The organism is Flagellimonas crocea (genome assembly GCF_033441595.1).
In the GTDB taxonomy this organism is placed as follows: domain Bacteria; phylum Bacteroidota; class Bacteroidia; order Flavobacteriales; family Flavobacteriaceae; genus Flagellimonas; species Flagellimonas crocea.
Map to the genome: position 1 here is coordinate 1,071,781 of NZ_JAUZVX010000001.1, position 57,671 is coordinate 1,129,451.

The window sequence follows — 57,671 nt, forward strand, 5'->3', positions numbered from 1 at the left end:
CGACCAATGATCCCAGGCCATTTTTAAATTTCGTATTGGAAACCGTCTTGTAGGATTCCAGGATGGCGATGTTGTCCTCTTCGATACGTACCCACTCCTTAAGTTCGTACAATGGAAAATAAGCTGCTGAAACCTCGTAATAAAGTTTGTTCCTTGCATCCAAAAAAGACTGGTACTTGGCCTCTGCCATAAGTGCAGCGGCATCACCTTGGGCCTTTAAGGTTCCAAACCAAGGAAACATCTGGGTCAGTGAAAACCTTGCCTTTTGGGGCCCTACCCGGGTTTCGACCGGGGAGATGAAGTACCCAAAGGACAGGTTTGGATCTGGTAAAGCCTTTACCTGCGGTACCTTTTGTAACGCCGCCTCAAAATCTTTGTACTGTGAAAGAAGCCCCGGGTTGTTCCCAGCAGCAATCTCAAAGTAGTCTTCCAAGGTCTGGCCATTGGATAGGATACTTGTCAAGATAAATATAATGGTCACTACCTTTTTCATTTTACTGTATTTTTTTCAATGCTTTGTTGCGATTTTTAATGACTGTTTCCCTCCAATAGGCTTGGAGTACCGGGACCACGAACATGGTCATGATCTGTATGGTCATTCCCCCAAAAGTCGGGATGGCCATGGGAATCATAATGTCGGCCCCTTTTCCGGTCGAGGTGAGTATTGGTAAAAGGGCGATAATGGCCACCGCTGCCGTCATCATGGCGGGACGCACCCTTTTTTTCCCGGCCTCCAAAACTGCCGCTCTCACATCCGGTACGGTTTGAGGGTTCTTTTCCTCGAAAACCTGGTGGATGTACGTACCCATGATGACACCATCATCGGTGGCAATACCGAAAAGCGCGATAAATCCTACCCAAACCGCAACGCTTAAGTTGATCGTGTGCATTTGGAACAGATCGCGCATGTTGACCCCTGCAATGGCAAAATTCATGAACCAATCCTGACCATAGAGCCAGAGCATTATGAAACCTCCCGCAAAAGCAACAAAAACTCCGGAAAAATGGATGGAGGATGCGATGACCGTCTTGAACTGAAAAAACAGGAGCAAGAAAATCACGATCAAACTGATCGGTATGACAATGGACAGTCTTTTCACTGCCCTGATTTGGTTTTCATAACTCCCTGAAAACTTATAGCTTATTCCTGCGGGGACCGTTAATTCCCCTGCATCGATTTTTTTCTGGATGGCTTCTTGGGCATCGTTCACCACATCGACTTCCGCAAAACCGTCCCGTTTATCAAAAAGCACATAGCCCACCAAAAAGGTGTTTTCGCTCTTGATGGCCTGAGGCCCGCGGACATATTCAAAATCCACCACTTGGGATAAGGGAATTTGCGCCCCTACCGGTGTGGGAATCAAAATTTTCTTCAACGATTCCGGGTCGTCCCTCAATTCCCTCGGGTAGCGCACCCGCACGGGAAAACGTTCCCTACCCTCAACGGTGGAGGTGATTTTCATCCCACCGATCGCTGTTTCGATGCTTTGCTGCACATCTTCAATGTTCAAACCATATCGGGATATCCCGTCCCTGTTGATATTGAGGTGCAAATAAGGTTTGCCGACTATTCTATCGGCGAATGCGGCTTCTGCCTTGACTGAGGGCACTTCCTTCAAGATACCTTCCAATTGCATCCCAAAATCCTCGATGGTCTTCAGATCGGGTCCAAAAACCTTGATCCCCATGGGAGCGCGCATTCCGGTCTGCAGCATCACCAACCGGGTTTCAATGGGCTGTAATTTGGGAGCAGAGGTTATGCCCGGGATTTTGGTGACCTTTACGATCTCATCCCAGATATCGTTGGGGGATTTGATATGGGGCCTCCAGTTTCGGAAAAACTCACCGTCCTCATCCACGATCAGGTCCTTCTCGGCAATCCCTCGCTGCAAGGCCTCCTCATTGGTCAAAGTGTCTTTATGCTGGGTAATGAACCTATCTTTTCGATCTACTTTATAACGGACCCTATGTCCGTCTTCATTCACAATGAATTCAGGTTTATAGTTGATGATGTTCTCATACATGGAAATGGGTGCAGGGTCCAGTGCGGATTCAACGCGACCGAGTTTACCGACAACCAAGTCCACTTCGGGTATGCTTCCCAAGAGCATATCCAACTGTCCAACCACCCTTTTGTTGTATTCCACCCCTGAATGCGGCATGGATGTCGGCATCAACAGGAACGAACCTTCATTGAGTGATGGCATGAACTCGGATCCTATTCCCGGGAATCTCTTGGAAGCTGCCTGCCATCCCGAGGTCTGTCTGACACTTTTCCAACCTACCGATTCAAAGCCTTTGGCCACGATTCCAAAGGTGCTATCGAACCCCAGCCAAACCAATACCCCAAAAAACAGGGTCACGAATGGGATGAGCATGAACTTTCCCTTGTTTTCCAGACACCACTTTAGGACCGGTGTATAGAAATGTACGATTCCCATCAAAGCGGCCAGGATAATGCCCACTAGAAACAACACAAAAAAGTAGTTGACCACAATACCGTTTTGGGGTCCCAAGGGCATCCATTCCTCGGTCAAGAAGAACGAGGCGATAAAAACGGTCAATCCCAAATTGATATAGTTGGGAAACGATTTATAGTGCTCCGGCCATTTGGGTTCCATCAAATTGTTCAACCCAATGAGTGAAATGACCAATGGCAACCACATCTGGGCATAAAATGCAAAAATAAGCCCGGTGGATATCAATAGAATGGACCAAAACCGTCGCACCCGTTTCTTGTCATAATCCACCCCCATTACAAAATGGGCCAATGCCGGAAGCACAACGATTCCCAGCACAAAGGCGCTCAACAGGGCAAAGGTCTTGGTAAAGGCCAAGGGCCTAAATAGCTTCCCTTCTGCCGATTGCATGGCAAAGACAGGCACAAAGCTCACGACGGTGGTCGCCAATGCGGTCGTAATTGCCGAGGCCACTTCCACGGTGGCCTTATATATTACCTGAATGAGTTCCTTGCCCTTGGCACCATGGTTCTCGGGCATTTCCAAATGACGGATAATGTTCTCGACGAACACGATCCCCACGTCCACCATCACCCCTATGGCAATGGCTATCCCGGAAAGGGCCACCACATTGGCATCTACCCCGGCATATTGCATGACAATAAAGGTCATTAGGACCCCGACAGGCAATAGACTGGATATGATCACAGAGGCCCTCAGGTTGAGGACAAGTACCAGTACAACGATGATGCTGATCAGTATTTCGTGGGACAGGGCATTTTCCAAAGTACCTATGGTCTCGTGGATGAGCTGTGTCCGGTCATAAAACGGGACCACGGTCAATTGGCTTTCCACACCATTGGCCAATGTCTTTTTGGGCAAACCGGGTGCGATTTCCTTGATCTTGTCCTTCACATTATTGATGACCGCCAAAGGATTGGAACCATAACGGGCGACCACGACGCCACCTACCACTTCGGCGCCCCCTTTATCGAGCACGCCCCTTCGTGTGGCCGGTCCCAAGCTGACCACCCCAATATCCTTGACCCGAACCGGGACATTGTCAAAGACGGCAACCACGGCCTTTTCTATGTCTTCCGTATTTTTGACATATCCCAAGCCCCTGACCAAATATTCTGCTTGATTGACTTCAATGGTCTTGGCGCCCACATCCCTGTTCGACTTCCGTACGGCCTCCATGACCTTGTATAAAGGAATATTATAGGCTTTCAGGGCATCTGGATTTACATCCACTTGATATTCTTGGACGAAACCACCGATCGAAGCCACTTCGGACACCCCGTCCACGGCATTCAACCCGTATTTCACATAAAAATCCTGGGCAGTCCGTATTTCGTGCAGATCCCATCCTCCTGTAGGGTTCCCATCCTTGTCCCTTCCTTCCAGGGTATACCAATATACCTGTCCCAATGCCGTGGCGTCAGGACCCAAAGTCGGGGTTACCCCATCGGGCAACAGCCCTGCGGGAAGTGAATTCAATTTTTCAAGGATCCGGGAGCGCGACCAATAAAATTCCACATCATCATTAAAAATGATATAGATACTGGAAAATCCAAAGATGGATGAACTACGGATCGTTTTCACCCCTGGAATTCCAAGTAAATAGGTCGTCATTGGATAAGAAATCTGATCCTCGATATCTTGTGGCGATCGCCCGGGCCATTGCGTGAAAACAATTTGCTGGTTTTCCCCAATATCGGGAATGGCATCCACGGGCACCGGGTCTTTTGGGAGAAAGCCCGTATTCCAATTGAAGGGGGAAGTGACAATCCCCCAGGTAACCAACGTTATTAAAACGAGAACGGTCACCAGTTTGTTCTCTAAAAAGTATTTTATGATTTTATTGAGCATATCATGAGTTTATTGTGTTGGAAATAGTGAAAATGTTCCAAAGGCAATAAATACCTAGGGCCATGCCAAAAACCATAGCACGGCCAAACGTCATCGATATGCTCTTAAATAAGGAAAGTTTGATCAAGAATCTGAATATCCTTGACCAAAAGGGGCGGAGGGTAATGTACGACAGAAACTATATTTTCCTGTAATCCCTCAAAAAGATTGATGTAACTGTACGTGAAGGCAACCAGGAACTGATGCTCCCCAACACTTAAATTTTCAACGGAAAGCAATAGATCCCCATTTCCTTGTACGGAAAGCGTTTCGTCATCGCAACACTGTTTTTTCTGCAGCTTGTGCTGGTGTGAATCCGATGGCTGCTGCATATCCATTCCACAGGATTCCGCTTTACCGAAGAAGGAAAAATCAACAAGATCTTCCCCACAATAGTGTTGTGCCACCGCAAAGGAAAAGGTGGATGCCAGCACGTTGAGTGCCATAAAACAAGATAATATTTTGAACCAAAATATTCTCATAAGCGGTTACAAAACTACAAAAATTTTAACAACCTCATTAAATTTAACACAATTTATACAAGGATTCCGCATAAAGCCCCTGCTTTTCAAAGTACCGACCATGGCACCCCATACTTTTGACCATCAATCATTTATACGACCATCGTATCTGGTCCGGGACGGTATAAAGCACATCGTGGTTCGAAGGCCCTCCTTACTGGCAACGGATGGAACCCTGACCAATAGCATTGTATTTTCAACCCGATTAAAGGTGGAACCCTTGTCTTCAATCGAACCATAACAGACCTTAAAGTTCCTCGATACCGAATCCGATCGTTGGACAGCTGACGGTCATTCCTTTCCCCACATATTGTATACCAGTATAGTATTGTGATCCTTGTGGTGGCCCAATGCCAGTACTTTTGGTAAACCTGATATTTGTCATGTTTTTTCCGAATCCCATACCTTACATTTGGAACCAAATCCTGCTGAAATCACACACAAACAGTAATCATATGGATAACTGCATAATTGATTACAGTTTGATTTTTAGCGAGTTAAACAAAATTTAGTAACTTTAGGAAGTGAAGCAAACCACATCGAAAATATTGTCCCTGTTTCTGGCCTGTTCTGTATTGATCAGTACCACTTCCTTTGCATCGAATGCCCATTTTTGCTGTAACAAGTTGGTCAGTTTTTCTGTGACCGGCAAAGCAAAACCCTGCGACCAAAAGCTTCAAAATCCCAAAAACACCTCAAGGAAGTGCTCTTTGGAACAAAAGGATTGCTGCAGCACCGATACCTATGCCAATATTGGCAAGGATGACCTGATGCTGGATTCCTTTGACCTTGATTTCGGCACACTTGTATTTCTAAATGCCTTTATTTTTTACCATATCGATCGTTTCGAAGGGCTACAGGAAAACATAATCCCTTTTAAAGACTACGATCCCCCGTGGATCGAACAGGATCTCCTTGTCCTTCATGAAACTTTCCTAATTTGATTTTTACACTGGCGGAACGTCAATGCAATCGTTCGCTCTTCACATTGGTCATGGCCACTAAATGACCTTTTTTGTCGTGTGCTATCTCCACGACGGCATATCCTGATCGATTCTCCTATCGGGTTTTGACCCGATATTATTTACGCTTAACAATAACTCAGACACCATGGATTCCAAAAAGGAATACTGGATAAAGCATATGGTCTGTAGGCGATGCCTCAAGGTCATAAGACAAGAATTGCATGACCTGGGCATTGAGGTTCTATCCCTTGAACTGGGGAAACTTACGGTAAATGCCCCGGAAATAGGGATTGCCGAAGTTGACCAAAAAGTCGTGGACGTCCTACATTCCAATGGCTTTGAAATAGCCAAAAGCGAAGAGGAAATGATCGTTGAGAAAATCAAGATAGGCTTGATTTCCTTAGTGACCAACGTCCCGATTAACCACAAAGGGAACACCTCGGACTACCTTGTCGATTTATTGCATCGCGATTACAAAGTACTGAGCAAGGTTTTTTCCAGAAATGAAAACATCACGATCGAAAAGTACTTTATCAAGCTCAAGATCGAAAAGGTAAAGGAGCTTATCCAACTGGGACAATATTCATTTTCCGATATCGCCTATATGCTCGATTACAGCAGCGTCAACCATTTGTCCGCACAGTTCAAGGAAATTATGGGGATGAGCATGACGGATTACAAAAACGGACAAATGTGGCAAAGGGATTTTCTTGACGAAATAATATAAAAATCCAGGAATATTATGAAGATGGCCTGTCAGGTCAAACAGTAGTTTTAACGCAACAACCTAACAAATAATAAAATGAAACTTACACAAAAAAAATCAATACCCATAATGCTAACGTTCCTAATGACCCTTTTGGCCCTACAGGCGACCAGAGCACAGACCCAATGGGAAGCCCCGGCCAGTGCGGACAATTTGAACAATCCCTTAAAAAAATGATGGGCACCATGATGAAGGGACAAGGCATGCAAATGATGATGGGCGACAGCACCATAATGAACCAAATGATGGGCAACAGACAAATGATGCATTCCATGATGAACGGAATGATAAAGGATGGCGAGATGATGGGCGAAATGATGCAAATGATGCAAGACAAAGGGATGATGAGCAATGATTGTATGGAGTCGTGCATGAATATGATGAAGGAAAAGGGAATGGATATGGAAGGAATGGGAATGATGGATGATGGTACAATGAAATCAAAAGGAGATGACCATTCTGAGCACCATTAACACATAATAGGTAACGAAAAAATAAAAATCATGAAAGGACATTGGATTTGGATGGTCATCGGTTGTGGTCTCCCGCTATTGTTGATTTTTTTTGCGCCTGCATTTGGCATTACAGGGTACAATGGGCTTTTTTCCTTTATCATCGTGATGTTTTTGATACACCTTTTCATACCTCACGGTGGTCACGGGCATGGTGATCATGGAAAATCTGATAACAGTAAATACCATGATCATGACAAAGAGCAAGATTCCACTGAGACCCAAGAAGATCACCGGGGGCATCGGCACCATTAAAATATACTTTCGAAATGAAGTACAGATATCAAATTAACGGAATAAGCTGCGGTGGCTGTATCACAAGAATCAAGAAGACCTTGGAAGAACATCCTGAAGTAGAGCAAGTAGAAGTTTTTTTACAGCCTATGGGCGCAACCATTGTAACAATGAACAAGAAGCTTACGGTAGAAGAACTGCAAGGGCAACTCAACAAACTTGAGGGCTATACCATAGCAGAGATTAGTTAAAATCATAAAAACCTTCAAATTAAAAATATGTTTTACAAAGATGGATTTTTTTGGGGCATGCACCTGATCTGGTGGGCCATTTGGATTGTGGCATTGGGCTGGATTTTCTTTGCCCCAACCAGTTCCTCCTATGAAGAGATTGAGGGAGATGACCCACTAATGTTGCTCAAAATCCGCTTCGCGAAGGGCGAGATTTCCAAAGAAGAATACGAGCAATCTAAGAAACTTTTACAATCGGACAAATAGTCCGAAAACAAGTAATGTATAACCTTTAAAACTAAAACTATGCATTTTTTCGACGGACATTGGGGCGGCATGCACGTCATCTGGTGGGTCATATGGTTGATCCTCTTGATATGGATATTCTTGGTGCCATATGACATCCCTTACAGAAAATCAAAGAAGGAAGACCCACTTTCAGTTCTAAAAAAGCGCTTCGCCAATGGCGAAATCTCTAAGGAGGAATATGAAGAATCAAAAAAGATCTTGAAATCAAATTAAGGAATGTAGGGCAAATATTAATTACTAAAAAAAGTCAAAATGAAGATAAAAGTTTATAAGACAGGCATAATGGCATTGGCTACTTTACTCATTTCGGCCTGCTCACAAAAACAAGGTAGTTCTGTAAAGGATATGCTCGAGGACCACTCTCAGCAAGAAGAGGTATTGTCCGCACTTGTCGAAAATCACGATCTGGGCAAAAAATACATTGCCAACATGATGGATAACGACCATGCCATGGGAATGATGGTGGACGAACTCGTAAAAGCAGCAGCAAAGGATACCATACTAGCGAACAAATTGAGCGATATGATTACTAGATATCCTGACCTTATGCTACTGACCACCCACCATTTTATGCCGGTCATTGCTTCGGACAGCCTTTTGACCGATTCTTTTTGTGATCACACGTTAGAACACGAGGATCTCGCCAAGGCCATGCACAATAAAATGGAATACAAAAAGAGCCTTGAGCGCAACCATTGACTCCAACTTTGGTTTTTGCACATGAACAAACTCATAAATGAATAATAACAACAATAAACATTAAAACAAGAATCATGAATCGTATCAATGTAAAAAAATTCGGTTTTGCCATGGGGCTGACCGCTGCAATCCTCTACGCCGGCTGCATGATTGTTTTGGCGACAGCAGGACAAGAAGGAAGCATAACCTTTTTCAACAGCCTGCTGCACGGCTTGGACACTACCAGTATAATACGGGTAGACGTGCCAATTTGGGAGGCACTTATTGGCATTGTCCAGACATTTATCATTGCTTGGCTCACAGGTGCCCTGATTGCAGCATTTTACAACACACAGATTAAGAGTAGATAATCTGAACAAAAGATCGGAGAGACTTTTTAGGAACCGGTGTCGCATCGACCACAGGCAATTTGTTGGCGGAAAGTGCCAAAGAACTGAGCAATTGACAATAGAATCCCGGAATTGAACCTAGAGTACAACCATATAAAGTAGAATAAGTGAATAGTACTGCAAGAAATATCAAAACAATTTTCACCCAAACGGCAATATGGGGGGGCATTTTCTATTTCCTTGTCCATCCTTTTACCATGGTGCTCTATTGGTTTGAATTTAGCAATACACCATTTTCATTTTCCCTGTTTTGGGACGTCTTAAAGTCGCAGTTTTTAGAATCTTTCACTTTTGATATGAGAGGGATGAGCGTCTCGCTTACAATCCTTGGCATTTTCCTAGGGATAGTTTCCGGTCTATTTTTCATAACCCTCAGGCGAAAGAACAAGCTTATAGGCACACAACAGCAGTTGTTACTGCGTGATTTAGAAGAATTGATAGAGGCGGGTGAGAATGAACGGGTAGAATTCAAGTCATCTATTCGTTACGATTATTTTAGGAAAACCACGAACCGCGAACTGGAACTAGTCATTGCCAAGACCATCACTGGTTTTATGAATGCAAAAGGTGGAAAATTGATCATTGGCGTTGACGATGATGGCAACATTGTGGGCCTTGAAAAAGATTTCAAGACCCTAAAGCACAAGAACAAAGATGGATATGAGCGTGAAATTTTCAGGATAATTTCAACACAGTTAGGTCACGAGGCTTGTTTTAGCAATCACATTTCATTTTACAAATTAAATGGTGAAGATGTGTGCGTAATAGCTGTCGAACCTTCTAAAAAACCAATCTATGTCAGCGATACCGAAAATACAACCTTTTATGTCAGAACGGGGAATGCCACCTACCCCTTGACGGTCAAGGAAGCGGTTGATTATTTAGAAACCAGAAAATTATAATCTTATGCAATACGTTTGGTTTATATGGTCCCTTATCATACTGGCCCTTTGGGGCGTGGTCTATCTTTTGAAGAAGGATTCCCGTAAAGAAATGTTGAGGATGAGTTGGATAACCATGCCCTTTGGGCTAACCGAGCCGCTGTTCGTTCCCGAATATTGGCACCCGCCATCGCTCTTCGATTTGGCGATAAAGACCGGGTTCGATATTGAAAGCATCATTTTCTCTTTTGCCATCGGGGGTATTGGCACCGTACTTTACAATCTTATTTTCAAGCGAAGGTATGTTAAAATACCGCATACCGAGCGTAACCATTATAGACATAGGTTGCATCTATATATCCTTTTCGTACCGGCGGTCGTGTTTTTGATATTGGCCCTTTTCACTCCCATGAACCATATTTACTGTGGAATATTGGCCATGTTCTTGGGTGGAATGGCCACGTTATACTGCCGCCCAGACCTTAAGACCAAAATCTGGATAAGTGGATTTCTGTTCACGGCATTGTACTTTGTTTATTTTGGAAGTATTCTCCCGTTTTACCCCGACTACGTAACATTGTTTTGGAATCTGGAAAACCTGAGTGATATTCTAGTGGCCGGCATACCAATCGAAGAGCTTTTGTTCGCTTTCACTTTTGGCATGTATTGGTCAGGCCTCTATGAGCATTTGTATTGGAGAAAATTAATCAACCCAATTGTTTTGAATCAAAATTTTTAAGTTAAGTCTATAAATAAAAACGAAGAAGATGAAAGTATTACTCGCAATTGACGGCTCTGAATTCAGCAAAGATGCCATCGATGAACTAGCGGCAATGTCGCTGCCAAAATTAGTTAAAATACATGTTCTAAATGTTTATGAAAATCCAATGTTAACTGTACCAGGGGCTTTCCCCTTAAGTGGTATCGGCCATTATAAAGAAGAAGCCATGTCAAATGCGAAAAAATCGGCTGAAACCATCGTTAACAATGCTGCAAAGTCGTTAAAACAAAAGAACGGCAAGTTGTCGATAACGACCAATATTGTAGAAGGGTTTCCCAAAAATGCAATCTTGGAAAAGGCAACTGATTTGGAGGTGGATCTTATCGTATTGGGATCACAAGGCCATGGCGCATTCTCGCGCTTTTTGCTTGGTTCGGTCGCCCAATCCATTGCCATGCACGCGCATTGTTCTGTTTTGATTGTCAGAAAAAAACATCAAAAATAAAATATGGCCACTTACAATGTGACAGGATAAATTTTGTCCGTAGAAAAATAAAAGAGCAGATCATGGGAAATCAGAATACCTGCATATCAAAGAACAATACCGATGCCAACTGTGAAGTGATGGAGTCTGTTTGTTTGCCCAAAACATTTTTGCCGCGTATAGTGGTTGTGGGTGGTGGCTTTGCAGGGCTGGCCCTGGTAGAAGGCCTTAAAAACAAGGAGGTACAGGTCGTGCTGATAGACCGTAACAACTTCCATCAATTTCAGCCCTTGTTCTATCAAGTGGCCACCAGCGGTCTTGAACCGGACAGTATCGTATTTCCCTTCAGAAAACAGTTCAAGGGCTATGGTAATGTGAGCTTTAGGTTTGCCGAAGTGACGCAAATCGAACCCGCTTCCAACACAGTTGTAACAGACAAAGGCAAGCTCACCTACGATTATCTGGTCTTGGCCACCGGAACCAAGACCAATTTCTTCGGCATGAAAGAGGTGGAACAAAACAGTCTTGGTATGAAAGACATCAAGGACTCGCTAAACATACGTCATATGATGTTGCAAAACTTGGAGCAGGCAGCCATAACCTGTGATGATGAAGAACGCGATGCGCTGACCAATTTTGTGATTGTGGGCGGTGGCCCGGCCGGTGTCGAAATGGCAGGTGCCTTGGCGGAATTCTGTAAGTACATCCTTCCAAAAGACTATCCCGAGTATCCGAATAGCATAATGAACATCTACCTGATCGAAGCATCGGACGAACTATTAGCCTCAATGTCCAACAAAGCCTCGACAAAAACACTTCGGTATCTAAAAAATCTAAATGTGCAAGTGTTGTTGAACGAGGCCGTGAGCGGTTACGACGGTAATGTGGTATCTACCAAAAGTGGAAGGAAAATCATGGCGAAAAACCTGATTTGGACGGCAGGTGTAACAGGCCAGGTTCCAGCGGGCATCAATCAAAAACATATAATTAATGGGAACCGTCTAAAAACGGATACCCATCTAAAAGTGGAAGGCATGGATAATGTTTTTGCCATTGGGGACATTGCCGGGGTAATCACCGACGAGACCCCTAAGGGCCATCCACAGGTAGCCCAAACCGCCATTCAACAGGGCGGTCATTTGGCCAAAGTGCTATTGAACACCGTTCAATCAATGCCTTCCAAACCATTTAGGTATAAAGATAAAGGTTCATTGGCCACAGTTGGTAAAAGAAAAGCGGTCGCTGATTTAGGAAAGCTCCACTTCGGCGGGTATGCTGCCTGGCTTTTATGGTCCGTGGTTCACTTGCTTTCCATCAGCGGGTTTCGAAACAAATTTTTGGTGGGCTTCAATTGGGCCATCAGTTATTTTACCTACGAAAAAAGCAACCGGGTAATCATAAGAAGTTTCAAACGTGATGCTTATATGAAAGCCTCCTTAAAATATAGTTCCAATAATGAATGGGAAAAGGATGTAAATCCCAAAAAATCCAGCATTGATGCCTAGCCATTATTCAAATAACAGTATTATGAAATTCTTCGGCAGCTCGATCAAAAGACTGCACAACTATGGCATTGTGCTCTTTATCACTGTTGTTATTGCTATGGTGTGGGCCAACTCGCCATGGAAGGGATATTATGTCGGCCTAATGCAAACCGAATTTGCCTTTAGTGTGGGTACATTTCAGCTATCTGAGTCGCTACTGTTATGGATCAACGATGGCTTAATGGCACTATTTTTTATGCAAGTCGGTCTAGAGCTGAAACGTGAAATAATCGGTGGTAAACTGTCGTCCCCAAAGGATGCAATACTGCCCATCGGTGCAGCAATAGGTGGTATGGTGCTCCCTGCCCTTATTTATTTTATGTTCAACAACTCGGGCGAGGCTTCCAATGGTTGGGGCATTCCCATGGCCACGGATATTGCATTTTCATTAGGGGTTCTGGCCCTTGTCGGAAAAAGACTTCCTTCGACCTTGAGGGTTTTTCTTATTACACTGGCTATTGTGGATGATCTAGGTGGTGTCTTGGTCATTGCCCTCTTTTATACCTCAGGTATCTCGCAGATGGATCTACTCCATGGACTATTGTTCTTCGCGGCTTTGATAATTGGTAATTATGCGGGAGTAAGAAGCACATGGTTCTATGCCATTATTGGCATCGGTGGTGTTTGGTTGACCTTCTTTTTTTCAGGGGTACATCCAACCATTGCCGGGATTCTGACCGCATTTGCCATTCCTGGTAGGGTAAAAATTAAGGAGACTACCTTTTTAGAGCGTTTAGACCGTTTACATAAGAGATTTCAAGAAACCAAGTCCATAAAGGGGACGCTTATCTCAAAAACGCAATTGGAGATATTGGAGGATATAAAGACTGCAAGTTCCGAGGCCGAAACTCCACTCCAAAAATTGGAAAGGACTTTAAACCCAATAGTGGGCTTTGTAATTCTTCCCTTGTTCGCTTTGGCAAATGCAGGAATACATCTTCATGGAGATTTGCTGAAAGTACTATCCAGCCCGGTTAGCTTGGGGATTGGTCTAGGTCTCATTTTTGGCAAGTTTATCGGTATTACTGCTTTTTCAAGACTACTCGTTGCATTTAAACTCGCCAAGCTTCCGGAAAACGTGAATTGGAAAATGATTTATGGTATAGGTTTTCTTGGCGGTATCGGTTTTACCATGTCGTTGTTTATAACCGAACTGGCTTTTACGGACGAGTCCCTAATATTTACGGCCAAGGTAAGCATCCTATTCGCTTCATTGACAGCGGGGGTAATGGGTGCTCTATTATTATACAGAAACAGAAAACAATTAAGAACAGTTAAACATAAAAGAACATGAAAAACATTGCAGTAGTAGGATACGGAGTTATCGGGAAAAGAGTGGCCGATGCCATTAATGTACAAGATGATATGAGCCTTATTGGGGTTTGTGATGTCATCAGCGATTGGCGCATACAAAATGCGGTGCGAAAAGGGTATGCAGTTTATGCGGCCACACCCGAAGCCGAAAAAGAAATGAAAGCAGCCAATATTGCCATTGAAGGAAGTATGCAAGACATTTTAGAAAAAGTAGATCTTGTAGTGGACTGTACGCCAAAGAACATCGCCGCGAAAAATGTGGAAATATACAAAGGGCAAGGGATCAAGTTTATCGTACAGGGAGGTGAAAAACACAAGACCACAGGCCACTCCTTTAGTGCCGAGAACAATTATAGCACTGCGGTAAATCTAGATGCTACCCGGGTGGTTTCCTGTAACACCACATCTATCTTAAGGACATTGACCGCTTTAAAAAAGGCAGATCTATTGGATTATGCACGGGGAACATTATTAAGAAGGGCGACCGACCCATGGGAAAGCCACTTGGGCGGCATCATGAACACCATGGTGCCGGAAAAGGACATCCCGAGCCATCAAGGTCCCGACGCGCAAAGTGTCGATCCGGATTTGGATGTCATTACTTCTGCGGTCAAAGTTCCCGAGACTTTGAGCCATATGCATTACTGGAACGTTAAGCTACGAAAAAAAGCCTCAAAGGAAGAGGTGTTGAACGCCCTCAAAACCTCAAGTAGAATCAAGTTCATTCACTATGATCAAGGCTTGGTCTCCAACAATACCATCAAAGAAATGTTTTTGGATATGGGTAGGCCTTGGGGCGATATGTACGAGGTGGCCCTATGGGAAGACATGCTCAAGGTTGTGGGCGATGAACTTTTTTATGCCTACGTGGTCGATAACCAAGCGATTGTAATCCCTGAGACCATTGATGCCATTCGGGCCCTCACGGGTATTGAGACCGATGCACACAGATCCATCGAAAAAACCAATGCAAGTTTAGGAATCGGATAAAATTTCATTATGAAAACTTATGATAACATAGTCGCGCATTTAGGGGACAAAGCATCTTTCTATTTAGATCATGTAAGCCAGAAGGTCACCAAAGATGAACTGCAGTTGCCCGATAAGAATATTGTGGACAACGTATTCGTCAATAGTAATCGAAATCAACAAGTACTCCGAAGCCTTTCGCAATTATATGGCCATGGTAATCTGGGAGGTACGGGGTATCTCAGCATTTTACCGGTAGATCAGGGAATCGAGCACAGTGCCTTATTTTCTTTTTACAAGAACCCCGATTATTTTGATCCCGAGAACATTGTAAAGCTCGCCATCGAAGCCGGTTGCAACGGTGTGGCCTCCACTTTTGGGGTGTTGGGCCTTTGTTCTCGGAAATATGCGCATAAAGTCCCCTTCATTGTCAAGATAAACCACAATGAATTATTGTCCTATCCCAACACTTATGACCAGAACCTGTTCGGAAAAGTCAGGGAAGCGTGGAACATGGGCGCGGTTGCAATCGGGGCTACCATTTATTTTGGGTCCCAGGAAAGCAATCGACAGATAAGGGAGATTGCGGAAGCCTTTGCCGAGGCCCATAGCCTTGGTATGGCCACAATTTTGTGGTGCTACACCCGCAACGATGCTTTCAAAACAGACAAAGAGGACTATCACACCGCCGCGGATTTAACGGGTCAGGCCAACCATTTAGGGGTAACGATACAGGCCGATATCATCAAACAGAAGTTGCCCACGACCAATTTTGGTTTCAAGAACCTGAAATTCGGCAAGTTTGATGATGCCATGTACGAAACACTGACCACGGAGCACCCCATAGATCTATGCCGGTTGCAGGTGGCCAATTGCTACATGGGCAAAATAGGTTTGATAAACTCAGGTGGCGGTTCACAAGGCGAGTCAGATATGTCGGATGCGGTCAGAACTGCGGTCATCAACAAAAGGGCAGGCGGAGCAGGATTGATCTTAGGGAGAAAGGCCTTTCAAAGACCTTTTAAGGACGGTGTGGAATTATTGCATGCCGTGCAGGGCGTTTACCTTGAAGAAAGAATAACAATAGCATAAGTCATCTGATAAAAGAATGCTGGATACGGAAATAAAATCATTAAAATCATTAAACCACTACCTACAAAGGTTGGTTGAGAACCGGCTTTGGCTCAAAGTTATCATTGCTTTGTTTCTTGGTGTTGGAGTAGGCCTGTTGTTAAGTCCCCAAAACGGTTGGATCACCAAAAGCACCGCCGATGTTCTGGGGAATTGGCTGGCCCTGCCGGGCATGCTCTTTTTGAAATTGGTCCAGATGATCATGATACCACTGATCGTGGCCTCCATCATCACCGGCATAGCGAGTAACGACAAGGAAAATCTGAAAAGATTGGGCGGGGGCGTACTCTTATATTTTATATCGACAACGATTATATCGGTAACCATAGGTACGGTTCTGGCCTTGATCTTTAGACCGGGAAAGTTTCTCCACCAACAGGCGGAAGTCGATCATGCAAATGCTTTGGCCAATACGGACGAAAGTACGGAACTGTCGTTTGGAATAAACGATATACCGAATGCCATTACCGATCTACTGCCTGAAAACCCATTGGCCTCTATGGTCAGTGGTGAAATGTTGAGCATTGTGATTTTTACCATTATAATCGGGGTTGCCGTATTGTCGCTGCCTGACGATTTGCTCAAACCTGTAAAGCTGCTTTTGGGTGCCGTACAGGAAATCTGCATGACCGTGGTCAAATGGGCCATGTTGTTGGTACCCATCGCAGTATTTGGTTTAATGGCGCAACTTACCTCCAGTATTGGTCTAAACTCCCTTTCAGGTTTGGGCTTTTATGTGCTCGTGGTACTGATAGGGTTATTGCTATTGGTCGGTGTTTACCTGTTATTGGTAAGTCTATTGGGCCAGAGCAATCCGTTTAAATTTTTGAAAAAGATCACGGATGTTCAATTATTGGCATTCTCGACTACGAGTTCAGCCGCAGTGATGCCCCTTTCCTTAAAAACAGCGGAAGAAGAGCTCAAAGTGAACGGCTCCATCAGCAATTTCATTATTCCGATAGGGGCTACCGTGAACATGGATGGAACAGCACTTTACCAAACCATAACTACCCTGTTCATTGCCCAGGCCTATGGGCTGGAAATGAGCATTATGAGCATTATTGTAGTAGTGGTCACTATAGTGGCGGCCTCCATTGGCACCCCAGCAATACCAGGTGGTGGGGTAGTGATCTTGGCCTCTGTACTGTCCAGTGCAGGTATACCGGCAGAAGGCATCATCATAATCATAGGGGTCGAACGTTTGCTGGGAATGTTCAGAACTGCGGTCAACGTTACCGGGGACCTCACCGCTTGTATGGTTTTCAATCGGTTCTATGGAAACAAGCTCGCCATAGGCCGTGATAGTATTTCAAAATCAAAAAAAGGGTATTCCCTCATTTAAAAACCAAAAGATGATAAAATCAATCGAAAATATAGATCTTACTCCCAAACGTGGAAAGGAATACTGGGTAAACTGCCATAGGGAATGGCGTGAGGAGATCATTTACTTTCTTATGGTTGACCGGTTTCATGATAGCAATGCACGGCACTCAAAGAATTTCGATATCCGGCACCCTGGTTTCGGGAATGAAGATCAATTGCGAAAGCCCTTTGGCGGTACCCTTAAGGGGATCATCAACAACATTGACTATATCAAAAACTTGGGCTGTACGGCAATCTGGCTAAGCCCCGTGTTTGAAAACAATCCAGAGTCCTACCATGGCTATGCCATTCAGAATTATATGGATGTGGACAAACGCTGGGGCACAAAGAAAGACTTGGAAAAACTCGTTGACAAGGCACACGGGCTTGATATACGGGTCTTTTTGGATGTCGTTCTGCATCATTCTGGCGATAATTGGTCCTATCCCTTTGATTACAGCTATTATTATTTTAAAGGAGAGCGTTTTCCGTTGGGTGATTGGCGAGAAAAGGACAGACCGATACCCCTTGAACTGAGAAATCCCGAAATGTATAACCGTAAAGGGCAGATCAAGAATTTCGATGCGTATCCCGAGACCCAGGAAGGCGACTTCTTTACCTTAAAAACATTTCGGAACGATGGTTCCCCCGCCAGTGAAGACTTACAGGAGCTACTGGCCAAAATCCATTGTTACTGGATACGTGAGGTGGATGTTGATGGTTTTCGTTTGGATGCTGTCAAACATATGAAAGGGCAGGATACCAGCCGTTTTTGTTCGAGGATTCGGGAATATGCTTACTCTTTGGGCAAAAGAAACTTTTTCCTGTTCGGTGAAATTATCGGCAACGATGAAATGAGCAATCCCTATATAGGCCCTAAAGTACTGCCTGAAGACCGTAACATCTATTATGGGCTTGATTCTATCTTAGATCACCCCCTGCACAGTGTCCTGGCGGAAGTGATAAAGGGCAATTCATCACCGAACCTATTGATACGGCGCTATGAAGAACTGCGAAAGAATGCCCTTCACCGTGGCGAGTATGGCGAATTTCTGGTGACCTATATCGACGACCACGACCAGGTTGGGATGGATTTTAAGCACCGCTTTGGCCACAATGCCGCTCCCGAGCAAATTGTTGCGGGCATGGGCGTTCTCATTTGTGCCCTTGGCGCTCCATGTATTTATTACGGTACCGAACAAGGTTTTGAGGGCAACGGTACTGATGATCGGTATATCAGGGAGGGCATGTTCAATCCCGATGATAAGGAGACCAACGTATTGAACCAAAGGTCATGGCTATTCAAGAGAATTTCGGTCTTGGCACATCTTAGGCAAAGGGAAGCCATTCTAAAATTCGGTAGAATGTATTTTAGGGAAACTTCAGAAAATGGGCTCGATTTTCGGTTTCCAGATTGTGAACAATGTCTTTTGGCATTTTCAAGGATCCTTTATCAAGGAGAGATACTTGTCGTCTATAATTCTTCTCCAAAGAATACCAAAGAAGGATACGTAACCATAGATAACGCTATCAACAAAGAAAATCTTCTTATGGAATGTATCTATGGGAACAAGAAAAAAGTCAAAATCGAAAAAAACACAGCTTTAGAAACCGATCGCCTTTTCATCAAGGTAAAACTAAGACCCATGGAGTTTTTGATCTTCAAGAACAATTGGGTGTAAGAAAAAACGAGGTCGGGTTCGACATAGGATAATGAAACATGCAATGATGAAAATAGCGAAAAAGACCTTTTGGGCAGTATTGGCGATTGTGGCACTCATCATGTCGGTAGCGGGATACCAATACCTTACGGTCGCCGTAGCTCCTGAATATGATCCAGAAACCATGCCCTTGAACTATGAAATAGTGGGTTCGGGAGATAAAAACATGGTCTTGATCCATGGTCTGGCAGGTTCAAAAAACTATTGGAAAAGGGGTTTGGAACAAATTACCGGAACGCATAGACTTCTTTTGGTCGATTTGTTGGGCTTTGGCGACTCTCCCAAGCCCCAAAGCGAATATACCCTCGAAATTCAACTTACGGCCCTTGAAAAGGTCATCTCGGCAGAGGGGTTTGACAAAGGAGGGAGCCTTATTGTCGGTCATTCCATGGGAGCCATAATATCGCTGGCATTATTCGAAAAACATCCTAACTGGTTTAAGGGAGCGACCGTAATCGGCTTTCCCGTCTTTGAAAGAAGGGATCAATTTTTGGAACAGATGCCCGATGGTTCTTATTTTGATACGCTCGCCGTAGGCCGATATGGAAAATTGTTCTGTATGCTACACCCCTTATACATTGTTAAATGGTTCAAGCCCGAAAATCTGACCGATGACGTTTTTAAGGACTCAAAAAAACATACTTGGCAGAGCTATTACAATTCGTTGAACGAAGTAATTCTCAACACAAATTTATTTGTACTTGCCAAAAACATACGTGACCGGAAGATCCTCTTTATCCAAGGCACAGTCGATAAATTGGCACCCTACGTAAATGTAGAGAATTTTGCAAGTCCATTTACCAAGAGTAAGTTAATGCGTGTGGAGAATGGTGACCACCAACTCTTTCTAAAAGAGCCCTTTAAGGTTTGGAAAGCGATAAGCGATTTTTTTGATCATTAACCGCAATGAACAATATTGGAAGAAATGTAAGGACAAAATGAAAATGAAAGAACAAAAAAATCATATTGATCAACTCTACGGATTGATACACACTGATGTCGAGGGAATCGATGACCTTTTGGAACTTGCCCTGAACATTCGCTGGTCATGGAACCATGCCTCGGATAAACTATGGCAACAATTAGACCCCGAACTTTGGAAACTTACCCAAAATCCATGGGTAATCTTGCAGACCGTTTCACGCGACCGGCTTGAGGGGCATTTGAACGATCCAGAATTCCGGGCGAAAATCAAAAGCCTTTTGAATGAGAACGAAAAAGCACTATCGGCCCCGAACTGGTTTCAACAAAACTATGCCAAGACCCAGCTTAAGTGTGTTGCCTATTTCAGCATGGAGTATATGCTGAGCGAGGCACTGCCCATTTATGCAGGCGGCCTGGGCAACGTGGCCGGAGATCAGTTGAAATCGGCAAGTGACCTGGGCGTACCGGTCGTGGCCGTGGGGCTACTCTATGCCAAAGGGTATTTCCGTCAGGAAATCGACAAATTTGGCTCACAAAATGCATTGTTCCCGCACAATGACCCAGGGCAATTGCCCGTTACGCCCTTACGCCTACCCAACGGGGAGTGGCTTCGCATAAAGGTATCGTTGCCCGGTCACCCGCTATGGCTAAGGACATGGCAGGTACAGGTAGGAAGGTCAAAGCTATATCTATTGGATAGCAACGATGCCGCCAATTTGCCCCTCCATCGTGGTATTACCGACGAGCTATATGGAGGTGGCCCCGACCATCGCATAAAACAAGAGATTGTTCTGGGTATCGGGGGCTACAAATTACTTAAGGCCCTGAATATCCAGCCAGAAGTGTGCCATATGAACGAAGGCCATGCAGCCTTTCTCGTGCTGGAACGTGCCAGCGATTTTATGAAGATGAATGGAACTTCTTTTGAACGGGCACTTGCCGTTACCCGGGCAGGCAACCTGTTTACCACCCATACAGCGGTTGCTGCCGGTTTTGATCATTTCAGTCCAATGCTAATGGAACAGTTTCTTGGCCAATACGCCAAAAACGAATTGGGTATCGATTTCAATGACCTGATGGCCTTGGGCAGGGCAGATTCCAATAATCATTGGGAGAGCTTCAACATGGCCTATCTGGCCATTCGCGGTAGCGGTGCGGTGAACGGCGTCAGTCGTTTACACGGCGAGGTTAGCAGAAATCTTTTTCGAAATCTCTTTAAGCGATGGCCGATACAAGAAATACCTGTTGGCCATGTCACCAACGGGGTTCATATGCCCTCTTGGGATTCTGAATATGCGGACAAGGTATGGACAGCAGCCTGCGGAAAAGATCGCTGGCGGGGCGAACTCGATGACCATTCGGCACATATTTCTAAGCTATCCGACGGAAAACTTTGGGAGTTTAGGAACCAATCCAGAAATCGTCTTGTCGATTTTATAAGGGAAAGGTTTGAGAGACAGGCAATAGTCTCGGGCCTACCATCTGAAGTGGTCGAAATCGCCGACCAAGTTCTTGAGCCGGACACATTGACCTTGGGCTTTGCCCGCCGGTTTGTGCCTTACAAAAGACCGGATCTCTTATTGTACGATCCCGAACGTTTGGTCCGAATTCTGACCAATTCGGAACATCCGGTACAATTGGTTTTGGCCGGCAAAGCGCCCCCATTTGATGAAGTGGGAAAAGGGTTGATACAAAAGTGGGCGCAGTTCATCCAACAACATAATTTGTACAGGCATGTCCTTTTTCTAAGTGATTATGACATGCTGTTGACGGAAAATTTGGTCCAGGGCGTTGATGTATGGCTCAATACTCCGAGACGGCCCTGGGAAGCCAGTGGTACCAGTGGCATGAAAGTACTTGTAAACGGAGGCCTCAACTTATCGGAACTGGACGGTTGGTGGGCCGAGGCATTCACCCCAGAAGTGGGCTGGGCATTGGGTGATGGACAAGAACATGGTGATGACCCTGCTTTGGATGCTGCCGAGGCGATAGCTTTATATGAAATTCTGGAGCAACAAATAGTACCCGAATTTTATTCACGTAACAAAAAAGGCATCCCTGAACAGTGGGTAGGGAGAATGCGAAAAAGTATGGCGACCCTAACGCCCCGTTTTTCGACCAATCGAACGGTAAGGGAGTACACAGAACAATTTTATCTGCCTGCAGCAGAAAAATACAAGAGGCGTGCGGCAAAAAAGGGAGCTGCTGGAAAAAGGATTTTAGACACGCAAAACGAACTTATGAAAAGATGGGATACCATAAAATTCGGAAAAGTTCAGATTGAAAGTGAGCGCCGTAAACATCATGTTAGAGTACCCATTTGGCTGAATGGTATTGACCCCAAGCATATTCAGGTAGAACTGTTCGCAGAAGGTGTTAACGGCAAAAGGCCCGAAAGAAACACGATGAAATTTGATTGGATGGGCGAAGAAGGGCAACATAACTTTTATGCACAGCTAAATACTGACCGGCCAATTGATCACTACACGGTTCGTATTGCACCGAACTACGAAAGCATATCCGTGCCGTTGGAGAACAACTTGATACGATGGCAACATTAAAGAAAATTTCAAATAATCGGAGAAATGAAAACACTGGAATATCACGAAACCATATTAAAAAAGGTCAGCTTCGACAAGAGGTTGTTGAGGATGGAATTGAAAAAGGCCGTTCGCAATACCATTTGTTCCGAACAGCCGGCCCTTCTCGAATGGTGCGGGGAGCACCTTGGCGAGGAATACAAAAAAATGGCTGCCGATTTTATGGAAAACAATAGCTGTGCTTTTGAAGATAACGATAACCAATAAAATCACAAGTTAAAATGTACCTTCAAAAGCCACTCCTTTTAACAATCAGTGCCGGGCCATCAAATATTAGGTTCACAATGTATGAAATGGCAGAAAATCCCGTGAAGGAACTTTTTGGTGATATTCGTCACCTCGGATCCGGCAATGAGGTTTTCAGGGTTACCCACGTTAAAGGCAATGAAAGGGAAAATTCACGGATATACGCTCCTGGCTTTTATCAAGCGACCGTTTTTTTAATAGGTTGGCTAAAAAACCAACCCGGCTTCGATCGTATTGGTTACATAGGACACAAGATAACATATGGATTGAACTATCCTGGGCCGAAAGTAATCGATACCGCCCTATTGAACGAACTGAAACAAATTGCGGACTATAATATTCCTAACTGTCTTTCAACTGAGATTGAGATTGTTGAAACGTTCGCAATGCGATTTCCGGCCTTACAGCAGGTAGCTTTTTTTGATACCAGTTTTCTGGTGAACCTGCCCAAGGCTGCCAAGATACCCCCTTTCATTCCAAGGCATTTTGAACGGGCACGCACGCACGGGCATGGCTTTCATGGGCTATCGTTTTCCCATATCATGATGGAGCTTAAAAAAAGGATAGGTATTCAAAAAGCCAATGGAAGGCTCATTCTTGCACATCTTGGCAAAGAGGCCAGTATAACTGCCATCAAGGAGGGTAAGAGCATAGATGCCGGCATGGGGCTTACACCATTGGGTGGGTTCGTCATGGGTACAAGAAGCGGAGATTTAGATCTTGGCGATTTTGCGCATTTACTGAAAAAAGAACGGATGGGGTCAAAACAGCCCAACAGCTTAACAGATGATGAGGGCGGTTCGCCAAAAATCTCCGAAACAAGTACGAATATGCTTGATTTACTTTTAAAAGAAGATGTTGACCGAAGGGCAGCGGAAGCTGTAACTTCCTTCTGCTATCAAGTAAGAAAGTGGATCGGGGCGTTTACCGCTGTCTTGGGCGGTTTGGATGTGCTGGTTTTCTCGGGTGACATCGGTGAAAATTCCCCAATAATACGATCCAGGATTTGTCAAGGACTTGACTTTTTAGGTATTGGGCTCGATGAGGGACAAAACAGAAAAAATTCATCTAAAATCTCTAAAGAGCAAAGTAAAGTGCTGGTCATGGTAATTCATGCCGATGAAGAATTGGTTATTGCAGAGAGCTTGGCCAATCAATATTTTAAAGATAAAAGTTATGATAAAGTAATTTCACCCCAAAAGAGGGGAGGGCAAAAAAGGCCAAGGGTTTCCACTCGAAAAAATATTGACAAATTCACCATATGGGATGGGTAAAAAGAATATTCCGGTTTCCCTGTTCCGGTCCGGTGCTAAATATCCGTTTGTCAGAACGAAGCGTTGAAAACCGGGCTGGGTGATTTTCTTGTAATATACCTGTAAAAAATTATGAAGAATAAGAGTATGAAGACTATTAAACACATAGGCGTATTCACATCTGGGGGCGATTCCCCGGGAATGAACGCCGCCTTGCACGGGGTGGCCAAAACGGCTGAGATGAACAACCTAAGGCTCAGCGGTTTTAAAAAAGGTTACGAAGGCCTAATCGACGGTGACCTAGTACAGTTGGATTCCAGTCAACTGAAAAAGAACGTTCACAGAGGCGGCACATTGTTGAAAACAGCAAGGAGCAAGCGGTTTTTGACGCTGGAGGGAAGACAACGAGCTATGCAAATTCTTGAAACGAACAAGGTCGATGCCCTGATTGCTATTGGTGGTGATGGCACCTTCAAAGGGCTATTGGCATTTTCAGAAATCTGTGACCTGCCGTTCTTGGGCATTCCCGGCACCATCGATAATGATCTGGCAGGTACCGATTTTACACTCGGTTTCGATTCTGCAGTGAACACCGCAATTGAAAACATTGATAAGATCAGGGATACGGCGGAGTCCCATAATCGAATATTTCTGATAGAGGTAATGGGCAGGGACTGCGGGTATATTGCCATCCATTCCGGATTGGGTACGGGTGCAGATGCCATTTTGATACCTGAAAGTGGGCATGACTTTACTCAATTGTTGGAAAAGGCGGGAAGCTACGATCGTGAAGAGGCCTTTGTTGTGATTGTTTCAGAAGGGGATGAACTAGGGGTCGAGCCGGCAGCCAAAAAGATAAAGGAAATAAACCCTGAAGTGGACTTGCGCATTGCCAAACTGGGCCATGTACAACGCGGTGGAAACGCCTCGGCATTTGATCGAATGTTGGGCATACGGCTCGGCACTGCTGCCGTAGAGGCACTTTTACATGGAAGAAAGAATGTCATGGCGGGAATCTTGAACAACCAACTGAGCCTTACCCCGTTTGACCAAGTGGTAAAGGAACATCAAGTGAACGATGAACTGCGGAGTCTCTTGAAAATTTTCGGAAGCTAAAATTACAATGAAAAGAGCGTCGACCAACATAGCGATTATTTTCTTGCTGACTGCGGCTACCATAGTCTTCGAGATAAGTCTGTCAAGACTGTTCTCGTACCTTCTTAGTTTTCATTTCGTCCTCATTATCATTGCATTTTCCATACTGGGTTTGGGTATTGGCCAGATCACGTATGCCAAATATTCCAAGATGATTAATCATTCATGGCTTTGGTGGATGGCACTACCGTCCGTCACGATGTTTCTCAGTTTTGCCCTTTTGCTCAGCCTTTCACAACTGGGCGTTTCGTCGTCCACTGATTTTGGCCTGCCCATTTTTATATTCTTGTCAACTATTCCGTTCATGGCCATCGGAATAGTCTATGCCCATATTTTTGAAACGGATAATCGGCACTTGTCAACCTTATATGCCTTAGACCTTATAGGGGCGGCCACAGGTGCACTCACCTCCGTTTTTTTGCTCAACACGTTTGGCTTGGCACAGGTGGTGGCGATTGCTATAGGGTTACTGCTGCTGGCCCTGGTAGTAGCCTTGATAGCACACAAGAACCGTTATTCAAAAATACTGGCCCCCTTAGTGCTTGGCGTTATTTTTCTAATGGGATTTGCAAAAGATGCCCTGAACTTCACTATACCCGTTGCCAAAGACCCGTCCAAGGATTTGTACCGATTGATGGCCAACCCCGCTTTTAAAAGCGAAAAAATCGAAAGCCGCTGGAGTGCTTTTGGTCAGACGGATCTTGTAAAGTTCACATATCCTGATGGTACCGTGTCCAAATCAATGTTTATAGATGCTGCTGCGGGAACCAAAGTTATCGATATCGATGAACTTGCAAAGGATACTGTTAAAATGAGAAAAGTATTATCCGGATTTCCGGCCGTATTTGCTTTGAACTTTTTAAGCGAAAAGGAAAAGGATTCGGTGCTGATAATAGGTCCCGGTGGTGGAATAGATATTGCCACAACATACTTCATGGGCTTTAAATATATCGAGGCAGCAGAGGTCAACCCTTCCTTTGTAGCATTGATGGAAAAATACAATCCCTCTACCTTCCTCGATAAGGAGAACATAAAGGTACATGTGAACGAAGGAAGAAATTTCATAATTGAGAACAAGGGAAAATTTGATGCCATCATATTGACCATTCCGGTGACCAAAAGTTCAAGGGGCACCGATTTTTATGGACTTACCGAGAACTATCTGTTCACCATGGAGGCACTTGCCGATTATTTGGATGGTTTAACGGAAGACGGGGCCATCTATTTTACGATGCACGGAAGGCAGGAGGTATATAAAATGTTGGCGAACTTTTTGGAGCTCCAGGATCGGATGGGGGTCAATCAAATAGAGGCGTTAAAAAAGGTGTATATCTATTCCGACGAAATGAACCCTGTATTGGTCATTAAAAAGAACCCTTTTGAACAAAAAACAATGGAGGAGGCACATAATACCGCACACTATTATGGATTGGACAAGGAGCCGTTTTATTTTCCGTATATCAGACAGGAAAGTTTGGACACCATCGTGCAGAACGTAAACTATCAATGGTTCATGTTCGACAAACTGTTGTACGATATCTCCAACGGATCTTATGCGTATGATGAACTTTGGAAAGCCGCTTCCATAAACTTGAGTCCGGTTTCCGATGATTCCCCCTATTTTTTTAATTACAACAATGGCCTACCCGATGCCATGACCACCCCTTTATGGCTTGGTCTGTTCATCATCGGGTGGTTCATTTTCAATCATATGAACGGATGGAAATCGGTCTCTTTTTCAGAAAGCACCTCTTTATATATACGAAGAAAATTTAGGGCCTGGGCACTCGTTTCCTTTTTGTTGGGGTTCTCATATATCCTCGTACAGGGATATCTTTTTCAGGTACTCAACTTAAAACTTTCCAATCCATCACAGTCTTTTTCATTGCTGCTTTTTACATTTTTGTTGGGCAATGGCTTGGGCAGCCTTGTGACGGGGGCTTTCAAAAAAAATCTTTCCCGAAAGCTCATCACATACACGGTCTTGGTTATTTTGGTTTCCTTACTAACCGTTTACGTACTGCTCCCTATATGGTATAAACAACTATCTGAATTCTGGATCGCCCTATTTTTGCTGCTTCCGTCTTTCTTTATAGGAATCCCTTTTCCGGTATTGCTGAAAAAGGCCTCCTCCCTGAAAGAGAAGAAAAGCATTCCCTATTTATTGGGTATATCAAGCGTGGCAGGCGTTGCCGCCTCGATCTTTGCCGTTGTCATTTCCATCCTTTACGGTTATAGATTTGTATTCCTTCTTGCCCTGTTAGGATACGGTTTGGTGATAGTGCTGGCGTACAGATCAAAAACCCTTAAAATACAGAACACATGAAAAAATGGTCCCTCTTTATTGGAAGCTATGCGGGCATCAAGGTCTTCGTCCACTGGACGTTTTGGATCATTGTCGGATGGATATTCATGATGCATTTTGAAATGGGCCATGGTTGGACAGAAGGCATAAAGGGAGCATTTTTCATCATCGTTCTCTTTGCCTGCGTTGTCCTACACGAATTTGGCCATGCGCTCGCGGCCAAAAAATATAATATCCCAACGCGTGATATTACGCTCTATCCCATTGGTGGCGTCGCCAGTCTCAATAGAATGCCGGATAAACCTGCCCAGGAACTGGTGGTGGCACTGGCCGGCCCTGTAGTAAATATTGTGATTGCCGGGACCCTTTTTGTTCTTCTCTACGTTAACGATGAACTGTTGCCAATTTCGAAAATAGACCACATGAGCGGTGAAGATTTCTGGTTTAACATCATGGCTGCGAATTTGATCCTAGCGGTCTTTAATTTGATACCAGCTTTTCCAATGGACGGTGGAAGAGTGTTGAGGGCACTATTGGCATTCAGGTTAGATAAGCTGAAAGCAACGACCATTGCCGCACGGGTAGGCCAGTTTTTAGCCATAGTATTCGTTTTTCTTGGTTTTTTCTCTAATTTCTGGTTGGTTTTTATTGGCCTGTTCATCTATCTAGGTGCCGGAGTCGAGCAAATGCACGAAAGTGGCAAATCTGCTCTGGTCGGATTTACCGTAAAGGATGTTTTGATTGCACAATATACCTGTTTATCGCCCACGGAAACCTTGGGAAACCTGGTGCAGATATTGCAAAGTACCCAAGAAGAGGTTTTTTTGGTCACAGAAAATAATCATGTGCATGGCGTGCTGACACGAAAGGACCTGATCAAGGGGCTTTCCTCATATGGCAATGATTCCTATGTATCCGATCTTATGAGAAAAGATTTTGTAACAGTAGACACAAATATGCCCCTACAGCAGGTGTACGAAAAGCTCATGTCTAACAATTCCCAGTTTGCCACGGTCTTGGATGACGGGCAGCTGAAAGGAATTGTGACCCTGAAAGGAATTAATGAAATGATAATAGTTACAAGGGAAAGAAAAAAATAATGCAAACACATCAAAACATAAGTGAGCTATTAAGCCCCTACATTCTGGGGGTACTCCTAAGCACGGGTATAGGTCTTATCCTTGGACTGGAAAGGGAATATGACAAGCTAAAGGATGAGCAGGGGTTTGCCGGTATTCGAACATTTCCGATAACGGCCATTATCGGTTTTATGTTGGGCAGTTTGAACGAGACTTATACCTCTTGGCTTGTCATTGTTAGTTTGGCGACCATTATTTTGTTCTTTGCCATCAGCCATTTGTCCATTGTGCAGAAACATTCCATGACCGGTAATACCACAAATCTCGCTTTGATTGCCACATTTATTCTTGGTGTTATGGTTTCGGGCCATTTGTACAAAGAGTCTATTGCCACGGCCGTAATTGTGGTTACGTTGTTATCCCTAAAGACCACCTTCCGCTCGTTCATAAAGAATATCACATCCGAAGAACTGTTTGCCTTTATCAAATTCTCAATCATTGCACTTTTGATATTACCGTTTCTGCCCGATAAGGATTATGGGCCAGAGGGCCTTCTGAACCCTTTTGAGATAGGGGCTATTATAGTCATTGTTTCCTTTTTGAACTTTATCGGCTACTTTTTGGTCAAATATGTTGGATCAAAAAAGGGAATCTTGTTGACGGCTATTCTGGGCGGTTTAATATCGAGTACGGCGGTAGCTTGGATCTATGCCTCCAGAAGTAAGGAGTCTCCCGAGCTTTCAAAAAAATACGCAGCGGGTATCATTATAGCATCGGCGATTATGTTCCCTAGACTTGCGGCTCTTGCCTATATTTTCAATATTGCTATCCTGAGCTATCTTACAATTCCCTTTGCCCTGCTTACGGTGGTCTGTCTCGTAGCTTCCCTGCTTTTGATACGGAAGGATGACGATCAGCCGAACACCGACATCAATTTGGGAAATCCACTTAACATCTGGAATGCGATCGGTTTTGGCGGCATCTATGTGGCCATCCTGTTCTCGGTTTTTTATGGAAACAAATTTTTTGGCGAAAGTGGTCTTTATTATTCGGCATTGATAGCAGGTTTGGCCGATACCGATGCCATAACCATCAGTATGGCAAAATTTGCCTTGCAGAATGAAAAGCTGATTTTGGCATCGAATGTCATCATTGCAGCGACCCTGAGCAATATGACCGTGAAATTGGGCATTGCCTTTTTCAAAGGCTCTCAAAAAACAGGGCGACTAGTGGGCTATGCCTTTGGGGCGGTCGTCCTTCTTGGCATCCTTTATATTGTACTTAATTCTTGGATAAATTGAGATTTTAATAGCAGAAACCAAAATGAACACAACAGTATATAGCACACACAAGTTTGAAGAACATTATCTAATTCAAGCAAATAATAATAAACATCAATTAATACTACTTGATGTTCGATTGACAGAAGAAACGGCTGTTCTAGCTAAAGGTTCTAAAACAGTTAGCTTATTTACAGGTGATGATGCCTCAAAGAATGTACTAAAAAAACTAAAAGTCATTGGCGTAGAAAATATCGCATTGCGTTCGGCTGGTTTTAATCATGTTGATTTGGCAGCAGTTACCGAATTGGACATAAAAGTAGCTAGGGTTCCTGCCTATTCCCCCTATGCCATTGCCGAACACACCATAGCGTTGATACTTGCATTGAACAGAAAACTGGTTAGGGCCCACAATAGGGTCAGGGATATGAATTTCTCGCTGAACGGACTCACAGGGTTCGACCTGAACGGCAAAACGGTCGGGGTATTGGGCACGGGAAAAATTGGTGCGGTCCTGGTCAAAATACTATATGGTTTTGGCTGTAAGATACTGGCATACGACCTAGAGGAGGATAAGGAATTGAAAGAAATGTATGGTGTACGATTCACTGACTGCCAAACACTCTGCAGCGAATCGGACATCATAAGCCTCCACGTTCCCTTAACCCCCGAAACGAGGCATATCATCAGTGCCGAACAAATCGAACGCATGAAAAAAGGGGTAATGCTTATCAATACGAGCAGGGGCGCGCTGGTCGATACCAAAGCGGTCATAGAGGGACTGAAATCAAGGAAAATCGGCTATTTCGGTATTGATGTGTATGAAGAGGAAGAAGGGCTGTTCTTTGAAGACCACTCCGACGAGATTTTACAAGATGATGTAATTGCCCGATTAATGACCTTTCCCAATGTCTTGATTACCAGTCACCAGGCTTTTTTGACCAATACGGCTTTGACCAACATTGCTGAAACCACCATTTATAACATTGATTGTTTCGAAAATGGAACCGTTTCAGGAAATGAAATAAAAACGAAGTGAAACAACCCATAAAATCATAGTTAAGATGAAAAACATATTGGTACCCACAGACTTTTCAGAGAACTGCAATAAGGCGGCGGAGTTTGGAATCAAGATGGCCAAGCTCTTCGAGGCAGAAATCCATTTTTTCCATTTGCTGAAAACACCGGTGGATTGGGTAAAATTGGATAAGCAAAAAGAAAAGCGATATCCGGAGACCCTCAAAAAAATTGGGGCAGCAAAAGCCTCATTACGTGCATTGGAAAAAAAGGCCGAACAAGAAAACCTGAAATGTCAGACCTTTTTGCAATTTCAGGTGGACCAGGAAAACATACTGAAACATTCTGGCCATTATGACCATGATTTCATTATTGCGGGCAGTAGTGGCACCAAGGGCATTGTACGGGAACTTTTGGGAAGCAACGTCGAACGTTTGGTAAGAAGATCTGATGTTCCGGTCATTGTGGTAAAAGAAGATGATGTAAGGTTTCCTTTCAAGGATATCGTCTTCGTTTCAGATTTTGTGGAGGATGTGGGCAATGCCTTTAAAGAGGTACTATCCATCGCAGTAAAATGCAATGCAAAAATTCACCTTTTGCGCATCAATACAGAATCGGACCGTAACAGTATTGCCCTCGGCCTAGACCCTATTCGAAAGTTTTTGGAGGGTTTTCCCAAACTCAAGAATTTCTCTATGAACGTCTATAACGAAATGACGGTGGAGACGGGCATCAACACTTATTTGAAGCAAAACAAAGCTGACCTGATCGCCATGCGCACACATGGCAATACAGGTTTTTTGAGTTTGTTCTCAAAAAGTATAGCTGAAGGGGTTGCAAACCATTCATCACTGCCGGTAATGACTATCAAAATTTGAAAAGTATAACACTATGTCCGATAGCTTAGGTCAAATACGAGAAATAGCCTTCTACAAATTATTGTTGGACAGAACGGTATTGCCCCTGGTTACCATTTTGGGAATAGGCATCCTGTATGTCGTTTTGATGTCGATGATAGACCACCCCTCTTTTCCATTCCACATAATTATCGTTGCGGCAGCACTTGGAAAGACCATTGTGATAACGGCAACTACCCTGAAACGCTTGTCAAAATTGATCAAGATCTGTCATTCATTGGAGAGATTGCTTTGGGTTTTTGGATTGATTATCATCATTAGCATTTTCTCCTATGCGACCGACTATGCTTGTCTTTTCCAATTTAACCATACCACATTTGAAGGCGTTCCTGATTATTCGAACTCGTATCTCTACAATTTGTATCACTTTTTTTATTTCAGTGTGATCACATTTTCAACGGTGGGCTACGGCGATATTGTTCCTACTTCAGACGTAGCCAGATTTGTTGTCATGCTCGAAATATTCCTAACCTTTTTCTTGGTCGTCTTTGCTTTGGCCAATATTAAAAAAATACACATTAATGGATAAGATAACAATTATAAAAGCAAGCGGCGAGAAGGCACCTTTTCAAATGGAAAAAGTAAGGCGGTCATTGGAACGGGCCGGTGCGAATGAAATAACAATTAATGAGATTGTCAAAAATATTGAGGACATCGTTTTCGACGGAATGACCACCAAGAAGATATATCAAATGGCCTTTAAGATGTTGAAAAGGAAATCTCGGGTAAGCGCATCAAAATACAAACTCAAAAAAGCGCTGATGGAACTGGGGCCTTCAGGCTACCCCTTTGAAAAGTTTGTCGGCAAATTGCTGGAACACGAAGGATTTCAGACACAAGTCAGTAGCATCATACAGGGAAGCTGTGTGACCCATGAAGTAGATGTCATTGCCCAAAAGGATAAGAAACATTATATGATTGAATGCAAATACCATAGCGACCAAGGCAGGTTTTGCAATGTCAAGATTCCACTATATATACATTCAAGATTTTTGGATGTCGAAAAACAATGGGAAAAACAGCAAGGCCACAAAACAAAGTTTCATCAGGGTGGAGTGTACACCAACACCCGTTTTACAACTGATGCTATACAATATGGCACCTGTGTTGGGCTGATGCTTACAAGTTGGGATTATCCGGAAGGAAACGGTCTGAAAGAACGCATAGACAAATCCGGCCTACATCCCTTAACCTCTTTAACAACCTTGACGAAGGCCGAGAAATCCAAATTATTGGATAAAGGCATTGTGCTCTGCAAAGAGCTTCACGAAACACCTACTTTGCTAAATGAAATCGGAATAGATAAAACAAGGCACAAAAAGATTTTGGAGGATTCCGAAGCACTGTGCAAAAACCATTAAAAAAATAAAATCTTAAAAATAACTATCATGAAAACAGAAGAATTAAAGAAACAAAAGAGTATTGATTTAGAACCATTTTACGAAGCATTGGAAGATGACCCAAAACTGCTTGAAGAAGCCTTGGAAATACTATTGGAAATGGTAAACTTTGAACCTTCATCCATTAAAAAGTTAGCCCTTTTTATCAAAGAGGATTCGCGAAATCTTTATAATGAAATAGTAGAGTTGTACAAATCGACTCAAGACAAAAGTAACACACCTTCTTGCTGTGGTGGCCACTAAAAAAATATTATAAAAATGAAAAATAATAAAATAAACATCCATTTTTTGGGAGCGGTTGGTACAGTAACCGGTTCCAAATATTTAGTGGATACTGGAAACAAAAAAATACTGATTGACTGTGGATTGTTTCAAGGCTTAAAAGAGTTACGTCTCAAAAACTGGGAATATCTCCCTGTGAACGTTTCAGAGATTGATGTGGTTTTGCTCACACACGGCCATATGGACCACACAGGCTATCTACCAAGATTGGTCAAACAAGGATTTAATGGTTTTATTTACGGTACAAATCCAACCTTGGATATTGCCAAAATCATTCTGAACGATAGTGCTAAAATACAGGAACAGGAAGCCGAACGTGCCAACAAAGAAGGTTATTCCAAGCACAGTCCAGCAGAGCCACTATACGATTTAAAGGATGTTGAAAAAACCGTTCCACATTTTAAGGGCGTTCCGCAATCACAATGGATACCATTGTTTGATGGCATAAAAGCCCGTTTCCAATACAATGGACATATTTTGGGAGCAACTTACATCGATTTGGATGTACATGGAAAACGCTATGTCTTTTCAGGAGATATAGGTAGAACCCATGATTTACTCTTATACCCACCATTAAACCCGAAAAAGGCCGATGTACTGTTTATTGAATCCACTTATGGCGGAAGATTTCATCCAGAGGAAGAAGAAGCCATTCCACAGATTGAAAAACTGGTCAATGACACCCTTGATAGAGGTGGCAGTCTATTTGTCCCAAGCTTTTCGGTAGAACGTGCCCAACTTATGATGCTTATTTTTTGGAGATTGCTCAAGGAAAATAAAATACCAAAAGTACAAATGATAATGGACAGCCCAATGGGCGCTAATGTACTGGAACTCTTCCATCGCACAAGAGATTGGCACAGATTAGAGGACAATGAATGTGATGAAATGTGTTCACATTTCACGGTTGTAAGTAGTTATCGGGAAACTATGGAATTAAGAACCGACAACAAACCAAAAATTGTGATTGCTGGGAGTGGTATGCTAACTGGTGGAAGAATGCTCAATTATTTGGAGACACAAGCGCAAAACCCAAATAACACCTTACTTTTTGTAGGATATCAAGCCGAAGGAACGCGTGGTAGAAAATTATTGGAAGGTGAAAAAGAACTAAAAGTGTATGGAAAATGGGTGCCATTTCATATGCAGGTAGCTGAGATTGAGGGACTATCTGCACACGCAGACCACACAGAACTTATGGATTGGATGAGTGAGATACTAAACAAACCAAAGCGGATTTTCATAGTGCACGGTGAAAAAGAAAGTGCAGAAGCATTACAAAAAGGCATCGAGGAAACGTATGGTTGGGACGCTGAAATACCAGAATTATATAGCATTGAAGAAATAGAATAAACTATGGAACAACATTCAAACATATTAAAATACAAGCATCTAGGAATTTATACCCAAAACGAAAATGTAGTGTATATGCGTGAGGATTGCCACGTATGCATTTCAGAGGGCTTTGAGGCATTGACCAGAATTAGGGTTTCCACCGCAACCCATTCCATTGTCGCAAGCCTTAACGTTATAAACTCAGATATCCTGCTACCTAATGAAATAGGTCTATCAGACGCTGCTGCAAAAAAGTTGAATGTTTCCGACAATGACACGTTGTACGTTTCCCATTTGGAACCTATCGAATCGTTAAGCCACGTCAGGGCAAAAATCTATAACCAAAAACTGGATTACAACGCCTACAATCAAATTATCACGGACATCGTTGAAGGCGACTATTCCAACATCCATCTTTCAGCATTTATAACAGCCTGTGCAGGTGACCGAATGGATATTGATGAAATATCCGACCTCACAAAAGCTATGATTACCTCTGGAAAGCAATTGAATTGGAATAAAGAAATCGTTGTTGATAAACATTGTATTGGCGGATTACCAGGCAATAGAACCACTCCATTGGTAGTAGCCATAGTTGCTGCGTACGGACTTACAATGCCCAAAACATCATCCCGTGCTATTACATCCCCGGCAGGTACTGCAGACACCATGGAAGTGCTTACAAATGTAACTCTTTCTGCTGACGAGATAGAGACCGTAGTAAATCAAGAAGGTGGCTGTTTTGTTTGGGGCGGTACTGCCCAACTAAGTCCCGCAGATGATGTGCTCATTAAAATTGAAAAAGCATTGGATATTGATAGTGAAGGCCAACTCATAGCCTCGGTATTATCTAAAAAGGCAGCAGCAGGTTCTACTCACGTTGTTATTGATATACCTGTGGGTGAAACGGCCAAGGTACGAAGTATGGAAATGGCTAAAAAACTACAAAACCATATGGAAACTGTAGGCAATGCCATTGACCTAAATGTAAAAGTAATTATAACAGATGGCTCGCAGCCTGTAGGTTATGGCATCGGACCAACTTTAGAAGCTATCGATATATTGAATGTGCTAAAAAATGAAGAAAATGCACCCAAAGACCTAAAAGAACGTGTTATACTGTTGGCTGGAGAACTGTTAGAACTTTCAGGAAAGGTCGAAAAAGGAAAAGGAATGGAAACTGCCAAAGAGATACTTACATCTGGAAAGGCCTACGAAAAATTTCTTGCCATTTGTAAAGCCCAGGGGCGTTTTACACAACCTGTTTTGGCACCTTATAAAACAGAAATCAGAGCGGAGACTTCCGGTATTTTAAAGCGTATTGACAATAGAAAGATAGCGAAGCTCGCAAAACTTTCAGGCGCACCCCAATCTAAATCTGCAGGAATTTTATTGAATGTTCATTTAAACGATAGTGTTGAGAAAGACCAACTATTGTACACCCTTTATGCAGAATCGCAGGGCGAACTTCATTATGCTTTGGAATATAAAAACAACCACAATGACATTATAACCATAATTTAGATACTATTATGAAAACAATTTTATTCAGTCTTCCGGGAAATGAGGAACTGGTAGAACTTTTAGCAACAAAAATGGATGCTGAAGTAGGCAAAGCTACCTTGCGAAAATTTCCTGATGGAGAATCATACACACGTATTCTGTCTGACGTTAAGGACAAATGTGTCGTACTCGTCTGCACGTTGCACGAACCAGACGAAAAACTATTGCCACTCTATTTTTTAAGCCATACTGCAAAATCGCTTGGTGCGATGTGTACTTGTTTGGTAGCACCGTATCTTGCTTATATGCGGCAAGACAAAATCTTTAATGAAGGTGAAGGTGTAACTTCTGGTTTCTTTGGGAAGTTGATTTCAGGATTTGCCGATAGCATTACCACCGTAGACCCTCATTTGCATAGAATAAGCTCTTTGGGAGAAGTATATCATATTCCCAACAAGGTAATTCACGCAGCAGATGCAATTTCAGAATGGATAAAGAAAAATATCAAAAACCCGGTATTGATTGGTCCCGATTCAGAAAGTGAGCAATGGGTTTCACAGGTTGCAAAAAACGCAGGAGCACCATTTACTGTGTTGCAAAAAGTACGTCACGGTGACCGTAATGTTGAAGTTTCTGTTCCTGACGTGGACAAATACAAAGATGCCACACCTATTTTGGTTGATGATATTATTTCTACAGCACGCACCATGATTGAAACTGTCGGTCATCTAAAAAAAGCAGGAATGAAACCACCTATTTGTGTTGGTATCCACGCAGTTTTTTCAGGAAATGCTTATCAGGATTTATTGGATTCAGGTGTAGAAAAAATAGTGACTTGCAATACCATTCCACATCCTTCAAATGCTATAGATTTAAGTGATATACTGGCAAAAGAAGTAAAGAAATTGATGCAACATATATGAAAAAACAAAGCTTCATACTGTTTTTTATTCTATCCATAATAACAATGAATGGACAGACTGAAATGCTCATTGGGCAGATTTCAGGCAGAACTATAGTAAGGGAAAATTTTGATAAAGATGGTATGCTGCTTAACAAACAAACGTTTAAAGCAGGAAAAATAATAAAAGAAGATAGGTATTATCAGATTGAGGTGATAACTGAACTGTTTAATGATAAAGAGAAATCAGAAGAAAAGTACACAACAACGTATCGTTGCAAACCAGATGAAGCCAGTATTATGGTAATGGCATTTCCCTTTGCTAAACCAAACTCAAAGGAAACCGAAATCAATACCAACTCTATAAATTTTAAAGAAATATACGATTTGGATAACCTTGAGGATATTGAACTAAAAATGAGTTTTGATTCGGGCTTGCTGAATTTCTTCGGTTCAAAAAGCATCATAAAGATTTACGACAGAAAATTGGAGGGTGGTCAAAACAAGATTAAATCAAAAATCAACATTAAGGCCTATGCATTGGGTATTCGCATTAAGCAACTTGATTATGATGTAGTAGAAAAGTTAAGCGATAATGGTTTGTTGACCTTTCAAAAATTTACAGAAGCGGATGGTAGCTATTTTATAATGAATTACAAATAAGAAAAAATGAAAAATTACGATACCCTTTCTGAAGCCATAAACGACTTGCAAGCAAATGGTTATACCTATGATTTCAACTTGAAACCGGAATGCTTGGAATGTGCTTCATTAAAAATTGAGATACATCCCGAAGACTTTAAAGTGGATAAGACCTATCGCTTTGAAGGAATGAGTAGTACCGATGATAATAGCGTTTTATATGCAATTTCGGCAAAAGATGGGATAAAAGGTCTTTTAGTAGATGCCTATGGCGTATATGCTGAAAATATCTCGGAAGCAATGCGAAGAAAATTACGATAAAACTGTAACCTATGATAGACTTAAATACAATTTCAACCCTTCCTCCCGCAGGTAGCTCAAAAAAACAATCCAAAAAAAGATTGTTAGGGATACGGGAAGAACTTTTTGAGCTTCAGAACAAATTTTATGCCGATGGGCGCTTTGGCTTGTTGATTATTTTGCAGGGAATGGATACTTCTGGAAAAGACGGTACGATTCGTAATGCGCTTAAGGGCATGAATCCACAGGGTGTTCATGTAAAATCATTCAAAAAGCCGACCGAAGAGGAGCTCAGGCACGACTTTCTGTGGAGGGTCTATCCGCACTTTCCCCAAAAGGGCATGATACAAGTTTTTAACCGCTCGTATTATGAAGATATCCTGGTACCCAAGGTTACCAATTCCCTCGAAGAAGAAATACTTGAACACCGTTGCAAGCTATTAAAATATATGGAACAGCATCTTAGGCAAAATAACATTCATGTACTCAAATTTTTTCTTCATATCTCCAAAGAAGAACAGAAAGAACGTATCAAAGAAAGACAGACCAAACCTTATAAACGCTGGAAATATAGTGCCGAAGACGAAAAAGCGGCCAGCCAATGGGAAGTTTACAGAGAGGCTTATAATATGTTAATGAACAACTGCAACGACCCTCAATGGCACATTATTGCAGCCGACAAACGTTGGTACCGCAACTATTGCGTTGCCAAAATAGTATTGGAACACCTTAAAAAACATAATTTAACATATCCAAATACCTAAAAATAGAACACTATGGACAATCACAAAGAGCACAAGGACAAAAAAATGGACCATTCTAAGATGGATCACTCAAAAATGGATCACAGTAACCATGACCATGCTAAGATGGACTCCTCCAAAAAGCAACACCAAAGAGAAGACCATTCTAAAATGGATCACGGAAGTGGAGACCATTCGGGCCATAACCCCTCTCACGGACAAATGGGGCACGACCACCATAAAATGATGGTCAAGGATTTTAGAAAACGGTTTTGGATATCTTTAATCGTTACCATCCCAATATTGTTCTTATCGCCAATGATACAGGAGTTTTTTGGGTATGACCTATTGCTTCCCGGTAATCCCTACATCCTTTTTGCACTATCCACCTTCATCTATTTCTGGGGTGGCTGGCCCTTTCTCAAAGGATTTTATAATGAAATAAAATCCAAGGGACCCGGTATGATGACCCTGATTTCCATGGCCATAAGTGTAGCCTATTTCTATAGCACTGCCACAGTTTTCGGACTCCCTGGTGAGGATTTTTTCTGGGAACTAAGCACCTTGATTGTCATTATGCTGTTGGGACACTGGTTGGAAATGAAATCGGTGCTCGGAGCATCCAAGGCGCTCCAACTTTTGGTCAGTATGCTACCCGCCGAGGCCCATAAAGTTGTGGGTGATAAAATTCAAGATGTAAAACTAGAGGATTTGCTAAAAGATGACATCATATTGGTTAAACCCGGTGAGAAAGTACCCGCCGATGGCATCATCACCGAAGGATCCAGCTACCTGAACGAGTCGATGCTGACAGGCGAGTCAAAACCGGTGAAAAAAGAAGTACAGGATAAGGTCATCGGAGGTTCCATAAATGGCAATAGTACCTTAAGGGTAAAGGTAGAACATACTGGTAAGGACAGTTACCTGAACAAGGTGATCAAGATGGTCGATGAGGCACAGCGCACGAAATCGAAGATGCAGAACCTTTCAGATCGGGCGGCCAAATGGCTGACCTATATTGCATTGGCCATTGGCTTTGGGACACTCGCGGTTTGGCTGATTTTAGGTCTCCCATTTGTTTTTGCATTGGAAAGAATGGTAACGGTCATGGTCATTGCCTGTCCACACGCGCTCGGTCTTGCCATTCCGTTGGTTGTCGCCATATCTACTGCGGTATCTGCCCAAAATGGTTTATTGATCCGGAATCGAACGGCCTTTGAAGAATCCCGAAAAATATCAGCTTTATTGTTTGATAAAACGGGAACATTAACAAAGGGTGATTTTGGGGTGACCCGAATTGAGTCGGTCAATAAATCGTATAGCAAGAATGAAATACTAAGGCTGTCCAGCGCTCTGGAACAAAGCTCCGAACACCCCATTGCCGTAGGTATCATCAAAAAAGTCAAAGAAGAGAACATTGAGATTCCAAAGCCCAAAAACTTCAACGCCATAACGGGCAAGGGTGTAAAGGCAATCGTAGAGGGTAAGGATGTCAAGGTAGTAAGTCCGGGATATCTTCGGGATGAAAAAATCGAAATTCCCGAAGATGCCTACAGCGATGCCGCAGAGACCGTAGTTTTTGTTCTAATAGATGGAAAATTAGCAGGGTATATTGCGCTGGCTGATGAAATACGGCCAGAATCTGCCGATGCCATCAAAGTATTCAAAAAGAATAACATCAAAGTCTTAATGGCTACGGGCGATAATGAAAAAACAGCCAAAGCTGTGAGTGACAAACTTGGTTTGGATGGGTATTATGCCGAGGTACTCCCCCATCAAAAAGTCGAAATTGTTGATGAACTGGAGGACAAAGGAGAGTTTGTGGCTATGACAGGTGATGGAGTCAATGACGCGCCGGCATTGGCAAAGGCAAATATTGGCATAGCAGTGGGTTCAGGTACAGATGTGGCCGCTGAGACAGCCGACATTATTCTGGTGAATAGCAATCCTAAAGATATTGCCAACCTCATACTGTTCGGTAAAGCCACCTATAACAAAATGATTCAGAATTTGGTTTGGGCAACGGCATATAATGTAGTGGCTATCCCGTTGGCCGCAGGGGTTTTATATTCATCCGGTTTTGTCTTAGGCCCAGCAGTAGGTGCGGTTTTTATGAGTCTGAGTACAATTATCGTTGCCATTAATGCCCAATTGTTAAAAAGAAAAATAGGCAACGACTAATGAACAGGAAAGAAAAACTTGGTAGAATATTTCTCGTTTTACTGAGTTTGTTCGTAGTGATGTTGGGCTACGGCATTTTATTGCCTACCCTCCCATATTATACCGAAAGACTGGCTCTAAAAGACAATCTGGATACGGACCTTATCAACTTCCATATCGGAATGTTGACCAGTATTTATCCATTGTTCCAGCTCTTGTTCGTTATCGTCTGGGGCAAGCTTTCCGATAAACACGGCCGTAAACCTATAATACTATTGGGGCTTGTAGGTTTTGTCGTGATGAACTTGCTAACCGGTCTTGCCACCTCTCTGTCGATGCTATATATAGCCCGTATTATAGGGGGCATCTTTACGTCAGCGGTCATCCCGGTCAGTAATGCCTATTTAAGTGATATTACCTCTGAAAAGCGAAGGACCAAAATAATGGCCTGGTCTGGGGTCGCTATCAGTTCCGGTGTGATATTTGGCCCTGTTCTGGGGGGATTTCTGTCGCAAACGAACCTACACTATACATACTCTTTTGGAGTGTTCCACTTAGACCGTTTTTCGGTTCCCTTTATTTTGGCCGCTCTTTTGGGCTTTGTGGTATTGCTGATAATCATAAAATCGCTGAAGAATACGGAAATAAAAAATCGTATTGTTTCTGAGGCAGTCAAATTCAGTTTTTCCCTGAGTAACTATTTTATCATTTTGTTGCTCTTGTCCTTTGCGATGCAGTTTGTGGTTACCTTGTTCGAGACCGTGTTTTCAATTTATGGAAAGGATGAGTTGGCCTTTACAACCAATCAGGTGGGTATTGGTTTTATGCTCTGTGGTTCTGCAATGGCCGTTTTGCAGCCTGTATTCGCGACCTATGGCGAAAAAATGCTGACCTCAAAACAGCAAATAACATTGGGGCTATTAATATCCGGTGTTTCGTTAATTGTCTTCCCCTTTGTGAGCGGTGAACTATTCATTTATGGTACCATATTAATTTTCGCAGCTGGGGGAGCCATGGTGACACCAAACCTGCTTTCGGCAGTTTCTTTGATTTCCCAGGAAAATACGGGAAGGAATATATCCATTCAAAGTTCCACGAACAGTATCGGTCAAATTTTGGGCCCGGTATTGGGGACTTGGCTGATAGCCGGTGGGTTTTATTACCCTTTTATTATTGCCGGTGCAACAATTTTGGGTGCTATGGGACTGGTTTACTTTTTGAAGCGACCAAATAAAGGGATTGACGGGCACTTATTGGCCGACCAGCATAAAAAACTATAGCGATGGATCATAGATATGCACTTAGAAAACGTAGTAAAACAGCACTTCAAAATGCTGCTGACAATTCGAAATATGTTGAATTGGTTCGTTCGGGAGAAGACTATTTTTTAAGGCTGGAAAAGTTAATCGATAAGGCAGAAAAAGAAATCTATTTACAGACCTACATTTTTGAAAATGATGAAACAGGAAACCGTATAGCCTCCTGTTTGAAGAAAGCCGCTCAGCGCAAAGTAAAGGTATATGTCTTATTGGACGCCTATGGTAGCGCTGCATTACCCAATAGTTTTGCCCAGGATTTGGTGCAGCATGGTATTTTACTTCGTTTTTTTTCACCTTTATTCTCTCTGAACAATTTTTATATCGGCAGGCGGATGCACCATAAAATTGTGGTCGCCGATGAAAAAATGGCATTGATAGGCGGAATCAATATTGCCGATAAGTACCACGGAACCACAGGTTCGGAACCTTGGTTGGACTATGCCGTTCAGTTAAACTGCCCAGCAGCCAAGAATCTACAAATATTGTGTAGCGATTATTTTTTCAAAAAAGGGAGTTCAAAAAAAATACCACCAGTTTTACATTCGGCCGGTAGTGCACTCGTGGGAATTTTACAAAACGACTGGCTACAGCAAAAAACGGAAGTCTGTGATGCCTACACGAACGCCTTCATTCATGCCGAAAAGGAAATTGTAATCGTGGGCTCGTATTTTTTACCTGGAAACAGATTGGCAAAGGCTTTGAAAAAGGCGTGTAAAAGAGGAATAAAAACAACGGTGATCTTAGCGGGTATTAGCGATGTGCCTTTGGTGCGTAGGGCAACCGAACATTTGTACTCCTCTTTTCTAGACGACCATATGAGAATCTATGAGTGGAACAAATCCGTAGTACACGGTAAAGCTGCGGTGGTTGATAACAAATGGTCTACCGTAGGTTCATTTAACTTGAACAGTCTTAGTTGCTATGGCAGCATTGAAATGAACGTAGAGGTTCACTCAGTAGAATTTGCCGAAAACCTTCGGGCTGACTTTGAAATAGTTATAAGCGAGTGTAGCGAAATTACAAAGGGGAGTCTAAGACAAAGAGCCGGTATATTCAATAAGTTGGGTAATTGGATTTTTTACCAAATGGTACGAACGATTATGCTTTTTCTGACCTTTCTTCCGCATTTAAGGTTTTTGAAAAATTATAGGTTATAATATGTTGGCAAGTGGTTAAATGGTTGGGCTCGTTTATCTGTCTTTACGACCCGAGCAGCAAACCATACGGCACAAGAACCTAAAATAAGGAAATATACAATCAGTGGCGGAATGCAAACTGTAACTGCGCTAGGCACCATACATATAAAACGATTAGTAATATTGAAATACATTAATAATGACAGATTTAACACCAAACGCGATCGAACGCATACTCAGGAACAATTACCTCGGCCACTTGGCCTATCTATGGCAAGGGAAGCCCCATGTGATTCCCTTTACCTATTATTTTGACCCTACGGACAATACGATCATTAGCTATACCTCGGAAGGCCATAAAATCGATGCGATGCGAGCCAACAAATCGGTTGCCGTTCAAGTCGAACAAGTGCAATCCATATCCAATTGGGAATCGGTCATGTTACAAGGTACATTCGAAGAAATTCGAGGCAGTAGTGCCAAACAAAAATTACATCTATTCACCGAAGGCGTGAAGGACATTATCCGTAGAAAAGAAAACAGAGAGGTAGGGTTCATCAATGAATTTTCCAGTAAATCATCTGCTAATGGCATTCCAGTCGTCTTTCAAATCAAAATACTAGAAATGTCGGGTAAAAGAAGAAAAAAATAAAAGATAGATTTCAAAAAGAGACCATCTTTTTGAATCATAGGATTCCGAAATGAGAAACGAAAAGATTTTAACGTGGTTAAAAAAAATTAAACAAGGCCAAAATTCGTTTAAAATTGGAATACGATTTTTAAGGTCTAAGTAATCTCTAATCTAATAATTGAAGAAAATTAAGCTCACGGCGTATTGTGGCAAAACCATTCTGGGACATTTTAATGACCCTAAAGCAATAGATCGGAACATTATATTGGATCCCGACACCAAATCTGACCTATTATCTCCTGAAAGGATTCATAACCACAAACAGAACCCAAATTCACGCAAAATTTAGAGAAATCACTCTTAACTGTTAATCACATTTGCCCTTGCTGCTTAAAATTAAGGTTATTATACTATTAAACGATCCTGGTTTGGGAGGTAAGCATAAAAAGATTGGGGCATCTACGAATCAGCTTTTAAAATTGATCAATTGCAAATGATATAATTCAATTATGAATTCAGGCCTCAGGATTCTGCATAAAGCACACAACCAACATGTTATAAAGTTCTGGATGTTTTTTTTTGAGTAAATCTGGACGTTCAAAAAAATACTCTGAAGCAACTGCAAAAAATTCAACAGCGTTTGTTCCACCATATTTTCGAATATCAGAATGGTCACTGTTTATCGCTTCCATTTCCTTATGGATCAAATTTATCCAAGGTATGGTATATTGATGCTCTAATAATCTTTCCGGAATACCATCTGCAAAATCATCAAGCTTATCTAAAAGGTGTACAAATTCGTGTATGCCGGTATTGCTTTTATCACTTTGGTTCACAAAACCATGGTATAATGCCTTTTTTGATAATATCATCTGTTTTTCAAAACGTCCGTTACCAACAATTCCACCAATATTCCGTGTTTTTGCCTTACCATTGAATTGCATGTCCGCATTGAAGTAATCGGGATATAACAAGATTCCACTTAAATTGGTATAATGCCACTCTTCAAATCCAAAAACAGGTATAATTGCACTTGCCGCAATCAAAACCTTATCAAGATCTTGTAATTCCAATCGCACACCTTCAATGTAGACTTCACTTAGAAATTCCATCATTCTGCGTTGAAATAGCATTTGCTTGTTTCCAGGAAGATTTCGGTAGTAAACCACATAAGCCATTGCCAGCTCATGCCAGTGACCAGGAAAAGGCCGAGGTTTACGCCGTTGCGACTTTCTATAGTTATAAACAAAAAATAGAAGAATAACTATTAATACAAAAACATAAATCATATTTGTGTTACTTCAGTAAAGTGAATCTCTTATTGAAGATTCCCAATTTAAAGATCTTCAAAAACTCCTTTTTGTGCGACAGGTCTAGAATCTCCAACGGGGTATATCCAAACCAGTACAATGCCGCGATGATACTTCCCGCACTGGATCCGGAAACATCTTCCGGAAATATCCCGTGGTCGTTAAGGGCCTGAAGGACCCCTATATGGGCAGCTCCCCTTGCACCTCCTCCTGACAAAGCAATTCCAATCAATGGCATCTTTTAAATTGTTTTTACTCCTTCAACAATTTAAGTATAATTGGAAGTACCACCAATAACAATGGCAATGCGAAGACCAACCCTCCGATGACGGCAATCGCCAAGGGCTGGTGCAACTGGGCCCCTGCTCCGATACCCAGGGCCAAGGGGATCAAGGCCATGATTGCGGCAGTGGCTGTCATTAATTTGGGCCGCAATCGTTGCGCTATGGAATATTCGATCTTTTGTGGGTGTGATAACGAAACATCACATTCTTGGTACTGTTGATAGGTAAAAATGGCATTCTCCCCGATAATCCCAACTATCATAATGATACCTGTGTAACTTCCTACATTCAAAGGTGTTCCTGTCAATAATAGACTCAACAGACAACCTGCAACCCCTAAAATGGCAATGAATATGATGGCAAGAGCAATCTTGATCTTTCTGAACAGAAACAATATGACGGTAAAGACCAACAGTACCGCGGCAATCAAAATGAGCATCAATTCCTTAAAAGCCTGTTGTTGTTGCTGGTATTCCCCTCCATATTCAATATGATACCCCGGGGGAAGGCTGATCTTCGTGGACAGATTGTTTCGGATATCGGTCAAGGTAGACCCAAGGTCCCTGTTGTTCAAGCGAGCCGTAACGACCCCTATGGATTTTTGGTTTTCCCGATTGATCTCTGCCACTCCCTTCCCTATTTCAATTTTCGCCACTTTTTGTAAGGGTACAATATCCCCACTGGGCAATTGCAGGGTCATTTGTTGGATATCGGAAACCGAATTGGTGTTGGTGCCGGGAAATACCAACCGGATATTCACTACCTGCTCCCTTTCAATTATACTACTGATGACCACCCCTTGGATCTGGGTTTCCAGTTGCTCGATATTGGCGAACTGGTTGTTCTCGATCTTGGTCAACAAGGTCAAGCGCTTGGTCATTTGGGAGAGTCGCTGTATATCCCTTTGGATGGAAGTGAGTTGTTCGAACTGCTGGTCGTCCAATGGTTCCTCCATATTGATCACGTTCTCGATCTTTGCCTGTATAATGGCCAAGGGGGTCTGCATCTCATGGGATACATCCTCCGTATATTGTTTCAGGTTCCGATAATCCGAACGGACCTTATTGGTCAAGATCTTGATCTCTGAATTCAATTCGGAGAACTCCAGGATTCCACTGTCCATCAGGGCGATGGGAGCATCGGAGCTGAGCGAAAACCGTTTCATTTGCTCCAGGTTGTGGAAAAAAGGGGTCCACAGTTTTTGGTTCCTCGAACGATTCACATAAAACAGGAACAGGAATACCAAAAGGATGATCACCAAATAGGAAATGACCACGGCGATCAGGATATTCTCCGATTCCACCACAAGTGCGCGGACCGTGATCCTATAATTTTCACCATTGATGGCGGAGAAGGTGGACAGTTCCCTGAACTCTTCCATTTCATCTTGTGAGGGATCATAGATGATGGTATCCTTTAGCACCTCATTGCCCAACCGGGATACCTTTTGGATCTCGACCACCGGGGACAATTGAAAAGGCTCCGGATTTTCGATCAGGGAACTTTCGATCCGTGCCTCTGTCGAACGGAGCTCTTCCTCCACTTCAGACTGGAGCAGGTTCCTCAGATAGAAATAAAGGGCCACCGTACTGACCAACATCAACAGGGCACTGATCCCCAAAAAAGTTTTGGAGGTCTTTCTGATCAATCGTATTTTTTTCAAGGTATCCCCCATAGATCACTCTTCCACGAACTTATACCCACTTCCGTAGGCCGTTTTGATATACTTGGCCCCTGCTTCGGTCAATTTTTTGCGCAGGTTGTTGATATGGACATAAATAAAATCAAAATTATCCGCAAGATCGCTATGATCCCCCCATAAATGTTCGGCGATGATCTCTTTGGAAAGCACCCGTCCCTTATTGGTGACAAAAAAAAGCAAGAGATCGAATTCCTTACGGGTCAAGGAAAGGGCTTGCTCATTGACATAAGCGGTCCTAGAGCGCGTATCAATGGAAATCTCGTGGAACTCCAAACGGTCATTGCCCCCAAACTTGCCCCTTCTCAAAACCGCCTTTATCCTCGAATTGAGTTCGGCCAAATGAAAGGGTTTGGTCAAATAGTCATCGGCACCCAGATCCAATCCTTCCAGTTTATCGTCCAAGGAATTGTTGGCGGAGATGATGATGGTCGGGGTCTCCGAACGGTTGCGCTTCAACAGTTTTAGGATATCCAATCCACTACCGGTGATCAGGTTGATGTCCAGGACCAACAGATCATATTCATAGAGGTCAATCTTATAGAGGGCCTCGTGGTAGTCTGAAGCCATTTCACAGACATTGCCATCCCTTTCCAAATAGGTGGCAATGGATTTCTGGAGTTCGGTCTCGTCTTCTGCAATAAGGATCTTCATACCATAAATTTATGGTATAAAAATAGATCTCAAATCTTTAGGAATTCTAAAGTCGCCATCTACACTTCCAGCAATGGATCAGGTTGTTGCGACTGATGTCCCTTTCATTCCTTCACTAACAAACTATCCATGACTTGAATCGGACGGTTGGATGACAATGATATGCTGATGTGCCAATGCTTTTAATACAGCTGGAAGCCAGTTCCATTTTTCCTGAGGTGTACCATTCCTATTTCATTTCCTTTCTTGGCCAACACTATAACCTTTGTTATGGCAAAATTTTGTTTTCATGTTAAATTATATACCCTATAAGGGATTCCACTTCTCTTTATCGATAGGTCAATAGTTGAGCTCCAACCTTCTGCCTCCACGGCTTTCCAAGAGAATCAGTCTTAGATGCTCCTTATGGGATAGGACAAATTTGGGTAGCACAAGTACAAATCGTTGGGAAGTCCCGGTTTTAATAATTTTGGGTCGTTCAAAGATATAGTGGGGTTCCAACCTGGTTTCTTGATACGAGGATCTCCGTTTCAAGCTGCCATTTATCCTTAGGGCCTCAAGGGTGCCTACTTCAAAATCAATGCCTGATCGGTTGTGCACCTCTACGACCATAAATACTTGAGCGTTTCGGTAGACCAACCTTTTCAACCGCAATCGGATTCCCTTTCTTCGCACCGATGCCAAGGCACCATTTCCATCACTTGATAGCAATCCACTTAAAAGAGGAAATCGAGCTGTGTGGGAAGCCAAGGAATCCCCTTTTTTACCAGGTAATGGCTGTACTGGACCAATGCTGTGCGCCTTGTCCACAAAAAAATGGGTTTGGGCAACGTTTTCCCTATAGGCCACCTTAAATTCATATGCTTGTCCGTCCATGGTGACCACCAAAAGGTTGGTAATGGTGTTGGCTGTGGCCTGCAATAGCCCAAAATATTGAGCTTCTTCCCGGTTATAGGTAAAGATCGCTTTAGTGTTTCCCGTTATAGCCTGTTTGATGGGACTGGGAAAAAAGAGGGCCACGTTCATTTGTGAATTGGCTTGGATGGTGTCCAAAACCTTTTGGCCCGATACGGTGTGCCCATAGGCCATTAGCATTACTGCAATGATGACGTTTAGTGTTTTCATGATCTAGGTATTAAGAAAAATTGATAATGGTCGGAAATCTGAACTTTAACGGTACGTTGATCACGCTGAAATATGCGTTTGATCCCATTGAACTGGGGCACACCCGGCACATTGATCTCTCCAAGGCCCTCATCCAAAGACCGATCCACCACTTCACCCCGCAGATGGTTCTTCACATAAATCCCTTCCTGCCCATCCTGGGCATCATAGGCTTGCATATCCATAAGGGTTGTCCCCAATCGGGTAAGTTCCACCATCACCCGGTTGGGCCTTATCTTTACAAAGCCATAGAGGCGGGTACCTCCTGGCATCCTTTTCCCATCCACAACATAGTCATGGGCGAGTCGCAAGTCCAATCGTTGTCCATCCCGAAGGGTCTGGTCCCCATCCACATACACCTTGGCCACAGCAGTAGTTGGTAAATTTCCATCGGAACGGTTCCTTTTTGGATTGGAGGCAAAGAACAGTTGATGTACCAATCCTAGCTCCGTTTCCGTCCTTGGGGAACCCATTGTCAACTTTTCATCGTCTACCTTTACCTTCTTTACAGTCCCCAACTTGGGCATTACACCTGCATCCGATACAGAATTTTTTTTTGCAGTAAAGGCATTGATATCATAGACGCTGTCTATGATACGCTGCTTTTCATATTCCATATAATCGGGATTGAAATACCCTTTATCATCCACCATGTGGTCGGGATACACTTGGGGTGCCGTGGATTGTTTTTCCACCTTGATGGCTTCCACGGCTTCCAGTTTGGTTTCAAACTCCACCGAAGTGTCCTCCAGATCCGGCATGGGGATCCTCCCTACATCAAGGCTTTCCTTTTTTGGCTTACCAAAAGTGACGATGCTATATATGGTGATAAAGAGTACCATACATGCCAGTACCAGCACAAAAACTATTTTATTCTTCTGTGTTTTCATGAGTTTCTAGTTTACGAAGTGAGTTTTCAAAAAAATCAGTGATCAACAATCCATGAGGATTATGGGGAAAATTCCGTTCCACCTGGATCAAATGTCCCGAGGTCACCAGTTCATAGGTATCGGTGACGGTTCCCCGATTGATCCGTATATGCAATTGGGTCCTAAACGCAAAGGAAGACCCATCCCAATCCAGCTCTGTATCGATTCGGATGACCTCTTGCACAAGGGAATATTGCAACAACCGGTTATAGAAACCGTCTGCCTTTTTCTGTTGAAAGACAGCACCAACGGAGGCATTGCCCAACCAAAGGGCCCTTTCCATGTTCTTCTCATAACTGCCGGCATCCACCCCATAAAACCACCTATGAAACTGTTCCAAATGGGCCAGGGCCTCCACTTCCAGATGATCCCGTTGTTCGGCCCAGGAAAGCGGTATGACCTCCCCTTCCCCATTGACCACGAAGGCCCCGTTCAACGATTCACGGTATATCCTGCCCACTAGGACCATAGCAACCATACAGACCAAAACCGAGGCGATAACCACGGCAAGAACCACAAAACGGTTGAGCCGCAGCACATGAACAATACTTTTAAAAGGTGTTTTCATAGACTTCAATTTAACCGGTGAACAATCGAAGGGTAAAACTGGTCGCCCTTCGGTACAATTTAAATTTGAGCAAGACAATAAAGCCAATGGTCCCGAGTTCAATGATCGGGGCAAAGAATTCACTCCCAAAATCAAAACCAAAGAGGTTCCCCCAGAAGTTGGTACTGATCTCCGTATAAAGGTTGTTGACGAAGACATTGACCAAAAAGAAGGCGGGCACCAGCATATATACAGCTGCATACAACTTAAAAAACTGATAGGCCAAGGGCCTGAATTTCTCAAAGACGGCCAAACTGATGACCAAGGGAAAAAAGGCCTGTAGGATTCCCAACAGGAAATACCGCTCCGCAAGGAACAAAGGATAGATGAACAGGTCCATCAACCAAAGAATGACCCCGATGATAAAGGCCAAGACCTTCAAACCGTACAAAGGGGTCACCAGGGCCTCATACAACAGTGCCATGGCCTTTTTGGCGGCTTCCAAGGCACCCACATCCCGTTCCAGATCTACATCCTGCAGCTGCAATGGGAGGAGTGCCGGAGCCGTGTCCCGGTATTGGACCTCAATGGCCACCAAAATGCCATCGAAGACTCCCAATACCTCTGTGGAGAAAATGACCAGCAGCACCACCAAAAAATTCTTGGCCAGTTCCGTTGGGGTCAATCCCCAGGTATGGCCATCGATGGTGGCGATGCCCTCATTGTATTTCTTCAATATATTTATCAAAAAGAACAGGACGGCCAAGGTCTTCATCCCCACAATGGTATATTGGGAGAAATCACTGTCCTTGATGGTCTGAAAGACCGCATCCACATATTCCAATCCTATGCCCAAAAAGTATCCCGCCATCAGTATTCCGTTTCCCGATTATTGATAATATCCTGCATCCTCCGAAAGGAGATGATCTCTCGATAGCGACGGGTCTTGACCTCAAGCTCGGCCACCATTTCCTGGGACTGGACTTTCTTTTCCATCAAAATGGCGGTACGCTCCGCATCGGTCATCTTCAAAAAATCACTAGACAAGATCTGGTATACAAAATCCAGGTCATCAATGGCCGTATCCATGATCTGCTCAAAGGCTTTGGATACCTGTTCCACTTCCCCCGCCTTGATATAGGGGGAGTTCAGAATATCACGAAGATCGTTCTGTACCGTTCGAAATAAAATCTCGTTGTTACGTGCCAATTCCCGAAGCGCCTTCAGTTGTTTGATGGTGTTATTGACCTTGACAATATTGTCCTTCTGTTCCTTTAAAAACTCCACGGTCTTTAGCAGTTCAGAGGTCTGTTTGGCCGATTCCAACAAGGACTTCGTCATACTGATAAAGTTCGTGTTGTCATACACCGGCATCCCCTGGGCCGTAGCACGGCCGGACAAGGAAATGGCCAAGATCAGCGCCAAGATCCACAATCGGGGATTGTTCCATAAGGTTTGTTTCCAATCTATTTTCATATCATTTTCTTTTGTTGATTTATAAATTCCGTAATGGCCCGTTCCATATCCCCGAACTGTGCAAAGAGTTCCATGATCTGACCATGTTCCATCCCATCGGTGAGATAGGCCGCATAGACCTCTGGGGGTACCTCCAAGCGAAAGACATTGCTTTCCTTCCCGATCTTGACAAAGATCTCGGTGTATTTGCGTTCCCCAGTAAGATTGTTTCTAAGGGACTTTAATTGATTGAGATCATGGTTGGAGAGGTGCAACCGTCTAACCAATTCATGATAGCCCTTCTCGTTCCGCAGGCTATAAATTACTTGGGTATTCTCCAGGATACTTGCCGAAGTGGCATTTTCAGGTAACTGGTTGATGGATTGCAGGATGATCCCAATGGCCCCGTTCTGTTTTCGGATGGCCTGGTAATAGAACTCCACACTCTCCAATACATGGGGAAATTTAAGCTGCTTGGCAAACTCATCGAAAAGAATAATGCCCCTTTCCGAACGGTTTCGCCAAATGGTGCGTTGGATGGCCGACTTGATCAATTTGAGCATTACGGACAGGATTTCCCTATTGTCGCGCACCTCGTCCAACTCAAAGACAATTAAACGCTTGTCCTCAATTTTATAGGTCTGGTCTTCTGCCACATGGAACAGAAAACTGTACAGTCCCCCATCCACATATTCGGAAAGAATGTGCAAAAATCCATAGACATTGAAATCGGATTCATGAACTCGGGTCTCCTCGATCAAGGTATCCTTGTGCTTATCAACAAACTGATATAGGGAAGCCAAGGAATGCCCCGCCCTGACAGCATCATAATAGTGCAACAACACTTTTTTCAAGGCCACTTCCTTGGATTTGGTCACCTGGTTTTCAGCCAAGAGCTCCAAAAGAAAGAGGGCCAGATCTTCCAGTCGTTCAGGGGTCAAATCGGACGGATCGGCGATATAAAAGGGATTAATACCCAAATTCTTGCCTTGCTCATAGCGAAGGACCACGTGATCATCGGGATACAATTGGGCAAATTTGGCATAAGAACCCCCTAAATCGATAATGACCAGTCGTACATCCGCCTCAAAGTATTGACGTAGGATATTATTGGCCAAGAAGGATTTCCCTTCTCCTGTCGGGGCAAAAATGGCAAAGTTCCGGGCCTTGATACGCCTTTTCCCCTCGTCCCATACATCCTTGACCACAGGAATATTGTACTGTCTATCATTAAAAACGATTCCTGTTTCATCAGAGCGATAATTGGTATTGTTGATATACAGACAAAGGGCTGCCTTCAGGTCCATCACAAAAAGATCTTCATTGGAAAAGTTGGAAGCATAACTGGGATAGGAGTTCAAAAAATAATGTTTGCGCTCCTCCCCATGGGGATGATAGGGTCGTATATCCAGTTCCTTCAATTGCGCCTTGATGCCAGAAGCAATTCGCTTCAACACCCCAACTTCCGTATGCCAATAAACAATATTCACATGGCCACGAATTATTCGTGCGGTATCATCCCCATTGATCCTGTCCAAGATATGTTGGACCTTGTTGCGGACCACTTTGTTCTGGGAACCAAAATTGGAGCTCTTGGAGAGTTCCTCAATTTTTTTATCCAATCGTTTGCGCCATTGATGGGTATCATCTAGATATAGGATTTGGTTGATGATATGGTTCTCCCCCAATTCCAGTCCCAGACCGTCCAAAAAACCTTTATGAAAACTGAATCCGTCCGAACTGAATTTCCCGTTGGGCACACTGCTTTGCACGGTTTCTCCAAAACATTCTTCATGGTTGATGGCCATCACATCAAAATAATGGTCACCAATTTCTATGGGGCCTTTCCCAAACTGGATATCCGTATCAAAATCAAGATTGTATCCATTGAAATAAGCATGGGTATGCTCCAATATGGCTTCAGGTTCCATGGGTACCATGGACACGCTTTTGGAGTTGTTGATATAGGATACCGCATCGTTGACGGCGGTCACAAATTCCGCTACCTGCACATCCAGTTTCCGGTGCAACCCTTTCTCTACTTTTCGAAAGGGATTGACATATTTGGTGGCATTAAGGGCTTTATCAAGAGGAAGTACAAAGAAGAGATAACTCTGATGGTCCAAATGCTCCCTACCCACAAAATAATCATGGGTGGCCTTGGCCAGAAAGGTTTCCTTTGGAAGGTTCCTAGCATCATAACCTTTCTTTTGATACCTATCCTGCTTATGGATAATAGCACCCACGGGCAAGGATTTAAAGGCCTGGAACCACATCCCGTGCAGCTCCTCAAAATCCGTCTCAGAAAGGGAGTATATCTCAGGTAATTCCACTTGATAACACAACACCACATCGCCATTGCTCCCAAAAACCACATGGTTCTGGATATCCAGGATTGGGTGATATGCATTGAAATTGAGCTTAGACATAGTCAATGGGATTCAATTGTTTGAGGCTTATAATCTTGGGAAAGGTTTGCACTACCTTGAATTGGAAGGGTTTCTTCACCCACTGCAACAATGCCCCATAGAGCAGGGCATTGAAGAGCAGTAGGCACACGATGACACCAAAATGAAAAGAAAAAATGATGATCAAAAGCGAACCGATGACAGCAACCATCATCAAGGCAAACAGGGAAATGGACAGTCCCATGATCATGGCCCGTTTTCGTATATTTCTATAGACCTCGAACTGTTTCATCAGACCACAATTCCGATGAGATAGGTAAAGATGCCCACAACGGCCCCGGCAATCAACACAAAGACCAAGACCCGGGTAATGCCCCTTTTTAGGTCAGCATTCTCTCCAAAGAAATGTCCGGCATTAAAAAGGAAGCCCACTAAAAAGATGACCCCCAATATGATGGGAAATATGGCCCGAATGGTGTCTGAAATATCGTTGACCGAATCCTCAATACCCCCGATCTGGGCCAAAAGGGCACTGGAGGTAAAAAGCAACATTAAGGTGATGAAGAAAGATTTTCGCATATCGTAAACGTTTAAGGGTTAGACGATTATTGATATGTGAAAATTAATGGAATACACATCACAAATAATTGATAATCAGTTATTTGTGAATATCATTATAGTTGCATTGAAACAGGTTCAATTGGTCTGGAATCCATGCAGATTTAATGAAAAAGCGAACACTCCCTGTTGATAAGTGCCATCTGGTTCCAATCCCTCCAGCCCAAAAACGTCAAAAGTGGCTGATCGGCCCATCAAAAAGTGTTGCAATTCGCCAAAATTCAAAGCTACATACTACACCGCCACAAAACCTTATTTTCTTTTGTCCTTACTGTCCTTATCGAATCCCACTAGGTTAAAGAGTTCCCGCATTCTTGACCTTACTCGGTTCCCATACCTTAATTCGAGTTCCTGTGCATTGAGATTGGTGGTGGCATGGGTCTTGATCTTATGGTCAGTGAACAGCTCATAGCGGGACAATAAGATCTCCCCCATGACATTGCACTCCTTTCCAAAATGGACCCCATCAGGTTCCACACCCAGGTCGTCAAAACAAAAGGATTGGGTGTTTCCATAGTCCCCAATAATCTTATAGCCCAAATGGTTGAAGCCAAAGACAATGTTCCTGGAGGGAATGACTTCATAAGGCCTTTGGTGGGGCACCATGAACTTGAACAGTTTCATCAAACTGGTCTTCCCACAGCCTACCGGACCTGAAAGGAGAAGGCCCTTATCCACATCGATGCCCAACTGTTTGCAACGTTCCCTGTCCCGGATAAAGTAGAGACTGAGCTTGTACAGCATTTCCCGGTCCTCCCTATGGATCCTGAACTTTTTGCCGAACAGGAGTTTTCCCTTGGCATCGAGATAGACCAGTATCTTCTCGAAATCGTATTTGATCTCCCTGCCCTTCAGGGAGCCCAGTTCATAACTTATGTCACCTTCGGTGATGATATGTGGGGCCTTAAAATTCATAACGGCTCATTGTAGTCCTTGTCTTTGCTGGTCCGCAAGTTGTCCAGATATGGGACAGTGGGGGTGCGTTTGGCATTGTTTTCTTCGATCTCAAAAACTTTCTTTTTCATTTTCTTTTGTTTCTTCCCGTTTGTATTGTTTTTAGTTGTTTGTATATGTTTGTTTATAGGTACCAATGCTTGTCCATTGCTTGTCCCGAATTTGGTACGGTGGTTGTCCATAGCTTGTCCAGTACTTGTCCCAAAATCGAACATCTTGATCCGGCTGCCCTTGTAGGGGTTATGGGATGGAGTATACAGAATATAGTTCCAGTGACTGAGCTCGCGGATGCAACGGTGATAAGTCGATTTGGACCCGATCTTGGCATAAGCCATGGCCTCTTCCCTACTGATAAAGAACTCGGCCACAAAATAATTTTGGTTCCATAATTGGAACAGTCCGATGTACAGGCTGATATGGGTCGGGTTCAACCGGTTGTCCTTGGCAAACTGGACAAACACCCCGTTCAGGTGTTTGATATAATTGATGTCCTCCATCTTAGATGCGGTTATGGACCTTGTTCTGCTCCAGTACTTCCATGATCTCATGGTATTCGTAATAGAGCACCCCTCCTATCTTTGTATAGGGCAGGGTCCCATTGATCCTTAGGTTTTGAAGGGTGCCCGGGGATATGCCCAAGAGGTCCCGCACCTCATTTGATTTGAGCCATTTTTTGTTGCGTTGTCCCTTTTCGTTCTGCAAAAGGTCCTTGATGTCCTCCAACAGTTCTATCTTGAACTCCCTTAAATCTTCGGTGGTAATGATGGTCGCTCCCATGTGTTTTGTGATTTAATAGGAAGGGCCACTGCATGATTTTTATGTCATTTGGTGACCCATCCACTGATTTGACTTTCTGGGACAAAACTCAAAAACAAAATTGAAAAAACTTCCCAAGTTGGTACCAAGGTGGGTGTTTTTTTCAATGCATAGGATTTGATGGTATTTGGTTGAATTTGACCTTTGTAAACCTATTGGAAACCTCAGAAAACCCATAATCCTGGCACTATGGCCCATCAAAATGCAAATTCCCAAGTTGGTACCAACTTGGGAAAAACTAAAACTCATTCATCCAGGGAATCCATCCGTTGGTTGAGCATCTCAATGAGCTTGTCCAAAAAGCGGGTCTTACTGGTCTTTCGGGACCGGATATCAATAAAAGTGTGGTAGTAGTTACCGAGGTCCACATTGTAAAAATGTTCAAAATGCGAGGCCAACTCCTTGATGTCCGTGGTACCGCTATTGATGCATTTGCTGGATTGGAGTGCATATAAAAGTTCGATCAAATCGGTCTTGTTTCCGGTCCAGAAGAGTTTTGAAGGTTTTTCCATGGTCATGTTCTTTTGGGGTTCTAAATTGTTTTGTAGGTCATCCACCTCCTTTCTCAGGTACACGATGAGCA

At 43.3% G+C, this 57,671-nt stretch carries 62 protein-coding genes (2 of these 62 only partly in view); 43 read left to right on the top strand and 19 right to left on the bottom strand.

Features of this window, described 5'->3' with window-relative positions:
• From SD449_RS04850 to SD449_RS04860, 3 genes are all read right to left on the bottom strand, one after another.
• Nucleotides 1–493, bottom strand: partial view of a TolC family protein gene (locus SD449_RS04850; RefSeq protein ID WP_318309125.1) — the 5' end (the start) only. Its footprint begins 731 nt before the window's first position; only the first 493 of its 1,224 coding nucleotides appear in the window; its start codon is at nucleotides 491–493; the stop codon falls past the left edge of the window.
• Nucleotide 494: 1 nt separating this feature from the next.
• The gene (locus SD449_RS04855; protein ID WP_318309126.1) at nucleotides 495–4,331 is read right to left on the bottom strand and encodes an efflux RND transporter permease subunit; all 3,837 of its coding nucleotides are present in this window, start codon (nucleotides 4,329–4,331) and stop codon (nucleotides 495–497) included.
• Between the two features lie 104 nt (nucleotides 4,332–4,435).
• Nucleotides 4,436–4,852, bottom strand: coding sequence for an HYC_CC_PP family protein (locus SD449_RS04860; protein ID WP_036385878.1), 417 nt, complete (start codon nucleotides 4,850–4,852; stop codon nucleotides 4,436–4,438).
• A 100-nt stretch (nucleotides 4,853–4,952) separates the two neighbouring features.
• Between SD449_RS04860 and SD449_RS04865 the strand changes: the two genes are divergently transcribed.
• The 43 genes from SD449_RS04865 to SD449_RS05075 all read left to right on the top strand — a co-directional run bounded on the left by SD449_RS04865 (nucleotide 4,953) and on the right by SD449_RS05075 (nucleotide 44,271).
• On the top strand, nucleotides 4,953–5,132 hold the full coding sequence (locus SD449_RS04865) for a hypothetical protein (RefSeq protein ID WP_139297725.1): 180 nt from the start codon (nucleotides 4,953–4,955) through the stop codon (nucleotides 5,130–5,132).
• 283 nt (nucleotides 5,133–5,415) lie between these two features.
• The gene (locus tag SD449_RS04870; protein ID WP_036385880.1) at nucleotides 5,416–5,835 is read left to right on the top strand and encodes an HYC_CC_PP family protein; all 420 of its coding nucleotides are present in this window, start codon (nucleotides 5,416–5,418) and stop codon (nucleotides 5,833–5,835) included.
• 166 nt (nucleotides 5,836–6,001) lie between these two features.
• Complete coding sequence (locus tag SD449_RS04875) at nucleotides 6,002–6,583, top strand: helix-turn-helix domain-containing protein (protein WP_036385881.1); 582 nt, start codon at nucleotides 6,002–6,004, stop codon at nucleotides 6,581–6,583.
• Nucleotides 6,584–6,658: 75 nt separating this feature from the next.
• The gene (locus tag SD449_RS04880; RefSeq protein WP_318309129.1) at nucleotides 6,659–6,799 is read left to right on the top strand and encodes a hypothetical protein; all 141 of its coding nucleotides are present in this window, start codon (nucleotides 6,659–6,661) and stop codon (nucleotides 6,797–6,799) included.
• Nucleotides 6,796–7,095, top strand: coding sequence for a hypothetical protein (locus SD449_RS04885; protein WP_318309130.1), 300 nt, complete (start codon nucleotides 6,796–6,798; stop codon nucleotides 7,093–7,095). The genes SD449_RS04880 and SD449_RS04885 overlap by 4 nt, the downstream gene beginning before the upstream one ends.
• A 30-nt stretch (nucleotides 7,096–7,125) precedes the next feature.
• Complete coding sequence (locus SD449_RS04890) at nucleotides 7,126–7,389, top strand: hypothetical protein (RefSeq protein ID WP_081894146.1); 264 nt, start codon at nucleotides 7,126–7,128, stop codon at nucleotides 7,387–7,389.
• A gap of 14 nt (nucleotides 7,390–7,403) precedes the next feature.
• Nucleotides 7,404–7,619, top strand: coding sequence for a heavy-metal-associated domain-containing protein (locus tag SD449_RS04895; RefSeq protein WP_036385886.1), 216 nt, complete (start codon nucleotides 7,404–7,406; stop codon nucleotides 7,617–7,619).
• A 27-nt stretch (nucleotides 7,620–7,646) separates the two neighbouring features.
• Nucleotides 7,647–7,865: an SHOCT domain-containing protein gene (locus tag SD449_RS04900; protein ID WP_036385889.1), complete on the top strand. Its 219-nt coding sequence runs from the start codon at nucleotides 7,647–7,649 to the stop codon at nucleotides 7,863–7,865.
• Between the two features lie 39 nt (nucleotides 7,866–7,904).
• Nucleotides 7,905–8,120, top strand: coding sequence for an SHOCT domain-containing protein (locus SD449_RS04905; protein ID WP_036385890.1), 216 nt, complete (start codon nucleotides 7,905–7,907; stop codon nucleotides 8,118–8,120).
• 39 nt (nucleotides 8,121–8,159) lie between these two features.
• On the top strand, nucleotides 8,160–8,606 hold the full coding sequence (locus SD449_RS04910) for a hypothetical protein (RefSeq protein ID WP_318309132.1): 447 nt from the start codon (nucleotides 8,160–8,162) through the stop codon (nucleotides 8,604–8,606).
• 74 nt (nucleotides 8,607–8,680) lie between these two features.
• The gene (locus SD449_RS04915; protein ID WP_036378938.1) at nucleotides 8,681–8,956 is read left to right on the top strand and encodes a DUF5676 family membrane protein; all 276 of its coding nucleotides are present in this window, start codon (nucleotides 8,681–8,683) and stop codon (nucleotides 8,954–8,956) included.
• Between the two features lie 236 nt (nucleotides 8,957–9,192).
• Nucleotides 9,193–9,897, top strand: coding sequence for an AlbA family DNA-binding domain-containing protein (locus SD449_RS04920; protein ID WP_318309134.1), 705 nt, complete (start codon nucleotides 9,193–9,195; stop codon nucleotides 9,895–9,897).
• Nucleotides 9,898–9,901: 4 nt separating this feature from the next.
• Nucleotides 9,902–10,615: a lycopene cyclase domain-containing protein gene (locus SD449_RS04925; RefSeq protein WP_036378939.1), complete on the top strand. Its 714-nt coding sequence runs from the start codon at nucleotides 9,902–9,904 to the stop codon at nucleotides 10,613–10,615.
• Between the two features lie 28 nt (nucleotides 10,616–10,643).
• Nucleotides 10,644–11,102 (top strand): universal stress protein, encoded by a 459-nt coding sequence (locus SD449_RS04930; protein WP_036378941.1) that lies wholly within the window; start codon nucleotides 10,644–10,646, stop codon nucleotides 11,100–11,102.
• A gap of 119 nt (nucleotides 11,103–11,221) precedes the next feature.
• Complete coding sequence (locus tag SD449_RS04935; RefSeq protein ID WP_051947539.1) at nucleotides 11,222–12,586, top strand: NAD(P)/FAD-dependent oxidoreductase; 1,365 nt, start codon at nucleotides 11,222–11,224, stop codon at nucleotides 12,584–12,586.
• Nucleotides 12,587–12,608: 22 nt separating this feature from the next.
• Entirely contained in the window at nucleotides 12,609–13,919 is a 1,311-nt protein-coding gene (nhaA, locus tag SD449_RS04940) for a Na+/H+ antiporter NhaA (RefSeq protein ID WP_231562577.1), read from the top strand.
• Nucleotides 13,916–14,929 carry a type II glyceraldehyde-3-phosphate dehydrogenase gene (locus SD449_RS04945; protein WP_036378943.1) on the top strand — a complete coding sequence of 338 codons (1,014 nt, stop codon included), beginning with the start codon at nucleotides 13,916–13,918 and terminating at the stop codon, nucleotides 14,927–14,929. The genes nhaA and SD449_RS04945 overlap by 4 nt, the downstream gene beginning before the upstream one ends.
• Before the next feature lie 9 nt (nucleotides 14,930–14,938).
• Nucleotides 14,939–16,000, top strand: a complete 1,062-nt coding sequence (locus SD449_RS04950) for a class I fructose-bisphosphate aldolase (RefSeq protein WP_036378945.1) — start codon at nucleotides 14,939–14,941, stop codon at nucleotides 15,998–16,000.
• Between the two features lie 16 nt (nucleotides 16,001–16,016).
• A complete protein-coding gene (locus tag SD449_RS04955; protein ID WP_318309136.1) occupies nucleotides 16,017–17,381 on the top strand; it encodes a dicarboxylate/amino acid:cation symporter in 1,365 nt (454 codons plus the stop codon).
• A gap of 10 nt (nucleotides 17,382–17,391) precedes the next feature.
• Nucleotides 17,392–19,083: an alpha-amylase family glycosyl hydrolase gene (locus tag SD449_RS04960; protein ID WP_318309137.1), complete on the top strand. Its 1,692-nt coding sequence runs from the start codon at nucleotides 17,392–17,394 to the stop codon at nucleotides 19,081–19,083.
• 31 nt (nucleotides 19,084–19,114) lie between these two features.
• Nucleotides 19,115–20,023: an alpha/beta fold hydrolase gene (locus SD449_RS04965; RefSeq protein WP_318309139.1), complete on the top strand. Its 909-nt coding sequence runs from the start codon at nucleotides 19,115–19,117 to the stop codon at nucleotides 20,021–20,023.
• Between the two features lie 43 nt (nucleotides 20,024–20,066).
• Nucleotides 20,067–22,607 carry an alpha-glucan family phosphorylase gene (gene glgP / locus SD449_RS04970; protein ID WP_318309141.1) on the top strand — a complete coding sequence of 847 codons (2,541 nt, stop codon included), beginning with the start codon at nucleotides 20,067–20,069 and terminating at the stop codon, nucleotides 22,605–22,607.
• Nucleotides 22,608–22,631: 24 nt separating this feature from the next.
• Nucleotides 22,632–22,853 (top strand): hypothetical protein, encoded by a 222-nt coding sequence (locus SD449_RS04975; RefSeq protein WP_318309142.1) that lies wholly within the window; start codon nucleotides 22,632–22,634, stop codon nucleotides 22,851–22,853.
• A 14-nt stretch (nucleotides 22,854–22,867) separates the two neighbouring features.
• Nucleotides 22,868–24,166, top strand: a complete 1,299-nt coding sequence (locus SD449_RS04980; protein ID WP_318309143.1) for a hypothetical protein — start codon at nucleotides 22,868–22,870, stop codon at nucleotides 24,164–24,166.
• Nucleotides 24,167–24,292: 126 nt separating this feature from the next.
• Complete coding sequence (locus SD449_RS04985) at nucleotides 24,293–25,261, top strand: 6-phosphofructokinase (protein ID WP_036385910.1); 969 nt, start codon at nucleotides 24,293–24,295, stop codon at nucleotides 25,259–25,261.
• A 7-nt stretch (nucleotides 25,262–25,268) separates the two neighbouring features.
• The gene (locus SD449_RS04990; RefSeq protein WP_147378302.1) at nucleotides 25,269–27,626 is read left to right on the top strand and encodes a hypothetical protein; all 2,358 of its coding nucleotides are present in this window, start codon (nucleotides 25,269–25,271) and stop codon (nucleotides 27,624–27,626) included.
• The gene (locus SD449_RS04995; protein WP_036378954.1) at nucleotides 27,623–28,705 is read left to right on the top strand and encodes a site-2 protease family protein; all 1,083 of its coding nucleotides are present in this window, start codon (nucleotides 27,623–27,625) and stop codon (nucleotides 28,703–28,705) included. The genes SD449_RS04990 and SD449_RS04995 overlap by 4 nt, the downstream gene beginning before the upstream one ends.
• On the top strand, nucleotides 28,705–29,985 hold the full coding sequence (locus SD449_RS05000) for an MgtC/SapB family protein (protein ID WP_236640884.1): 1,281 nt from the start codon (nucleotides 28,705–28,707) through the stop codon (nucleotides 29,983–29,985). Before SD449_RS04995 ends, SD449_RS05000 begins: the two co-directional genes overlap by 1 nt.
• Nucleotides 29,986–30,007: 22 nt before the next feature.
• Nucleotides 30,008–31,003, top strand: coding sequence for a 2-hydroxyacid dehydrogenase (locus tag SD449_RS05005; RefSeq protein WP_036378959.1), 996 nt, complete (start codon nucleotides 30,008–30,010; stop codon nucleotides 31,001–31,003).
• 25 nt (nucleotides 31,004–31,028) lie between these two features.
• Entirely contained in the window at nucleotides 31,029–31,859 is an 831-nt protein-coding gene (locus SD449_RS05010; protein ID WP_036378961.1) for a universal stress protein, read from the top strand.
• Nucleotides 31,860–31,872: 13 nt separating this feature from the next.
• Nucleotides 31,873–32,427: a potassium channel family protein gene (locus SD449_RS05015; RefSeq protein WP_318309147.1), complete on the top strand. Its 555-nt coding sequence runs from the start codon at nucleotides 31,873–31,875 to the stop codon at nucleotides 32,425–32,427.
• Nucleotides 32,420–33,259, top strand: coding sequence for an ATP cone domain-containing protein (locus tag SD449_RS05020; protein WP_036378964.1), 840 nt, complete (start codon nucleotides 32,420–32,422; stop codon nucleotides 33,257–33,259). The genes SD449_RS05015 and SD449_RS05020 overlap by 8 nt, the downstream gene beginning before the upstream one ends.
• Before the next feature lie 27 nt (nucleotides 33,260–33,286).
• Nucleotides 33,287–33,541: a hypothetical protein gene (locus SD449_RS05025; RefSeq protein WP_136565982.1), complete on the top strand. Its 255-nt coding sequence runs from the start codon at nucleotides 33,287–33,289 to the stop codon at nucleotides 33,539–33,541.
• 15 nt (nucleotides 33,542–33,556) lie between these two features.
• Entirely contained in the window at nucleotides 33,557–34,933 is a 1,377-nt protein-coding gene (locus SD449_RS05030) for an MBL fold metallo-hydrolase (RefSeq protein ID WP_318309148.1), read from the top strand.
• Nucleotides 34,934–34,936: 3 nt separating this feature from the next.
• Nucleotides 34,937–36,439 (top strand): thymidine phosphorylase family protein, encoded by a 1,503-nt coding sequence (locus tag SD449_RS05035; RefSeq protein WP_318309150.1) that lies wholly within the window; start codon nucleotides 34,937–34,939, stop codon nucleotides 36,437–36,439.
• An 8-nt stretch (nucleotides 36,440–36,447) separates the two neighbouring features.
• A complete protein-coding gene (locus tag SD449_RS05040) occupies nucleotides 36,448–37,341 on the top strand; it encodes a ribose-phosphate pyrophosphokinase (protein WP_318309151.1) in 894 nt (297 codons plus the stop codon).
• A 44-nt stretch (nucleotides 37,342–37,385) separates the two neighbouring features.
• Nucleotides 37,386–37,982, top strand: coding sequence for a hypothetical protein (locus tag SD449_RS05045; RefSeq protein WP_318309153.1), 597 nt, complete (start codon nucleotides 37,386–37,388; stop codon nucleotides 37,980–37,982).
• Between the two features lie 6 nt (nucleotides 37,983–37,988).
• Nucleotides 37,989–38,282, top strand: coding sequence for a phosphoribosylpyrophosphate synthetase (locus SD449_RS05050; RefSeq protein ID WP_318309154.1), 294 nt, complete (start codon nucleotides 37,989–37,991; stop codon nucleotides 38,280–38,282).
• A gap of 11 nt (nucleotides 38,283–38,293) precedes the next feature.
• Nucleotides 38,294–39,025 carry a PPK2 family polyphosphate kinase gene (locus tag SD449_RS05055; protein WP_036378977.1) on the top strand — a complete coding sequence of 244 codons (732 nt, stop codon included), beginning with the start codon at nucleotides 38,294–38,296 and terminating at the stop codon, nucleotides 39,023–39,025.
• 12 nt (nucleotides 39,026–39,037) lie between these two features.
• Nucleotides 39,038–41,185, top strand: coding sequence for a copper-translocating P-type ATPase (locus tag SD449_RS05060; RefSeq protein ID WP_318309155.1), 2,148 nt, complete (start codon nucleotides 39,038–39,040; stop codon nucleotides 41,183–41,185).
• Complete coding sequence (locus tag SD449_RS05065; protein ID WP_318309156.1) at nucleotides 41,185–42,444, top strand: MFS transporter; 1,260 nt, start codon at nucleotides 41,185–41,187, stop codon at nucleotides 42,442–42,444. The genes SD449_RS05060 and SD449_RS05065 overlap by 1 nt, the downstream gene beginning before the upstream one ends.
• A gap of 2 nt (nucleotides 42,445–42,446) precedes the next feature.
• Complete coding sequence (locus tag SD449_RS05070) at nucleotides 42,447–43,640, top strand: phospholipase D-like domain-containing protein (RefSeq protein ID WP_318309157.1); 1,194 nt, start codon at nucleotides 42,447–42,449, stop codon at nucleotides 43,638–43,640.
• A 178-nt stretch (nucleotides 43,641–43,818) separates the two neighbouring features.
• A complete protein-coding gene (locus tag SD449_RS05075; protein ID WP_036378982.1) occupies nucleotides 43,819–44,271 on the top strand; it encodes a pyridoxamine 5'-phosphate oxidase family protein in 453 nt (150 codons plus the stop codon).
• Nucleotides 44,272–44,765: 494 nt separating this feature from the next.
• On the opposite strand, the gene SD449_RS05080 is transcribed toward SD449_RS05075, so the two are convergent.
• The 16 genes from SD449_RS05080 to SD449_RS05155 form a co-directional block, all read right to left on the bottom strand.
• The gene (locus tag SD449_RS05080) at nucleotides 44,766–45,539 is read right to left on the bottom strand and encodes a M90 family metallopeptidase (protein ID WP_036378992.1); all 774 of its coding nucleotides are present in this window, start codon (nucleotides 45,537–45,539) and stop codon (nucleotides 44,766–44,768) included.
• Between the two features lie 7 nt (nucleotides 45,540–45,546).
• On the bottom strand, nucleotides 45,547–45,798 hold the full coding sequence (locus tag SD449_RS05085) for a patatin-like phospholipase family protein (protein WP_081894152.1): 252 nt from the start codon (nucleotides 45,796–45,798) through the stop codon (nucleotides 45,547–45,549).
• A 14-nt stretch (nucleotides 45,799–45,812) separates the two neighbouring features.
• On the bottom strand, nucleotides 45,813–47,492 hold the full coding sequence (locus tag SD449_RS05090) for an efflux RND transporter permease subunit (RefSeq protein WP_226789937.1): 1,680 nt from the start codon (nucleotides 47,490–47,492) through the stop codon (nucleotides 45,813–45,815).
• A 30-nt stretch (nucleotides 47,493–47,522) separates the two neighbouring features.
• A complete protein-coding gene (locus tag SD449_RS05095; protein ID WP_036378998.1) occupies nucleotides 47,523–48,197 on the bottom strand; it encodes a response regulator transcription factor in 675 nt (224 codons plus the stop codon).
• 339 nt (nucleotides 48,198–48,536) lie between these two features.
• Nucleotides 48,537–49,322 (bottom strand): DUF4138 domain-containing protein, encoded by a 786-nt coding sequence (locus SD449_RS05100; protein WP_318309158.1) that lies wholly within the window; start codon nucleotides 49,320–49,322, stop codon nucleotides 48,537–48,539.
• Nucleotides 49,319–50,251, bottom strand: a complete 933-nt coding sequence (gene traM / locus SD449_RS05105) for a conjugative transposon protein TraM (protein WP_036379001.1) — start codon at nucleotides 50,249–50,251, stop codon at nucleotides 49,319–49,321. Before traM ends, SD449_RS05100 begins: the two co-directional genes overlap by 4 nt.
• Nucleotides 50,232–50,858 (bottom strand): conjugal transfer protein TraK, encoded by a 627-nt coding sequence (locus SD449_RS05110; protein ID WP_036379002.1) that lies wholly within the window; start codon nucleotides 50,856–50,858, stop codon nucleotides 50,232–50,234. Before SD449_RS05110 ends, traM begins: the two co-directional genes overlap by 20 nt.
• Before the next feature lie 10 nt (nucleotides 50,859–50,868).
• Nucleotides 50,869–51,708: a hypothetical protein gene (locus SD449_RS05115; RefSeq protein ID WP_036379004.1), complete on the bottom strand. Its 840-nt coding sequence runs from the start codon at nucleotides 51,706–51,708 to the stop codon at nucleotides 50,869–50,871.
• Entirely contained in the window at nucleotides 51,708–52,313 is a 606-nt protein-coding gene (locus SD449_RS05120; protein ID WP_036379007.1) for a conjugal transfer protein, read from the bottom strand. The genes SD449_RS05115 and SD449_RS05120 overlap by 1 nt, the downstream gene beginning before the upstream one ends.
• Nucleotides 52,310–54,721: a TraG family conjugative transposon ATPase gene (locus SD449_RS05125; RefSeq protein WP_318309159.1), complete on the bottom strand. Its 2,412-nt coding sequence runs from the start codon at nucleotides 54,719–54,721 to the stop codon at nucleotides 52,310–52,312. The genes SD449_RS05120 and SD449_RS05125 overlap by 4 nt, the downstream gene beginning before the upstream one ends.
• The gene (locus SD449_RS05130) at nucleotides 54,714–54,992 is read right to left on the bottom strand and encodes a hypothetical protein (RefSeq protein WP_163636517.1); all 279 of its coding nucleotides are present in this window, start codon (nucleotides 54,990–54,992) and stop codon (nucleotides 54,714–54,716) included. Before SD449_RS05130 ends, SD449_RS05125 begins: the two co-directional genes overlap by 8 nt.
• The gene (locus tag SD449_RS05135; protein WP_163636516.1) at nucleotides 54,992–55,279 is read right to left on the bottom strand and encodes a hypothetical protein; all 288 of its coding nucleotides are present in this window, start codon (nucleotides 55,277–55,279) and stop codon (nucleotides 54,992–54,994) included. Before SD449_RS05135 ends, SD449_RS05130 begins: the two co-directional genes overlap by 1 nt.
• A 291-nt stretch (nucleotides 55,280–55,570) precedes the next feature.
• Nucleotides 55,571–56,233: an ATPase gene (locus tag SD449_RS05140; RefSeq protein WP_163636515.1), complete on the bottom strand. Its 663-nt coding sequence runs from the start codon at nucleotides 56,231–56,233 to the stop codon at nucleotides 55,571–55,573.
• Nucleotides 56,230–56,820 carry a hypothetical protein gene (locus tag SD449_RS05145; RefSeq protein WP_288933085.1) on the bottom strand — a complete coding sequence of 197 codons (591 nt, stop codon included), beginning with the start codon at nucleotides 56,818–56,820 and terminating at the stop codon, nucleotides 56,230–56,232. Before SD449_RS05145 ends, SD449_RS05140 begins: the two co-directional genes overlap by 4 nt.
• A complete protein-coding gene (locus tag SD449_RS05150; RefSeq protein WP_036379020.1) occupies nucleotides 56,771–57,049 on the bottom strand; it encodes a helix-turn-helix domain-containing protein in 279 nt (92 codons plus the stop codon). The genes SD449_RS05145 and SD449_RS05150 overlap by 50 nt, the downstream gene beginning before the upstream one ends.
• Nucleotides 57,050–57,333: 284 nt before the next feature.
• Nucleotides 57,334–57,671 carry the 3' end of an RteC domain-containing protein gene (locus SD449_RS05155; RefSeq protein WP_166248551.1) on the bottom strand. It continues 502 nt past the right edge of the window, so 338 of the gene's 840 nt are visible here — the last part of the coding sequence; its start codon lies beyond the right edge, outside the window — the gene reads right to left on this strand; the stop codon is at nucleotides 57,334–57,336.

Coding starts and splice junctions, on each gene's coding strand:
- SD449_RS04890 (WP_081894146.1), top strand. CDS start 7,126: ATGAAAGGACATTGGATTTGGATGGTCATCGGTTGTGGTCTCCCGCTA.
- SD449_RS04955 (WP_318309136.1), top strand. CDS start 16,017: ATGCTGGATACGGAAATAAAATCATTAAAATCATTAAACCACTACCTA.
- SD449_RS05030 (WP_318309148.1), top strand. CDS start 33,557: ATGAAAAATAATAAAATAAACATCCATTTTTTGGGAGCGGTTGGTACA.
- SD449_RS04895 (WP_036385886.1), top strand. CDS start 7,404: ATGAAGTACAGATATCAAATTAACGGAATAAGCTGCGGTGGCTGTATC.
- SD449_RS05010 (WP_036378961.1), top strand. CDS start 31,029: ATGAAAAACATATTGGTACCCACAGACTTTTCAGAGAACTGCAATAAG.
- nhaA (WP_231562577.1), top strand. CDS start 12,609: ATGAAATTCTTCGGCAGCTCGATCAAAAGACTGCACAACTATGGCATT.
- SD449_RS04880 (WP_318309129.1), top strand. CDS start 6,659: ATGAAACTTACACAAAAAAAATCAATACCCATAATGCTAACGTTCCTA.
- SD449_RS04985 (WP_036385910.1), top strand. CDS start 24,293: ATGAAGACTATTAAACACATAGGCGTATTCACATCTGGGGGCGATTCC.
- SD449_RS05005 (WP_036378959.1), top strand. CDS start 30,008: ATGAACACAACAGTATATAGCACACACAAGTTTGAAGAACATTATCTA.
- SD449_RS05000 (WP_236640884.1), top strand. CDS start 28,705: ATGCAAACACATCAAAACATAAGTGAGCTATTAAGCCCCTACATTCTG.
- SD449_RS04905 (WP_036385890.1), top strand. CDS start 7,905: ATGCATTTTTTCGACGGACATTGGGGCGGCATGCACGTCATCTGGTGG.
- SD449_RS05120 (WP_036379007.1), bottom strand. CDS start 52,313: ATGAAAATAGATTGGAAACAAACCTTATGGAACAATCCCCGATTGTGG.
- SD449_RS05100 (WP_318309158.1), bottom strand. CDS start 49,322: ATGAAAACACTAAACGTCATCATTGCAGTAATGCTAATGGCCTATGGG.
- SD449_RS05140 (WP_163636515.1), bottom strand. CDS start 56,233: ATGAATTTTAAGGCCCCACATATCATCACCGAAGGTGACATAAGTTAT.
- SD449_RS04945 (WP_036378943.1), top strand. CDS start 13,916: ATGAAAAACATTGCAGTAGTAGGATACGGAGTTATCGGGAAAAGAGTG.
- traM (WP_036379001.1), bottom strand. CDS start 50,251: ATGAAAACACAGAAGAATAAAATAGTTTTTGTGCTGGTACTGGCATGT.
- SD449_RS04875 (WP_036385881.1), top strand. CDS start 6,002: ATGGATTCCAAAAAGGAATACTGGATAAAGCATATGGTCTGTAGGCGA.
- SD449_RS05115 (WP_036379004.1), bottom strand. CDS start 51,708: ATGGCGGGATACTTTTTGGGCATAGGATTGGAATATGTGGATGCGGTC.
- SD449_RS05150 (WP_036379020.1), bottom strand. CDS start 57,049: ATGGGAGCGACCATCATTACCACCGAAGATTTAAGGGAGTTCAAGATA.
- SD449_RS05065 (WP_318309156.1), top strand. CDS start 41,185: ATGAACAGGAAAGAAAAACTTGGTAGAATATTTCTCGTTTTACTGAGT.
- SD449_RS04975 (WP_318309142.1), top strand. CDS start 22,632: ATGAAAACACTGGAATATCACGAAACCATATTAAAAAAGGTCAGCTTC.
- SD449_RS05025 (WP_136565982.1), top strand. CDS start 33,287: ATGAAAACAGAAGAATTAAAGAAACAAAAGAGTATTGATTTAGAACCA.
- SD449_RS04950 (WP_036378945.1), top strand. CDS start 14,939: ATGAAAACTTATGATAACATAGTCGCGCATTTAGGGGACAAAGCATCT.
- SD449_RS05060 (WP_318309155.1), top strand. CDS start 39,038: ATGGACAATCACAAAGAGCACAAGGACAAAAAAATGGACCATTCTAAG.
- SD449_RS05035 (WP_318309150.1), top strand. CDS start 34,937: ATGGAACAACATTCAAACATATTAAAATACAAGCATCTAGGAATTTAT.
- SD449_RS05080 (WP_036378992.1), bottom strand. CDS start 45,539: ATGATTTATGTTTTTGTATTAATAGTTATTCTTCTATTTTTTGTTTAT.
- SD449_RS05075 (WP_036378982.1), top strand. CDS start 43,819: ATGACAGATTTAACACCAAACGCGATCGAACGCATACTCAGGAACAAT.
- SD449_RS05055 (WP_036378977.1), top strand. CDS start 38,294: ATGATAGACTTAAATACAATTTCAACCCTTCCTCCCGCAGGTAGCTCA.
- SD449_RS05015 (WP_318309147.1), top strand. CDS start 31,873: ATGTCCGATAGCTTAGGTCAAATACGAGAAATAGCCTTCTACAAATTA.
- glgP (WP_318309141.1), top strand. CDS start 20,067: ATGAAAGAACAAAAAAATCATATTGATCAACTCTACGGATTGATACAC.
- SD449_RS04860 (WP_036385878.1), bottom strand. CDS start 4,852: ATGAGAATATTTTGGTTCAAAATATTATCTTGTTTTATGGCACTCAAC.
- SD449_RS04925 (WP_036378939.1), top strand. CDS start 9,902: ATGCAATACGTTTGGTTTATATGGTCCCTTATCATACTGGCCCTTTGG.
- SD449_RS05085 (WP_081894152.1), bottom strand. CDS start 45,798: ATGCCATTGATTGGAATTGCTTTGTCAGGAGGAGGTGCAAGGGGAGCT.
- SD449_RS04990 (WP_147378302.1), top strand. CDS start 25,269: ATGAAAAGAGCGTCGACCAACATAGCGATTATTTTCTTGCTGACTGCG.
- SD449_RS04965 (WP_318309139.1), top strand. CDS start 19,115: ATGAAACATGCAATGATGAAAATAGCGAAAAAGACCTTTTGGGCAGTA.
- SD449_RS04980 (WP_318309143.1), top strand. CDS start 22,868: ATGTACCTTCAAAAGCCACTCCTTTTAACAATCAGTGCCGGGCCATCA.
- SD449_RS04930 (WP_036378941.1), top strand. CDS start 10,644: ATGAAAGTATTACTCGCAATTGACGGCTCTGAATTCAGCAAAGATGCC.
- SD449_RS05135 (WP_163636516.1), bottom strand. CDS start 55,279: ATGCGAAAATCTTTCTTCATCACCTTAATGTTGCTTTTTACCTCCAGT.
- SD449_RS05125 (WP_318309159.1), bottom strand. CDS start 54,721: ATGTCTAAGCTCAATTTCAATGCATATCACCCAATCCTGGATATCCAG.
- SD449_RS04960 (WP_318309137.1), top strand. CDS start 17,392: ATGATAAAATCAATCGAAAATATAGATCTTACTCCCAAACGTGGAAAG.
- SD449_RS04865 (WP_139297725.1), top strand. CDS start 4,953: ATGGCACCCCATACTTTTGACCATCAATCATTTATACGACCATCGTAT.
- SD449_RS05020 (WP_036378964.1), top strand. CDS start 32,420: ATGGATAAGATAACAATTATAAAAGCAAGCGGCGAGAAGGCACCTTTT.
- SD449_RS04900 (WP_036385889.1), top strand. CDS start 7,647: ATGTTTTACAAAGATGGATTTTTTTGGGGCATGCACCTGATCTGGTGG.
- SD449_RS04915 (WP_036378938.1), top strand. CDS start 8,681: ATGAATCGTATCAATGTAAAAAAATTCGGTTTTGCCATGGGGCTGACC.
- SD449_RS05045 (WP_318309153.1), top strand. CDS start 37,386: ATGAATGGACAGACTGAAATGCTCATTGGGCAGATTTCAGGCAGAACT.
- SD449_RS05145 (WP_288933085.1), bottom strand. CDS start 56,820: ATGAGATCATGGAAGTACTGGAGCAGAACAAGGTCCATAACCGCATCT.
- SD449_RS05095 (WP_036378998.1), bottom strand. CDS start 48,197: ATGAAGATCCTTATTGCAGAAGACGAGACCGAACTCCAGAAATCCATT.
- SD449_RS04885 (WP_318309130.1), top strand. CDS start 6,796: ATGATGGGCACCATGATGAAGGGACAAGGCATGCAAATGATGATGGGC.
- SD449_RS05070 (WP_318309157.1), top strand. CDS start 42,447: ATGGATCATAGATATGCACTTAGAAAACGTAGTAAAACAGCACTTCAA.
- SD449_RS05130 (WP_163636517.1), bottom strand. CDS start 54,992: ATGAAACAGTTCGAGGTCTATAGAAATATACGAAAACGGGCCATGATC.
- SD449_RS05050 (WP_318309154.1), top strand. CDS start 37,989: ATGAAAAATTACGATACCCTTTCTGAAGCCATAAACGACTTGCAAGCA.
- SD449_RS04995 (WP_036378954.1), top strand. CDS start 27,623: ATGAAAAAATGGTCCCTCTTTATTGGAAGCTATGCGGGCATCAAGGTC.
- SD449_RS04910 (WP_318309132.1), top strand. CDS start 8,160: ATGAAGATAAAAGTTTATAAGACAGGCATAATGGCATTGGCTACTTTA.
- SD449_RS05040 (WP_318309151.1), top strand. CDS start 36,448: ATGAAAACAATTTTATTCAGTCTTCCGGGAAATGAGGAACTGGTAGAA.
- SD449_RS04935 (WP_051947539.1), top strand. CDS start 11,222: ATGGAGTCTGTTTGTTTGCCCAAAACATTTTTGCCGCGTATAGTGGTT.
- SD449_RS04855 (WP_318309126.1), bottom strand. CDS start 4,331: ATGCTCAATAAAATCATAAAATACTTTTTAGAGAACAAACTGGTGACC.
- SD449_RS05110 (WP_036379002.1), bottom strand. CDS start 50,858: ATGAAAACACCTTTTAAAAGTATTGTTCATGTGCTGCGGCTCAACCGT.
- SD449_RS04920 (WP_318309134.1), top strand. CDS start 9,193: ATGGTGCTCTATTGGTTTGAATTTAGCAATACACCATTTTCATTTTCC.